Annotated in this window: 36 protein-coding genes, 2 rRNA genes and 1 pseudogene; 8 read left to right on the forward strand and 31 right to left on the reverse strand. The window is 73.6% G+C overall.

Annotated features, from left to right (window positions below):
• Nucleotides 1-81 precede the first annotated feature (81 nt).
• The 8 genes and pseudogenes from GA0070213_RS30200 to pepN form a co-directional block, all read right to left on the reverse strand.
• A pseudogene (locus GA0070213_RS30200) lies at nt 82-873 on the reverse strand (ComEC/Rec2 family competence protein); the annotation flags it as partial.
• Nucleotides 870-1,634, reverse strand: a complete 765-nt coding sequence (locus tag GA0070213_RS30205) for a ComEA family DNA-binding protein (RefSeq protein ID WP_425412880.1) — start codon at nt 1,632-1,634, stop codon at nt 870-872. The gene GA0070213_RS30205 and the pseudogene GA0070213_RS30200, both read right to left, overlap by 4 nt.
• Before the next feature lie 804 nt (nt 1,635-2,438).
• A complete protein-coding gene (locus GA0070213_RS30215; protein WP_091072360.1) occupies nt 2,439-3,215 on the reverse strand; it encodes an SDR family NAD(P)-dependent oxidoreductase in 777 nt (258 codons plus the stop codon).
• A complete protein-coding gene (locus GA0070213_RS30220) occupies nt 3,212-4,063 on the reverse strand; it encodes a DegV family protein (RefSeq protein ID WP_091072472.1) in 852 nt (283 codons plus the stop codon). The genes GA0070213_RS30215 and GA0070213_RS30220 overlap by 4 nt, the downstream gene beginning before the upstream one ends.
• A gap of 48 nt (nt 4,064-4,111) precedes the next feature.
• Nucleotides 4,112-4,741 (reverse strand): histidine phosphatase family protein, encoded by a 630-nt coding sequence (locus tag GA0070213_RS30225; RefSeq protein WP_091072364.1) that lies wholly within the window; start codon nt 4,739-4,741, stop codon nt 4,112-4,114.
• Nucleotides 4,738-5,109, reverse strand: a complete 372-nt coding sequence (gene rsfS / locus GA0070213_RS30230; protein WP_091072476.1) for a ribosome silencing factor — start codon at nt 5,107-5,109, stop codon at nt 4,738-4,740. Before rsfS ends, GA0070213_RS30225 begins: the two co-directional genes overlap by 4 nt.
• A gap of 146 nt (nt 5,110-5,255) precedes the next feature.
• A complete protein-coding gene (gene nadD / locus GA0070213_RS30235; RefSeq protein ID WP_091072367.1) occupies nt 5,256-5,852 on the reverse strand; it encodes a nicotinate-nucleotide adenylyltransferase in 597 nt (198 codons plus the stop codon).
• Nucleotides 5,853-5,943: 91 nt separating this feature from the next.
• The gene (gene pepN, locus GA0070213_RS30240; protein WP_091072370.1) at nt 5,944-8,460 is read right to left on the reverse strand and encodes an aminopeptidase N; all 2,517 of its coding nucleotides are present in this window, start codon (nt 8,458-8,460) and stop codon (nt 5,944-5,946) included.
• A gap of 66 nt (nt 8,461-8,526) precedes the next feature.
• Between pepN and GA0070213_RS30245 the strand changes: the two genes are divergently transcribed.
• Complete coding sequence (locus tag GA0070213_RS30245) at nt 8,527-8,745, forward strand: DUF397 domain-containing protein (RefSeq protein ID WP_013287999.1); 219 nt, start codon at nt 8,527-8,529, stop codon at nt 8,743-8,745.
• 10 nt (nt 8,746-8,755) lie between these two features.
• Here GA0070213_RS30245 and GA0070213_RS30250 read toward each other — a convergent pair whose 3' ends face one another.
• Nucleotides 8,756-9,145: a hypothetical protein gene (locus tag GA0070213_RS30250; RefSeq protein WP_091072374.1), complete on the reverse strand. Its 390-nt coding sequence runs from the start codon at nt 9,143-9,145 to the stop codon at nt 8,756-8,758.
• 248 nt (nt 9,146-9,393) lie between these two features.
• On the opposite strand from GA0070213_RS30250, the gene GA0070213_RS30255 reads away from it, so the two are divergent.
• Entirely contained in the window at nt 9,394-10,641 is a 1,248-nt protein-coding gene (locus GA0070213_RS30255) for a cytochrome P450 (RefSeq protein WP_091072376.1), read from the forward strand.
• 142 nt (nt 10,642-10,783) lie between these two features.
• On the opposite strand, the gene GA0070213_RS30260 is transcribed toward GA0070213_RS30255, so the two are convergent.
• Genes GA0070213_RS30260 through GA0070213_RS30270 form a run of 3 tightly spaced genes read right to left on the reverse strand, consistent with a single transcriptional unit; the run spans nt 10,784 to nt 12,685 of the window.
• Entirely contained in the window at nt 10,784-11,422 is a 639-nt protein-coding gene (locus GA0070213_RS30260; RefSeq protein WP_091072379.1) for a DUF3618 domain-containing protein, read from the reverse strand.
• Complete coding sequence (locus tag GA0070213_RS30265; protein ID WP_091072383.1) at nt 11,419-11,871, reverse strand: phage holin family protein; 453 nt, start codon at nt 11,869-11,871, stop codon at nt 11,419-11,421. Before GA0070213_RS30265 ends, GA0070213_RS30260 begins: the two co-directional genes overlap by 4 nt.
• 31 nt (nt 11,872-11,902) lie before the next feature.
• Nucleotides 11,903-12,685, reverse strand: coding sequence for a YML083C domain-containing protein (locus GA0070213_RS30270; protein ID WP_091072386.1), 783 nt, complete (start codon nt 12,683-12,685; stop codon nt 11,903-11,905).
• Nucleotides 12,686-12,883: 198 nt separating this feature from the next.
• Here GA0070213_RS30270 and GA0070213_RS30275 point away from each other — a divergent pair, with 198 nt between their 5' ends.
• Nucleotides 12,884-13,354, forward strand: a complete 471-nt coding sequence (locus GA0070213_RS30275) for a DUF4383 domain-containing protein (protein WP_091072479.1) — start codon at nt 12,884-12,886, stop codon at nt 13,352-13,354.
• Between the two features lie 72 nt (nt 13,355-13,426).
• Here GA0070213_RS30275 and GA0070213_RS30280 read toward each other — a convergent pair whose 3' ends face one another.
• The 11 genes from GA0070213_RS30280 to GA0070213_RS30330 all read right to left on the reverse strand — a co-directional run bounded on the left by GA0070213_RS30280 (nt 13,427) and on the right by GA0070213_RS30330 (nt 26,577).
• Complete coding sequence (locus GA0070213_RS30280; RefSeq protein WP_091072390.1) at nt 13,427-13,876, reverse strand: GNAT family N-acetyltransferase; 450 nt, start codon at nt 13,874-13,876, stop codon at nt 13,427-13,429.
• Between the two features lie 70 nt (nt 13,877-13,946).
• Nucleotides 13,947-15,416, reverse strand: a complete 1,470-nt coding sequence (obgE, locus tag GA0070213_RS30285) for a GTPase ObgE (protein WP_091072392.1) — start codon at nt 15,414-15,416, stop codon at nt 13,947-13,949.
• A gap of 90 nt (nt 15,417-15,506) precedes the next feature.
• Nucleotides 15,507-15,761, reverse strand: a complete 255-nt coding sequence (gene rpmA, locus GA0070213_RS30290; protein WP_091072397.1) for a 50S ribosomal protein L27 — start codon at nt 15,759-15,761, stop codon at nt 15,507-15,509.
• Nucleotides 15,762-15,772: 11 nt separating this feature from the next.
• Nucleotides 15,773-16,090, reverse strand: a complete 318-nt coding sequence (rplU, locus tag GA0070213_RS30295) for a 50S ribosomal protein L21 (RefSeq protein ID WP_091072401.1) — start codon at nt 16,088-16,090, stop codon at nt 15,773-15,775.
• 188 nt (nt 16,091-16,278) lie between these two features.
• Nucleotides 16,279-16,752 carry a hypothetical protein gene (locus GA0070213_RS30300; protein ID WP_091072405.1) on the reverse strand — a complete coding sequence of 158 codons (474 nt, stop codon included), beginning with the start codon at nt 16,750-16,752 and terminating at the stop codon, nt 16,279-16,281.
• A 118-nt stretch (nt 16,753-16,870) separates the two neighbouring features.
• Nucleotides 16,871-19,999: an Rne/Rng family ribonuclease gene (locus GA0070213_RS30305; RefSeq protein ID WP_091072407.1), complete on the reverse strand. Its 3,129-nt coding sequence runs from the start codon at nt 19,997-19,999 to the stop codon at nt 16,871-16,873.
• A 131-nt stretch (nt 20,000-20,130) separates the two neighbouring features.
• Nucleotides 20,131-20,850 carry a TIGR03936 family radical SAM-associated protein gene (locus tag GA0070213_RS30310; protein WP_091072481.1) on the reverse strand — a complete coding sequence of 240 codons (720 nt, stop codon included), beginning with the start codon at nt 20,848-20,850 and terminating at the stop codon, nt 20,131-20,133.
• Nucleotides 20,851-21,073: 223 nt separating this feature from the next.
• On the reverse strand, nt 21,074-22,492 hold the full coding sequence (gene mycP / locus GA0070213_RS30315) for a type VII secretion-associated serine protease mycosin (protein ID WP_091072413.1): 1,419 nt from the start codon (nt 22,490-22,492) through the stop codon (nt 21,074-21,076).
• A gap of 10 nt (nt 22,493-22,502) precedes the next feature.
• Nucleotides 22,503-23,978 carry a hypothetical protein gene (locus tag GA0070213_RS30320; RefSeq protein ID WP_091072419.1) on the reverse strand — a complete coding sequence of 492 codons (1,476 nt, stop codon included), beginning with the start codon at nt 23,976-23,978 and terminating at the stop codon, nt 22,503-22,505.
• A gap of 13 nt (nt 23,979-23,991) precedes the next feature.
• Nucleotides 23,992-24,429, reverse strand: coding sequence for a hypothetical protein (locus GA0070213_RS30325; RefSeq protein ID WP_091072423.1), 438 nt, complete (start codon nt 24,427-24,429; stop codon nt 23,992-23,994).
• Between the two features lie 162 nt (nt 24,430-24,591).
• A complete protein-coding gene (locus GA0070213_RS30330) occupies nt 24,592-26,577 on the reverse strand; it encodes a TIGR03960 family B12-binding radical SAM protein (protein ID WP_091072426.1) in 1,986 nt (661 codons plus the stop codon).
• 213 nt (nt 26,578-26,790) lie between these two features.
• Between GA0070213_RS30330 and GA0070213_RS32405 the strand changes: the two genes are divergently transcribed.
• Nucleotides 26,791-28,755 (forward strand): hypothetical protein, encoded by a 1,965-nt coding sequence (locus GA0070213_RS32405; protein WP_091072429.1) that lies wholly within the window; start codon nt 26,791-26,793, stop codon nt 28,753-28,755.
• A 9-nt stretch (nt 28,756-28,764) separates the two neighbouring features.
• Here GA0070213_RS32405 and GA0070213_RS30340 read toward each other — a convergent pair whose 3' ends face one another.
• Together GA0070213_RS30340 and ileS are read right to left on the reverse strand one after the other, a co-directional pair.
• Complete coding sequence (locus GA0070213_RS30340; protein WP_091072432.1) at nt 28,765-29,445, reverse strand: lysophospholipid acyltransferase family protein; 681 nt, start codon at nt 29,443-29,445, stop codon at nt 28,765-28,767.
• Nucleotides 29,446-29,598: 153 nt separating this feature from the next.
• Nucleotides 29,599-32,739: an isoleucine--tRNA ligase gene (gene ileS, locus GA0070213_RS30345; RefSeq protein ID WP_091072435.1), complete on the reverse strand. Its 3,141-nt coding sequence runs from the start codon at nt 32,737-32,739 to the stop codon at nt 29,599-29,601.
• Between the two features lie 424 nt (nt 32,740-33,163).
• Between ileS and GA0070213_RS30350 the strand changes: the two genes are divergently transcribed.
• Together GA0070213_RS30350 and sigJ are read left to right on the forward strand one after the other, a co-directional pair.
• Entirely contained in the window at nt 33,164-33,604 is a 441-nt protein-coding gene (locus tag GA0070213_RS30350) for a carboxymuconolactone decarboxylase family protein (RefSeq protein WP_091072439.1), read from the forward strand.
• A complete protein-coding gene (sigJ, locus tag GA0070213_RS30355; protein ID WP_245716625.1) occupies nt 33,601-34,566 on the forward strand; it encodes an RNA polymerase sigma factor SigJ in 966 nt (321 codons plus the stop codon). Before GA0070213_RS30350 ends, sigJ begins: the two co-directional genes overlap by 4 nt.
• On the opposite strand, the gene ndk is transcribed toward sigJ, so the two are convergent.
• Nucleotides 34,538-34,963, reverse strand: a complete 426-nt coding sequence (gene ndk, locus GA0070213_RS30360; protein ID WP_091072442.1) for a nucleoside-diphosphate kinase — start codon at nt 34,961-34,963, stop codon at nt 34,538-34,540. The two genes, sigJ and ndk, sit on opposite strands and share 29 nt — an antisense overlap.
• A 145-nt stretch (nt 34,964-35,108) precedes the next feature.
• On the opposite strand from ndk, the gene GA0070213_RS30365 reads away from it, so the two are divergent.
• A complete protein-coding gene (locus tag GA0070213_RS30365; RefSeq protein WP_091072447.1) occupies nt 35,109-36,362 on the forward strand; it encodes a VOC family protein in 1,254 nt (417 codons plus the stop codon).
• A gap of 69 nt (nt 36,363-36,431) precedes the next feature.
• Here GA0070213_RS30365 and GA0070213_RS30370 read toward each other — a convergent pair whose 3' ends face one another.
• From GA0070213_RS30370 to GA0070213_RS30380, 3 genes are read right to left on the reverse strand one after another with little or no spacing between them, the layout of a single operon-like run.
• A complete protein-coding gene (locus GA0070213_RS30370; protein ID WP_091072450.1) occupies nt 36,432-36,881 on the reverse strand; it encodes a DUF4233 domain-containing protein in 450 nt (149 codons plus the stop codon).
• A complete protein-coding gene (locus GA0070213_RS30375) occupies nt 36,878-38,218 on the reverse strand; it encodes a bifunctional folylpolyglutamate synthase/dihydrofolate synthase (RefSeq protein WP_091072454.1) in 1,341 nt (446 codons plus the stop codon). The genes GA0070213_RS30370 and GA0070213_RS30375 overlap by 4 nt, the downstream gene beginning before the upstream one ends.
• Nucleotides 38,215-40,833 carry a valine--tRNA ligase gene (locus GA0070213_RS30380; protein WP_091072457.1) on the reverse strand — a complete coding sequence of 873 codons (2,619 nt, stop codon included), beginning with the start codon at nt 40,831-40,833 and terminating at the stop codon, nt 38,215-38,217. Before GA0070213_RS30380 ends, GA0070213_RS30375 begins: the two co-directional genes overlap by 4 nt.
• Before the next feature lie 69 nt (nt 40,834-40,902).
• Here GA0070213_RS30380 and GA0070213_RS30385 point away from each other — a divergent pair, with 69 nt between their 5' ends.
• Nucleotides 40,903-41,580, forward strand: a complete 678-nt coding sequence (locus tag GA0070213_RS30385; protein ID WP_091072461.1) for a hypothetical protein — start codon at nt 40,903-40,905, stop codon at nt 41,578-41,580.
• Nucleotides 41,581-41,646: 66 nt separating this feature from the next.
• Here GA0070213_RS30385 and rrf read toward each other — a convergent pair.
• Nucleotides 41,647-41,763, reverse strand: a 5S ribosomal RNA gene (rrf, locus tag GA0070213_RS30390).
• A gap of 84 nt (nt 41,764-41,847) precedes the next feature.
• Nucleotides 41,848-41,957: ribosomal RNA gene (locus GA0070213_RS30395) — 23S ribosomal RNA — on the reverse strand; the annotation flags it as partial.

Here is a 41,957-nt window from a genome sequence, read left to right on the forward strand (position 1 = left end):
CGTAGATGACGGCGACGACTGCGGCGCGCAGCCCTGGCTTGATCTCCCCCATGGCGTGGTAACCTACCACTACCCCTAACGCACGTTCGCGCCGGACACCGCGTTGAGGTGCGTCATCCCGGTGTCCCGGAAGTCCTCCTCCACCTCGGGCAGCAGCCGACTGGTGTCGCCCACCACCAGCCCGGGCAGCAGCCCGCCCGGCGCGTCGGGCAGCGGTTCGCAGGCCCGTTGCAGCCCGGCCCGCAGCGTGCCGGCCGCGCGCTGCGCCCACGACGGGGCGCCGCGCCGGGTGGGTGCCCCGGTCGCCGAGAGCACCGCCGCCGTGAGGTCGCCGCCGCGCGGCTCGGCGAGCCGGCCGCGCGTGGTCACCCGCTGCCCCGGCAGCAGCCCCTGCCAGCCCGGGTCGGTGGCCAGCACCAGGCCGCGCACCGGGCCGATGACCTGACTGCCGTCGGGGCCGGTGAGGCGTACCAGGTCGACCCGGACCAGCAGCGGCGCCGGACGGCCGGGTGAGCCGCGTACCCGGCGCGGGTCGTCGCGCACCACCAGGTCGGCGGTGACCAGCGCGCGCTCGGTGACGAGAGCGCGGATCGGGGCGGCGTCGCGGACCGCGAGCCGGGCGCCGGTCGCCGCCGCCCCGCAGAGCACGCCGAGCAGGACGGCCAGGGCGATCCAGCCGTAGCGGCGGATCGGCGCGGGGCGCTCGCGGCGCAGGCGCAGGCCCGCGACCGCCGCCAGCGCGGCGGCGACGGCGGCCAGCCCGGCGGTCGCCCGGGCGGAGAGGTGCAGCCCGGCCAGCGCGGCGAGCCAGGCGGCCACCGCGAACCCGGCCAGCCGCAGGTCCGGCCCGGCGTCCGAACTGTCGGCGCTCACACCGTCACCAGATCCTTGAGCTGCTCGTAGCGGGCGTCGCCGATGCCGTCGACCTGCCGCAGGTCGGAGACGGACCGGAAACCGCCGTGCTGCTCCCGATGGTCGAGGATCCGCTGGGCGAGCACCGGGCCGACGCCGGGCAGCGTGTCGAGCTGGGCGAGCGTCGCGGTGTTCAGGTTGACCGGCCCGGCGGCTGGACCGGCGGGCACGCCGCCACCGGCGGGCGGGCTCGGGGCGGGCTGCCCCGGCGGCGCGGTGACGCCGACCAGGATCAGCTCGCCGTCGGTGACCTTGCGGGCCGGATTGAGCAGCGCCACGTCGACGCCGGGCAGCGCGCCGCCGGCCGCCTCCACGGCGTCGGCGAGTCGGGCGCCGGCCGGCAACCGCACCAGCCCCGGGTGTCGGACCTTGCCGGCGACCGCGACGACCACCTGACCGGTCGCCCCGGCCGGCGCCGCCCCGGTCACCGCGCCGGCCGCCTGCGTCGCCGCCCCGGCTGGGGCCTCGCCGGACGGGGCCGCGCCGGCCGGGGCGACCGGACGGACGGGTTCGGCGGTCGGGCGGGAGCGCCACGCCCAGACGGCAGCCACCAGGACGACGAGCACGGCCACGGCGGCGAGGGCACGGACGCCGCGACGGCCCGGGTCGAACGCGCCCGGCCCGGGCAGCCGGGACGCCAACCCTCGCCCGGGCTCCCCGGGTGGGGTCACCTCCGGCCCGTCGGGATCGTGCTCGACGAACGCGGGGTCCGTCTCGAACAGCGGCGCATGCCCGTGGTCGGGCTCCGGGTGGCCGTGTCGCAGCCCGGGGCGGGCCGGCTGTCCCGGTCCGGAGTGGCCGGGCTGTCCCGGTCCGGGGCGGGCCGGGTCGGGAAACGGGTACGCCGGTGACGGCTCCGGCGTCGCCGCTCGGACGGCATGCGGCGCACCGCCGGCGGGAGCCGGGACGGCGGCCGTCCGACCCGCCGGCGTGAACAACCGGGCGAGCCGCCGCCGTACCGTCGTCTCCTCGTCGTCTGACACGGATCGGGACGCTAGCGGCGATGACACACCGAAGGTCGGCCGTGGGGCCCTCACCTGTGGACAACGGGCGCTTGTGGACAACCACCCGATCATGCCGCCGACGTGATAACCGGCGATGTCGTAGGTGGTGCCGCACACCGGAGTCGGTCGCGAGTGGTCGCCTCGGGAGGCTACGAACTTGATATCGGGGACGACTCAGGCACCGAGTCACTCACGTCATCAAGTTTGTAGGCAGCTTTGCGGCCCATCGACTCCCGCTTCGTCGGCTGGACCCGCCGAGACCACCGCCTCCGGTGAACACCGCCGAACGCGTGACCGCACCAACCTTCCGGGCCGGCGACGTGGTGCACCTGACCCGGGCCGCAAGCGTTCAGTTCGTCCGGCCGATCGTGGTCCGCGTGATCAGGCAGCTGACCGACCGGCACCCCTACCACGGGTGGGCGTGGATCGAGGGCTACGAACTGAGCCCGCGCGGCACCGCCGTCGCGAAACGTGAGCTGTTCGTGATGCCAGCGGGCGTGCGCTGGCTGGCCCGCACGCAGGTCAGCGGGCCTCGGGGTCCAGGCCGAGCGCGGCCCGGCCCCCGTCGACCGGCAGGGTCACCCCGTTGACGAACGAGGCCGCCGCCGACAGCAGGAACGCGACCACGTCGGCCACCTCCCCGGTCTGCCCCATCCGGCCCACCGGGTGCAGCCGGGCCAGCTCCGCTTCGACGTGTGCCACGCCGGCCGGGCCCAGCCCGGCGAGGTAGGCGGCGTGCCGCTCGGTGTGGATCGAGCCGAGCGCGACAGCGTTGGTGCGGATCCCGCGCGGACCATAGTCCACCGCCAGCGCCCGGGTCAGCCCCTCCACCGCGGCCTTCGCGGTCGCGTAGGGCAGGGCGCCCGGGACCGCCCGGCGGGCCTGGTGGGAGGAGACGTTGACGATCGCGCCGCCGGCGCCGGCAGCCAGGAAGCGGCGTACGGCGGTGCCGGCGCCGACCACGGCGGGGCGCAGGTTGACCGCGATCAGGTCGAACACCTCGGCAGCGGACTCGCGGTGCAGGGCGGCGTCGCGGAAGACGGCGGCGTTGTTCACCCAGCCGGCCAGCGGACCGTGCCCCTCGGCGCGGTCGGCGGCCCGGGCGGCGACCGTCTCGTCGGCGGCGTCCCCGGTGACGGCGTGCAGCCGGTCGGCGGCGGGGTGCCCGGCGAGCCAGTCCGTCGCGCTCTCGTCGCGCTCGACGACCACCACCGTCCCACCGTCGGCGGCCAACCGCTCGACGATCGCCCGCCCGACCCCCCGCCCGCCGCCGGTGACGACGTACGATCGCGCGCTCACCGGCGGCGGTGGACGACCACGCAGGCCAGTCCGGGGCCGGCGTGCGCGGCGACCACCGCGCCGGCCTCGGTGACATACGTGTCGTGCAGCCGGTCGCCCAGCCGCTCGGTCAGCGCGGCCAGCAACGCCTCGGCGCGTTGCGGTGCGGCGAGGTGGTGCACCGCGAGGTCGACGTCGGCGTCGCCGGCCGCCTCGACGGCCAGGTCGACCAGGCGCGCCACGCCCCGGCTGGCGGTGCGGACCTTGTCCCTGACCACGATCGCGCCGTCCGGCATGTGCATGATCGGCTTGACCGAGAGGGCGGTGCCGAGCAGCGCCTCGGCCGCGTTGATCCGGCCGCCCCGGCGCAGGAACTCCAGCGTGTCGACGTAGAAGAAGACGGTGGTCCGCCCGACCGCGTCCAGCGCCGCCGCGCGTACCCCGGTCAGGTCGGCGCCCCCGGCGGCGGCCGCGGCGGCGGCGAGCGCCGGGAAGCCGAGACCCATTCCGGTGGCGCGGCTGTCCACCACCGTGACCCGGTCGTCGCCGACCTCGGCGGCGGCCAGCCGGGCCGCCTCGAGGGTGCCGGACAACTCGGCCGAGAGGTGCACCGAGACCACACCGTCGGCGCCCTCGGCGAGCAGCGCGCGGTAGACCTGCGCGAACTGCTCCGGCGCGGGCCGGGACGTGCTCACCGAGACGCGGCGGGCGCTCAACGCGCGGGTGGCGTCCGCCGGGAAGGTCTCGATGCCCTCCAACCCTTCGGCGCCGTTGAGCACCACGGTCAGCGGTACGACGGTGAGCCGGTGCGCGCGGACCAGCTCGGGGGGCAGGTAGGCGGTGGAGTCGGTGACGACCGCTACGGGCATGACCGGCACGCTAGCCGATGTCGCGCCGGCGCGCCGGGGCCGAGGGGCTCAGACCGCGTCGGTGAGCGCCGGCTGGGTGATCAGCCCGACATTGTGCGCCCGCAGGTGCCAGCCCCGGACGTCGTCGTGGCGCAGCTCGGTCCAGTGGCAGTTGGCCAGCGAACCGACGCTGCGCAGCACGGCATGGTCCCAGCCGAGCAGGTGACCGACCCCCTGCCGGGCGCCGCCGCCGTGGGTGGTGACCACCACGGTGCCGCCGGCCGCCAGGTCGGCCGCGTCCCGGAACGCGGCGCCGAGCCGTTTACCGAGGTCGTCCAGGTTCTCGATGCCGGCGCCGGGGTCGGGGTCGCCGGCCCGCCAGCGGGCGAAGTCGTCGGGGAACCGCTCGGCGACCTCGGTGAGGGCCAGGCCCTGCCACCGGCCGAAGTGCCGCTCGCGCAGCCGGGCGTCGGTGCGGACCGGCAGCCCGGTGACCGCCGCCAGGGCGGCGGCGGTGTCGGCGGCCCGGCGCAGGTCGCTGGCGACGATGGCGTCGGGGCGCAGCGCGGCGAGCACCGGCGCGGCGGCACGAGCCTGCTCCCGGCCGAGGTCGTTGAGCGGCACGTCGGTCTGGCCCTGGACCCGGCTCTCGGCGTTCCAGTCGGTGTTGCCGTGCCGCCAGATGATCAGGCGGGTCATTCGGCGGTGGCGGTGCCGGCGGCCGAGTCGGCCAGGTCGCGATCCACGAACGGGATCTGCGGGCAGTCCTTCCAGAGCCGGTCGAGCGCGTAGAACTCGCGCTCCTCGGTGTGCTGCACGTGCACCACGATGTCGACGTAGTCGAGCAGCACCCAACGGCCGCCCCGCTCACCCTCGCGGCGGATCGGCTTGGCCTTCTCCGGCAGCTCCAGCAGGCGCTCCTCGATGGCGTCGACGATGGCGTGCACCTGACGCTCGTTCGGCGCCGAAGCCACCAGGAACGCGTCGGTGATGGCGAGCTGGTCACCGACGTCGATGACGACGATGTCCTCCGCCTTCTTGTCGGCCGCGGCCTGGGCGGCGGCCATCGCCAGCTCGTACGCCCGCTCGGGAATGGTGGTCACCGTTCTCCTTCGATCATCCGTGCGACCTTCCAAGCCTCTCACACCCGCCGGGGCGGCGACTTGTCAGTTCTGGCCGGTTTCCGGGACGAACGGGGACGTAACGGTCGGGATCAGCGCTGGTAGAGTCGCCGTTTGGCGATGTACTGCACCACACCGTCCGGCACCAGGTACCAGACCGGCTCGCCCCGACCCACCCGGGCGCGACAGTCGGTCGAGGAGATGGCCATCGCGGGCACCTGCACCAGGCTTACCGAGTCGGCCGGGAGATGCTGGTCGGACAGCTCGAAGCCGGGTCGGGTCACGCCGATGAAGTGGGCCAGTTCGAGCACCTCGTCCAGATCCTTCCAGGAGAGGATCCGCTCCAGCGCGTCCGCGCCGGTGATGAAGAACAGCTGTGCCTTCGGGCCGTACTCGGCGTGCAGGTCGCGCAGCGTGTCGACGGTGTAGGTGGGGCCGCCGCGGTCGATGTCCACGCGGCTCACCTGAAAGCGCGGGTTGGAGGCGGTCGCGATCACCGTCATCAGGTAGCGGTCCTCGGCCGGGCTGACCGGTTCGTCCGCCTTCTGCCACGGCTGACCGGTGGGCACGAAGACCACCTCGTCCAGGCCGAACCGGTCGGCCACCTCGCTCGCCGCCACCAGGTGACCGTGGTGGATCGGGTCGAACGTGCCGCCCATGATGCCGATCCGCCGGATGTCGTCCTCCACCCCGCGATCCTAGGCCGCGCTCCGGCGCCACCCGGCCTGGGCCACCGGGCGCGCACCGGACGGGTGCCTGACCCGTCCGGTGCGTCGCCGGTCAGGCGCCCGCGGCGGCCACCGCCGTCCGTGCCACCAACGCCCGGCGCAGGTCGTCGTCCAGGTCGACGACCCGCCGGCGCAGCCCGGGCGTGAGGTCGTCGCGCGCCAGCAGCGCCGCGGCCAGCTCCCGGGTGGGCTGCGCCACGGCGTAGCGCGGGAAGGCCAGCCCCGCGACCCGGTCCGCCACCCAGGCGGTACGTCTCCGCGCGGCCTCCGGCATGTCGGCGAAGAACCGCTCGACGTAGCCGGCGGTCAACTCCCCCTGCTCCGGCTGCCAGAACCCCTCGGCGGTGGCCTCCACCAGCCGGTTCGACAACTCGGCGTTATGGATCACGATCTCCCAGGCGGCCCGCTTGGCGTCCGCGTCGGGCAGCGCGGCCCGGCAGCCGGCCGCCCGCTCGGCGCCGGTGGCGCTGCGGTCGGCGGCCGACTCGGCGGCGATCTCCGGCTCGCCGGCGCCACCCAGCACCACCAGCCGGTGCAGCAGCTCCCACCGCAGGTCGGCGTCGACGGCCAACCCCTCCGGCACGCTCTCCCCGGTCAGCCAGGCGGCGAGCAGCCCGGTGTCCGTGGTGGCACCGATCAGGCCACGGGCCGCGGCGAGTTGCAGCGAGCCGCCCGCCGGGGCGCCCGCCAGGAGCGTCTGGCACGCCCCGGCGATCCGGAGCAGCGCCGCGTCCCGGGCCAGCGGCTCCAGGTAGCGGTCGACGAGATTGCGGCTGAGCGTGAGCACGTCCTCGGCGATGATCACCTCGGTCTCGGCCGGCAACGCGGCGGCGATCAGCGCGACCAGCTCGGCGACCGGCCGCTCTCCGTCGGTGGCGGCGTCCAGCGCCTCACCCCAGAGCAGCGCCCGGGCCAGCGGGTCGTCGAGGCCGGGGAGCAGCGCCGGCACCGCGTCGGCGGAGGCCGGGTCGAGCCGGATCTTGGCGAACGTGAGGTCGCCGGCGTTCGGCAGCAGCAGGCCGGTGGCGGGCTGACCGACCAGCTCGGGCAGCGCGGTGCGACCGCCGTCGGCGTCCGGTTCGAGGTCGACCTCGAACCGGCGCACCGGGGCGTCCGCGGTGTGGTGGGCCACGCCGATGCGGTGCGGCCGCAGCACCGGGTGGCTCTCCGGCGCGGTCTGCACCACGCTCACCTCGGTCCAGCGCCCGTCGGCGTCCGCCGCGGTCTGGATCCGCAACGTGTTGACCTGCGACCGGCGCAGCCACCGCTCGGCCCAGCCGGTCAGGTCGCGACCGGCGGCCGAGGCGAGGCTGTCGAGCAGGTCGGCGAGCGTGGCGTTGCCGAACCGGTGCTTCGCGAAGTGCGCGTTCAGGCCGGCGAGGAACGCGTCGTCGCCGAGCCAGGCGACGAGTTGGCGCAGCACGCCCGCGCCCTTGGCGTAGGAGATGCCGTCGAAGTTGAGCAGGCCGGCCGCGGCGTCGACGACCTCCTCCGGGGCCACCGGGTGGGTGGACGGGCGCTGGTCGGCCGCGTAGCCCCAGGCCTTGCGACGCAGCGCGAACGTGGTCCACGCCTGGTCGAACCGGGTCGCCTCGGCGGTAACCCGGGTGCCGAGGTATTCGGCGAACGACTCGTTCAGCCACAGGTCGTCCCACCAGCGCATGGTGACCAGGTCGCCGAACCACATGTGCGCCATCTCGTGGGCGATGACGGTGGCGCGGTATTCGCGCTGGGTGTCGGTGACCGCGGAGCGGAAGACGTAGTCGTCCCGCAGCGTGACCAGGCCGGGGTTCTCCATCGCGCCGGCGTTGAACTCGGGCACGAACGCCTGGTCGTACTTGCCGAACGGGTAGCGCTCGGCGAAGAGCTGGTGGAACCGGTCGAGGCACTGGCGGGTGACCGTGAAGATCTCGTCCGCGTCGGCGTCGAGGTGCGCGGCGAGCGACCGCCGGCAGTAGAGGCCGAGCGGGATGCCGTCGTGCTCGGACCGCAGCACGTGCCAGGGCCCGGCGACCAGCGAGACGAGGTAGGTGGCCAGCGGCGCGGTGGGGGCGAACTCCCAGCGCCCGGGCGCCGGCCGGTCGGCGAGCTGCCCGTTGGCCGCCACCGTCCACTCCGGCGGCGCGGTGACCGCCAGCGTCACCGGGGCCTTCAGGTCGGGCTGGTCGAACGCGGCGAAGATGCGCGGGCCGTCGTCCAGGAAGGACAGCGCGTAGAGGTAGGTCTCACCGTCGGCCGGGTCGACGAAGCGGTGCAGCCCTTCGCCGGTGTTGGAGTAGCCCATCTCGGCCTCGACGGTGAGCGTGTTGGTCGCGGACAGCCCGGTGAGCGGCAGTCGCCCGTCGGCCAGCAACGCCAGGTCGAGGTCACGGTCGTCGAGACGGGCCCGCAGGAGTCGGCGGGGCTTGACGTCGACGAAGGTCTCGGCACCGGGGGTGGCCCGGAACCGGATGGTGGTGGTGGAGCGGAACCACTCGGTGTCGCCGGTCAGGTCGAGGTCCACCTGGTAGGACTCGACGGTGATCGACGCGCCACGCGCGGTTGCCTCTGCACGGGTCAGGCTCGGCATCCGCTTATCCTGCCCGATGAGGCCCGCACGGGCCTTCCCGTGACACGTGGCGATGGAGGAACAACGATGGGTCAGCACCCCAAGGGCGATTTCGACCTTTCTCGGGCGGTATGGCAGCGAGCGGAGGGCGACACGTCGGAGGGCGCGGTCGAGGTGGCCTTCGTCGACGACCTGATCGGGATGCGCAACTCGGCCGAGCCGGACGGCCCCGTGCTGGTCTTCACCCAGGCCGAGTGGGACGCCTTCGTCGCGGGCGCCCAGGACGGCGAGTTCGACCTGGACTGACCCCGCCGGGTCAGTCACCGTCACCCCAGCCGAGCCCACCCGGACCGGGTGCGTGGTGGAAACCGGGATGGCCGGCCACATCGGCACAGTGCTCGCCGTCGGGCCCGACCGCGCCGCAGAACAGCCGCTCGGCGCGGTGCCAGGCGTCGGCCGGCGACAGCGCCGCCGCGCCGAGCGCCAGCTCCGGGCGGAGCAGGCCGAGCGCCTCGGCGTACGCGACGGCCAGCTCGCGTGCGACGGCGGCGTCGGCGGCCGCGAAGCCGAGATGCACGGTGAAGAACCGCGGTCGGCGGGCCCCGGCACGCCGGGGCCCGCCGATCAGCGGTTCCTCCCGCCCACCGCCCCGCAGCCGCGCCACCGCGTCGCGGTGCCGCCCCCGTGCCGTCCGGTCGTCGCGCATCCGTGCCCCTCCCCCGTCTCCGGTGACCCCGCCGGGCCTCGCGCCGGCGGGACAGGACCGGTCGCCGCCGATCCCTGCGTCGAGCGAACCAGCTTTTTCGCTCCCAGGGAGGGGCCAGCGCGGGTCCGGCTGCCCGGCCTCGCCTCCGAACCGCGTTGACCTGCGGAGACGGAGGATTCGGTCGCGTCACCCCGGGTAGGTAGGGCAGCGTCGTGCAGGGCGGCCGACAGGCGTCAGGAGCAGCCGAGATGAGCACCATGCCGAGCGACCGGAGCCCGGACAGCACCCTGGCGTTCCTCCGCGAGGGCTACCGCTTCGTGAGCGCGCGCTGCGACCGGCTCGGCAGCGACGTCGTGCAGACCCGGCTGCTCCTGGAGCCGACCATCTGCCTGCGCGGGCGGGACGCCGCCGAGCTGTTCTACGACGAGGAGCGGTTCGTGCGGCGCGGCGCCATGCCGATGCGCGGGCAGCGCACGCTGACCGGGGTCGGCGGCGTGCAGGGCCTCGACGGGGCGGCGCACCGCGCCCGCAAGGCGATGTTCATGTCGATGATGACGCCGGCCGCGGTCCGGCGCCTCGGGCAGCTCTTCGACGACGAATGGCGGGCCCGGATCCCGCTCTGGGCGGAGAACGGCCCCGTGGTGCTCTACGACGAGGTGGGCCGGATGCTGACCCGGGCGGTCTGGGCCTGGGCCGGGGTCCCGCTGGCCGAGACCGACGTGCGCCGCCGCACCGCCGAGATGCACGCCATGATCAAGGGACCGGCCGTGCTGGGCCCGACGCACTGGCGCGGCGTGCTCGCCCGCCGCCGGGCCGAACGCTGGGCCGGCGAGCTGGTCGAACGGGTACGCGCCGGCGCGCTGCCCGCGCCCGAGGGCAGCGCCCTGCGGATCATCGCCGAGCACCGGGACGAGCGGGGCGCGCCGCTGCCCCGCCGGATCGCCGCGGTGGGGCTGCTCAACGTGCTCCGCCCGACGGTAGCGGTGGACCGGTACGTGGTCTTCGCCGCGCTGGCGCTGCACGACCACCCGCACTGGCGGGACCGGGTCCGCGGCGACGAGGACGCGACCGAGCAGTTCGTGCAGGAGGTACGGCGCTACTACCCGTTCTTCCCGCTCGCCGCGGCCCGGGTCCGCCGCTCCTTCGAGTGGCGGGGGTACGCGTTCCCGCAGGGCCGTCGCGTGCTGCTCGACCTGTACGGGACGAACCACCACCCGGCGCTCTGGCCGGAACCGGAGCGGTTCCACCCGGAACGCTTCGCCACCTGGCGGGACGACCCGTTCAGCCTGATCCCGCAGGGCGGCGGCGACCACGACACGGGTCACCGCTGCGCCGGCGAGTGGATCACGATCGAGTTGATGAAGCGCGCGGTGGGCGCGCTGACCGGCGCGATGAGCTACCGCGTCCCGCCGCAGGACCTCGCGCTCGACCTCGGCCGGATGCCGGCGCTGCCGCCCAGCGGGATGATCGTCGACGGGGTGCGGCCGGCGGCCTGAGGCGGCCAGGCCGCCGTACCTCCCGACGATGCTGACCGTGCCGCCCTTGCGGTACGGCCGCTCGGGTCCGGACGTGCGACGGCGGGGGCCCTTGTCAACGCCTGGGCGATGAGAAGGGCCCCCGCCGACCGGGGAGCGTCGGTCAGGACCGTGCCTGGTGCGCGCTCTCCCGAACGTCCTGCGCGGCGCTGCGGCTGTCGTCCTTGACCGCGTGCGCCGCGTCCTGCGCGGTCGAGCGCAGCGAGTCGGCGGCGTGCTGGGCCGGCTCGCGCAACTCGTCCCTCAGCTCACCGGCGACCTCGCCGAGCTTGGACTTGACCACGTCGCTGTGCTCGGTGGCCTTCTCCTTGACCTGCGCGGCGAGTTCCTGCTCGCGCCGGGTGGCGGGGATCAGCGAGGACACCAGCATGCCGACGCCGAAGGCGATCACGCCGGCGGCGATCGGGTTGCCCTGGGACTTCTGCCGGACCACCTGCGGCGCCCGCTGGGCGGCGTCGCCCACCGTGGAGGCGGCGGAGTGCGCCTTGTCGGTCACCGTGGAAGCGGCCGAGGAGGCGTGGCCACCCACCGAGTGGGCGGCGTGGCCGGTGCTGTGGCCGAGGTCGGAAGCGGTTCCCATCACCTTGTCCTTCACGTTCGTCAGCGCGCTGCGGACGCGCTGCTTGCGGTCGTCGACGATGCGGCCCGGGCTGACCTTGTACGCCAGGGCGTCCACGTCCGAGCTGAGGTTGTTGCGGGTGGCTTCGATCTCCCGGCGGATCTGGTCGGGATCGGTGCTCATCGGGTGACTCCCTCCGGGTGCGGCTTGAGTGCGTCGGGGATGCGCTGCACGCTGTCGTTGGTCTGCTTCAGACCGCGGATCTGCTGGGCGTTCTTCTTCGCCTTCGAGTAGAGGACGGCGGCGATCGCGGCCCACACCACCGCCACGATCAGCGCGGCCAGCCCGGAGTCCATGACGTTGTCGAGGAACTGCCACACCGCGATGGAGACGAAGAGCGCCACCATGTAGCCGCCGAAGCCGGCGCCGCCGTAGAGGCCGGCGGCCTTGCCCGCCTTCTTGCCCTCCTGGCGGATCTCCGCCTTGGCCAGCTCGACCTCCTGGCGCATCAGCGTGGAGAGGTCGCCGGTGACCTGGCTCATCAGCTCACCGATCGAGCTGGCCCGCACCTCGTCGGCCTGGTGCGGGGCGCCCGCGCCGGGGTAGCCCGGGTCCTGCGTCGGCACGGTCATGCCGCGGTCTCCCTTCTGCCGGTCGGGCGGCTCACGGACGCGGAGCGCCGGTCGACGGGACGCCCGGCAGCGGGTCGGTCTGGGTGGGCGGAGGCAGCGGCTGGCCGGTGCCGCCCGCCGGGTCGGCCCAGGTGTTCGGCGCGCCGCCGCCCGGGTAGGCCGCGCCCGGCGCGGAGTAGCCCGGGTCCGGCTCGGCGTAGCTGCCCGGCGTCGGGTCGAGGTAACCACCCGGCGGGGTCTGGGCGGGCACCACCGGCGCGGTCGGGATGACGGCGGTCCGGTCCGGGTCGTAGGACTGCCCGGCGCCACCGTCGTTGCCCACGGCGGCGATGTTCCGGGTGAGCCGACCGGCGACCACACCCAGCAGGGCGGCGCCGACCAGGAACGTGCCCGGGTTACGACGGGCGTAGCCCTTGACCTCGTTGAGCAGGTCGCCCGGCTCGCGCTGCTCCAGCCAGCCGGCCACGCCGTGCACCCGCTCGGCGGCCTGGTGGGCCAGCTCGGTGACCGGGCCGGAGCCGCCGCCCTGCTGCGCCATCGACCGCATCTCGTCGGCCAGCGACCGCAGGCCGCTGGCGGCCCGCTGCTGCTGCTGACCGGCCTGGCTGGTCACCTGGTTGCGGGCCTCGCCGTAGAGGTCGCGGGCCTGCCGCTTGGCCTCGCCCACCACCTCCTGACCCTGCTCCTTGGCGGTCTGCGCGACCGCGCCGCCCGCGCTCGCGGCGTCGGAGCCGACCTGGCGGGCCTGGTCGCGTACGCCGCCGCCGTTCGTCGACTCGTACGTGGCGGACGTGGGGGAAAGATCCTGAGTCATGGTGTCCCTTCCGCTCGTGCGTTCCAGCGGTTTGCGTTTCGGGGGGTCACGCGAATGCTTTCCGCGTGACAACTGCCCTACCCCCGGTTGCCGGGTCCATGCCTGATTCGTCAATTCTCTGCGGAACCGGCCCGGGCCGGTCACAGAATGAGGTGCCGCCCGTCCGGGCGGTGAGCAGCTCGAACGGGGGTGACCGTGATGGCACGCGAACACGCGCCGGCCCGACCGGCCGTGCAGAAGGTCGCCCTCGCGGCGGCGGCCCTCTTCGTGCTGATCGGCGTGCTCGGCTTCATCCCCGGTGTCACCGCGCACTACGGCCAGCTGACGTTCGCCGGGCACCACTCCGGGGCGAAGCTGCTCGGCCTGTTCCAGGTGTCGGTGCTGCACAACCTGGTTCATCTGCTCTTCGGCCTGGTCGGGCTGGTGGCGGCCCGCCGGTTGGCCGGGGCGCGGGCGTTCCTGGCCGTGGGCGGCGCGCTCTACCTGGTGCTCTGGCTCTACGGCTTCGCCATCGACAGCCGCGAGACCGCGGCCAACTTCGTGCCGGTGAACCACGCCGACAACTGGCTGCACCTGGCGCTCGGCTTCGGCATGCTCGCCACCGGCCTGCTGCTGAGCAACGGGGCGGGCACCGGCAGCCGGCTGGACACCCCGATCGACCGTCCCTGAGGCAGATGGACACCTGACGGTGGGTGAGAAGGGGCCCCTTCTCGACGCCAGGCGTTAAGAAGGGGCCCCGCCTTACACGCCTACCGGCAGCCGCTTGGCGAAGCAGACGCTGTACGGGTTGTCGACGTACTCGCCGTAGACCGGGACGGGTCGGTAGCCGGCGGACCGGTAGAGCCCGATCGCGGCCGGCAGGTAGGTGCCGGTCTCCAGGCACACCGTCCGGTACCCGTGCCGGAAGGCCAGCTCCTCCAGCGCGACCAGCAACTGCCGGGCGACGCCCCGCCCACGGAACGCCGGCCGGACGTACATCCGCTTCAGCTCGCCGGTGTCCACGTCGAGCGCCTGGAGGCCGCCGCAGCCGACCGCCCGGCCGCCGACCACGGCCGCCAGGTAGTGGATGTCGTCGTGCACGACTGTCACCTGACCGTCCAGGCCGCCGTCGGCGGCCCGCAGCTCACGCTGCTGGGCGACGACGAGCGTGGCGATCTCCGGGTCGGTGGCGGGCCGGGATTCGATCAGCATCCGGCCACGCTAGGTCGGCCGGATTTCGCGGAGGTTTCCGGCCATCGTCCCCAACACGGACGGAGCCGAACTAATCGTCGTCCGGGTCGTCCAGGTCGTCCGCCGGGGTCCCCGGCGCGCCCTCGACCTCGTCCTCCGGGCGACGTCGGCGGGCCTTGCGGGCCTCCAACCGGTCGGCGGCCCGGGGACGCGTCGACTTGTCCTCCAGCCGCAGGTCGGTGCCCCGGTTACCGGGGACGAAGTCGACGCCCGCGTAGAGCGTGGGCTGCCAGTCGAACTCCCGCTCGCCGATCCGCACCAGGTCGCCGGCCTGCGCACCGGCCTTCGCCAGCTTCTCCTCGACACCGAGGCGGGCCAGCCGGTCGGCCAGGTAGCCCACCGCCTCGTCGTTGTCGAAGTTGGTCTGCTTCACCCAGCGTTCCGGCCGGCTGCCGCGCACCGTGTAGGAGCCGTCCTCCTCGGCCTCGATGGTGAAGCCGGCGTCGTCGACCGCCTTCGGGCGGATCACGATCCGGGTCGGCTCGGCCGGCGGGGCGGCGCGGCGGCTCTCGTCGACCAGCTGAGCCATCGCGAACGTCAGCTCGCGCAGGCCCTCCCGGGTGGCGCTGGAGACGTCGAAGACGCGGAAGCCGCGGGCCTCCAGGTCGGGGCGGACGATGTCGGCCAGGTCCTTCCCGTCCGGCACGTCGACCTTGTTGAGCGCGACCAGCCGGGGCCGGTCGGCCAGCCCGCCGTACTGGGTCAGCTCCGACTCGATGGCGTCGATGTCGGCCAGCGGGTCACGGCCCGGCTCCAGCGTCGCGGTGTCGACCACGTGCACCAGCACGGCGCAGCGCTCGACGTGGCGTAGGAACTCCAGGCCCAGGCCCTTGCCGGTGGCCGCGCCCGGGATCAGGCCCGGCACGTCGGCGACGGTGAAGGTGTGGTTGTCCACCCGGACCACGCCCAGGTTCGGCACCAGCGTGGTGAACGGGTAGTCGGCGATCTTCGGCTTGGCCGCGGAGATCACCGAGATCAGCGAGGACTTGCCGGCGGACGGGAAGCCGACCAGACCGACGTCGGCGACGCTCTTCAGCTCCAGCACCACGTCGAGCTTGTCGCCCGGCTCGCCCAGCTCGGCGAAGCCCGGCGCCTTGCGGCGGGCGTTGGCCAGCGAGGCGTTGCCCCGCCCACCACGGCCACCCCGGGCCGCCTCGAACGTGGTGCCGACGCCGACCAGGTCGGCCAGCACCTCACCGTCGAGGCTCTGCACCACGGTGCCGTTCGGGACCTTGATCACCAGGTCGCGGCCGTTGCCGCCGTCCCGGTTCGAGCCGGCCCCGCCCTTGCCGTTCTCGGCCTTCAGGTGCGGCCGGAAGTGGAAGTCGAGCAGCGTGGTGACCTGCGCGTCGACCACCAGCGACACGCTGCCGCCGTGGCCGCCGTTGCCGCCGTCCGGGCCGCCGAAGGGCTTGAACTTCTCCCGGTGGATCGAGACACAGCCGTGCCCGCCGTCGCCGGCCTGCATGTGCAGGACGACCCGGTCAACGAACGTCGTCACGACGCCAATCCTTCCAGCGGGGTACCGCCCCGCGCGTGGAAAGGCGAAGCGGGCCGGGACCCGAGGTCCGCGGCCCGCTTCGCCTTCGAACTACTGCTGCGGCACGATGCTGACGGTCTTGCGACCGCGCTTGGTGCCGAACTGCACCGAACCGGCCGACAGCGCGAACAGCGTGTCGTCGCCGCCACGGCCGACCAGGTCACCGGGGTGGAACTTGGTGCCACGCTGACGGATGAGGATCTCACCCGCGCTGACGACCTGACCACCGAAGCGCTTCACGCCGAGCCGCTGGGCCGCGGAGTCACGGCCGTTACGCGAGCTGGACGCACCCTTTTTGTGAGCCATTGGAGGACGACCTACTTCCCGCTGTTGGAGATGCCGGTCACCTTGATCTGGGTCAGCGGCTGACGGTGACCCTGACGCTTGTGGTAGCCGGTCTTGTTCTTGAACTTGTGGATCCGGATCTTCGGGCCCTTGGTGTGCGCGGCGATCTCGCCGGACACCGCGACCTTCGCGAGCTTCGCCGCGTCGGTCACCAGGTCGTCACCGTCGACGAGGAGCACCGCGGTGAGCTTCACCGCGTCACCGGGGGCACCGGTGAGCTTCTCGACCTCGATCACGTCGCCCTCGGCGACCTTGTACTGCTTGCCGCCGGTCTTGACGATCGCGTACATCGGAGGCGGACTCCCTGTCGTTGAGGCTGCTGACGTCTTTTCCCACCGTCACCGGCGGGTCGTTCCCACGGCGTCTCGCCGGGAGCCGTGACACCGGCGGCGCGGGCACGCGGGAACTAGGCACACCAAAGTGCGCCGCAGGCAAGCGTACGCCATAGGAGGCCCGCCACCCAAACCGGGCCCGCCGGTCAGGCCGGACAGAGCTGGTCGAGGCGCTGCTGGAGCCGGTCGAACTCCGTCTCGTCGATCGCCCGCACGTCGGTGCCGAGCCCGGCGACCTCGGTGGCCAGGTCCGCCAGGAGCGTCCGCAGACCCGGATCCGTGGCCTTCCGGGACTGCTCCCGCAGCACGTCCCGCCAGCCCGCCAGGGCGGCCTCCGCGTCCCGCTGGGCGGACTTCTCCGCGCTCCGGTCACCGGTCGCGCCGGACCGCAGCATCTCCGCCAGCTTCGCCACGTACGTCTGCACGGCCGCCGAACCGGACTGCTTCGCCCGGGCGCAGACGCCCGCGTCGCCGGTGGCGGTCGGGGCCGGGGTGGGCGACGTGGCGGCCGGGGCCGGTGAGGCGAAGCCCACCGCGAACGGATCGTCGCCCCGGTCGGCGCAGCCCGACCCGGCCAGCAGCAGTCCGGCCAGCGCGGTGACCGCGAACACCCGACGCATGTCTCCTCCCTCCGGGACGTGCCGCCCCGACCGGGGGTAGACGGGAAACGGCAGGGCCCCTGCTCGGCACTCTGTTGCCGGAGCGGGGGCCCTGTCAAACGCCACGCAGGTCAGCGGCTCACGGCCGGGTACGCCGCCGGGCGCCGCCACGCCGGGAGCGCCGCCGCGGGGTGCCACCGTCGCCGCCCTCGTCGTCGGTCTCGCCGTCACCGATCGCGTCCGGGTCGTCGGAGGCCGCCAGCCGGGCCGAGTCGCCCTCCTGGCTGTCCGCGACCGCCGGGGCGGCCGGCGTGTCGGCGGCGAACCGGGACAGGTCGTAGCCCTGGGTGTCGTAGTAGTCGTCGTCGGGGGCCTCGACCACCTCGGCGACGGTCCGCTCCGGCTCGGCCGCGGCCGGCGGCTCCGGCGCGGTCTCCGCGGCGGTCTTCTCCGCGGCGGCCTTGCGACCCCGGCGGCGGCCCTTCTCCTCGGCCGGCGCGACCGCCGAGGCGACCGCCTTGACCTTCTCCCCCGCGCCGCCGCCGCGCGGCTTCTCCGGCACCGGCTCGGTGTGGATGACGACGCCCCGGCCCTTGCAGCACTCGCAGGTCTCGCTGAACGCCTCCAGCAGGCCCGCGCCGATCCGCTTGCGGGTCATCTGCACCAGGCCGAGCGAGGTGATCTCGGTGACCTGGTGCTTGGTGCGGTCCCGCCCCAGGCACTCGGTGAGCCGGCGCAGCACCAGCTCCCGGTTCGACTCCAGCACCATGTCGATGAAGTCGATCACCACGATGCCACCGAGGTCGCGCAGCCGGAGCTGGCGCACGATCTCCTCGGCCGCCTCCAGGTTGTTCCGGGTGACCGTCTCCTCCAGGTTGCCGCCGGAGCCGGTGTACTTGCCGGTGTTGACGTCGACGACGGTCATCGCCTCGGTCCGGTCGATCACCAGCGAGCCGCCCGAGGGCAGGAAGACCTTCCGGTCCAGCCCCTTGAGGATCTGCTCGTCGATCCGGTGCTCGGCGAACACGTCGGTGAGACCGGCGTGCCGGCGCAGCCGCGCGACCAGGTCCGGCGAGACGTGCGACAGGTACGACTCGACCACGTCGTACGCGGACTCGCCCTCGATGACCAGCTCGCGGAAGTCCTCGTTGAAGAGGTCCCGGACCACCCGGATGACCAGGTCCGGCTCCTCGTACAGCAGCACCGGGGCGCCGCCGGAGGCCGCCTTGGCCTGGATGTCCTCCCACTGCGCCTGGAGCCGCTTGACGTCGCGGGCCAACTCGTCCTCGCTGGCGCCCTCGGCCGCGGTCCGGACGATCACCCCGGCGCCGTCCGGCACCAGCTTCTTGAGGATGTCCCGCAGCCGCTTGCGCTCGGTGTCCGGCAGCTTGCGGCTGATCCCGGAGGCGTTGCCGTTGGGCACGTAGACCAGGTGCCGGCCGGAGAGCGCGACGTGGCTGGTCAGCCGCGCGCCCTTGTGCCCGATCGGGTCCTTGGTGACCTGCACCAGCACCGGGTCGCCGGAGCGCAACGCCTGCTCGATCGAGCGGGCCCGCCCCTCCAGCCCGGTGGCGTCCCAGTTGACCTCGCCGGCGTAGAGCACGGCGTTGCGGCCGCGCCCGATGTCGACGAAGGCCGCCTCCATGCTGGGCAGGACGTTCTGCACCTTGCCCAGGTAGACGTTGCCGGCCATGGTGCCGGACGAGTTGCGGGTCACGTAGTGCTCGACCAGCACGCCGTCCTCGAGCACCGCGATCTGGGTACGGTCGCCGCGCTGGCGGACGACCATCGTCCGGTCGACCGCCTCGCGGCGGGCCAGGAACTCCGACTCGCTCAGGATCGGCGGCCGGGTACGCCGCTGCTCCCGGCCGTCCCGGCGGCGCTGCCGCTTGGCCTCCAGCCGGGTCGAGCCGGAGACGCCCTGCACCTCGTCGACGGCCTTGCGCGGCTCACGGATCTTGACGACGGTGGGCACGCCGTCCTCGGTGGCGGTCTCCGCCTCGCCCGCGCCCCGACGGCGGCGGCGACGGCGACGACGGGTCATCCCCTCGCCCTCGGTGTCCTCGTCCTCGGCGGTCTCCTCGGCCTCGGCGTCGGACGCCTCCGCCGTACCGGACTCGTCGTCCTCCGCCTCGTCGGCGCCACCCTTGCCCCGGCCCCGACCGCGGCGACCGCGGCGACGCCGCCGCCGGCCCTCGGCCGTGTCGTCGTCGTCCTCCTCGGCCTCGACGGTCTCCGCGGCCTCGGCGGTCGGCTCCTCCTCGACGGCCTCGGCCTCCACCTCGGCCGGCTCGGGCTCGCGACGGGCGCGGCGACGGCGCCGGCCGGTCTCGACCGGCTCCTCCTCCACCGCCTCCTCGGCGACCGGGTAGCTGACCCGGACGTCCGGGACCTCCTCGGGCTGCGGGGGCATGAACAGGACGGTCGGCGCGGAGAGCGCGGCCCGGCGTCGCCGGCCGGTGGTCGGCCGCTCCTCGGCCGCCGCCGGCTCGTCCGCGACACCCGGCACCGCGGCGCCCGTGGACACCGCGCCGGAGTCGTCGGCGAGCCCACCGGCCCGGGCCAGGTCGACGTCATCGGTACGACGGGACGCGGCGTTCTCGGTCCCGGCCCCAGCGGTACGGCGCCGCGTACGGCGCGCCGGCGCGACGGCTTCGCCCGGGGTGGGCTCGTCGACGGCGTCCTCGCCCACCGCGTCGGCGTCGGCGTCCTCGTCGAGCGGCGCACGGCCCTCGGCGATCTCGCCCGCGCCACCGGGCAGCGAGACCGGCCCGTCGACCACGGCGTCGGCGGGCGGCTCCACGGCCGGTCCGGCCGCCTCGGCGGGCGCCTCGGTCGGCGACTCGGCGACCGGGATCGCCTCGGCCGGCGGGGTGGCCTTGCGGCGGCGGGTCCGGGTCACCTTGACCGGCGGCACCACCTCGTCCGAGGTGGCCTCCACCCCGGCGGCGGCCACCGGCTCCTCGACCGCCTTCGCCGGGGTCGCCTTACGCCGCCGTCGGGTGGTCTTGGGCGCGGCGTCCAACTCCCCCGCCACCGGCGCGAACACCTCGGCCTGCGGCGACTCCGCGCTGCCGGTGGCCACGGCGGGCGCCTCGACCGGGGCGTCGGTCTGCTCCGGCTGGTTGAGCGGGGCCGCCTTGCGGCGGCTGGCCCGCTTGCGGGCCGGAGGCTTCGCCTCGGCGGCGCCGGCGGTGCTGTCGGTGGCGGTAGCGTCGGCCGGCTCCGCGCCGGTCCGTTCGCCGCCCTCGGGCTCGTTCTCGAGCATGGACGTTCTCCAGTTCTGGCTGCCCCGGGCGCGGTTGAGCGCTGCCACGCAGGGTTGCCGCAAAGGTGTTTCCGCCGGGCGCGCGGGAGCGCGACCGCCGAAGTCTGCCTGCCAGAGCGCTGACCGTCCGGTCAGTGCTCTCCGATGGCTGCCCCGTCGCGATCCGCGTCCAACGGATCGACGATCTCGCCCTGCGCGGTCAGCGTGCCCTGCGCCAGCCGGATCACCTTGGGGGTGACCGGCGGCTCCAGGTCGGCCACCACGCGGAGGCCGGAAAGGACGTCATCGGGTCGCACGGACGGGGTGACCTGCCGCACGACCAGTTCGAGTATCGCACACGGTACGGCCGCCGCTCGGGAAGGCGTCTCAGCCGGGCCCGGTGCATCGATGGCCATCACGGCGCTCCGGGTGTCGAAGGTACGCCGGCCCTGCTTGGTCATCCGCTCGACCTGGATCTCCTCGGCGGCGGTGAAGGCCGCCACCGCGGCCCGGAGCACATCCGGGTCGACCTCGGGCAGCTCGATGCGCCAGCGCGACGCCTCGATCCGGTCGGCCAGGCTGCCGCCGGTGGCCACGACCGCGTCGAGCACGTCGAGCCCGGGCGAGAGCGCGGCGTCCAGGGCCGCCCGGAGCTGTTCCGGGTCGACCGGCTCACGCAGGCCGATCTCGAGGTATTCCGCCTCGCTGGCCACACCGGTCGGCGCCGCCGACGCGTACGAGATCTTGGGGTGCGGGGTGAAACCCTGGGAGAAGGCGATCGGCACGCCGGCCCGGCGCAGCGCGCGTTCGAAGGCCCGGGCGAAGTCCCGGTGCGAGGTGAACCGCAGCGGTCCACGCTTGGCGTACCGGATGCGGACCCGCTGGACGACGGGCGCCTGACCACCCTCGGGTTGAGGCTTTCTGGCGATCGTGAGCTCCTCGGCTGTGCCTGCGTGTCCGCCCCATCCTGGCGCAGCCCCGGGCACCGGTCGCGACCGGGGGCGGCCGGAGCCGGCCGGACGACACCGGCGGTCACGAGGTCGGCAGCGGAATCCGCTTCGCGCCGACTGCCGAACCCGTGACCGACGCGAGCCGTCAGGGGCGGTTGTCGCCCGGCGGGGTGCGGGGTCCCGGAGGCGGCGCGTAGGGGCTCCGGCCCGGTGCGGGCTGCTGCCCCTGGCCGGGAGGCGGGTAGCCGTCCGGCCCGGACGGGTGGTACGGGCCGGACTGGGGGTACGCCCCGGACTGGGGATACGGGCCGGGCGTGGCGTGGCCGGCCGGGACCGGGGGGCCGTGGCCGCCGTCCGCCCGGTCGAGCACGTCGTCCGGAAGCTGCGCCACCCGAGCCAGCTCACGCCGGTGCCGGCGCCGGTTCCAGATCAGGAACACCACCAGTGCCAGCAGCACCACCAGCGCCACCGCGATGCCGATGCCGATCACCATGACCTGCTGGTCGGTCGGGCCGCCCCGGTCGCCGTACTTGGTCACGTCGAAGTTGTCGTCCTCGGCGGCGGCCGGCGGAGGCGACGCGCCGGGCGAGGCGGGGGCGAGCAGCGGGTTCGCCGACACCGACGGCACGTCGGCGGTGAGCGCCGCCACCGGATCGATCAGGCCGAAGCCGAACCGCGGGTCACGACCGGGCGCGCCGGCGTCCCGGGCGGTACGGATGATCCGGTTGATCACGTCGGGCGCGGAGAGCTTCGGGTATTTCGAGCGGATCAACGCCGCCACGCCGGAGACGATGGCGCTGGAGTCGGAGGTGCCGTCACCCCAGCCGTAGCCGTGGCCGGGGCCGGCGTTGTAGATGCCGTCCGCCGGCGCGGCGACCACCGCCTCCGGCCCCTGGGCGGAGCCGGACCAGAAGCCGCCGCCACGGGTGGTGCCGGTCACCGCGATCACGCCCGGAATCCTGGCCGGCGAGGCGATGTCCACGTCGCCCGCCTTGAGGTTGCCGGCCGAGGCCACCACGACGACGTCGCGCTCCAGCGCGTACCGGATGGCCTCCTCCTCGTCCGGATCCGGCGCGCCGGCATGGCCGAAGGAGAGATTGAGCACCTTCGCGCCACCGTCCACGGCCATCCGGATGCCCCGGGCGGAAGCGCCGTCCGGGATGGTCCCGGGACCCGGCTCCTGCTTGATGGGGAGGATTCGGGCGCCCGGCGCGATGCCGTCCACCCCGTCGCCGACCTTGGCCGCCGCGATGATGCCGGCCATGTGGGTGCCGTGGCCGTGCGGGTCCTCCCGGCCGTCGCCCTTGGCGCCGTAGCTACGGTCGCCGGGCAGCACCCGACCGCGCAGCGCGGGATGCGTCGCGTCGACGCCGGTGTCCACCACGCCGACCAGCACGCCTCGCCCGGTGGAGATCTGATGCACCCGGTCGATGCGCAACTCGTCCAGGTACCACTGCTCGGCCCGGCGCGGCGCGGCGGTCACCGGCTGCACGGCCCCCAGCACCATCAGCCCGGCCGTCAGCCCCGCCGCCACCGGCCGAAGCGCGCCGACGTACTTCCTCATCCGTCCGTCCTCATCGCAGGATGCCCGGGGACGCACCGTCACCGGCACCCCACGGATCGTCGTCCTCAGTCAACCACGACGAGTGCTCGCCACCGCCGCCGCCGTGCCCGGCGCCACCGTGACCGCCCATCATGCCGCCGCCCATCATGCCCCCGGCCGTGCCGCCGCGCGGGCCGCCGAGGCCCGCACCCGCGCCGCCGGCGCCGGCCGCGCCGCGCACCGCGTTGGCCGCGCTGGTCAGCGGCGGGACCTTGCCGTTGCCGCCACCGACCATGCCGGGCAGCGCGCCCACACCCATGCCGCCGGCCGCACCCAGGCCACCGCCGCCCAGGCCGCCGGCGGAACCCAGCCCGGCGCCGCCACCGCCGCCGAGACCGGCCCCGCCACCTCCGACCGTGCTCAGGCCGCCGCCACCGCCGCCGAATCCGCTGCCCGGCCCGCCCGCGCCGGCCAGGCCGCTGCCGTAGTCGTGGCCGAGCGAGCCCGGCGCGCCGGCCCCGGTGACCGGCGGGACGTGGGTACCGGCACCGCCGGGGCGGCCGCCGAGGTCCGGGCCGCCAGTGGTGGGCGGCGGCGTGAACGACCCGCCGTCGTACGAGCCACCGCCACCGCCACCACCGCCGCCGATGCCGGTGCTGCCCAGCGACGGCATCTTGCCGCCACCACCACCGCCACCACCGCCCCCGGGCAGTTTGGTGTCGGGCACGCCGGAGGGCGGGACGCGGTTGTCGGGCGTGAAGCCGTCGCGCTCGTTCCCGGGCAAGTCCGTGGGCGGGGGCTGGGGCACGGCCAGCTTGGGACGCTCGGTCTCCACCGCGACCGGCAGCGGCGACATCGCCTTGTTGGCCGCCACCTGGTTGTCCCGGTACCAGTTGTCCAGATGCGACTTCGTGTCCCACCAGCCGCCGCGCTTCTGGTCGCTGGCGTTGCCGTCGACCTTCATCGTCGCCTCGAGGTCGTCCGCCTTGTCGCGGAACGCGCCGTCGGCGTACAGCTCCGGGTGCTGCCCGTAGTCCCGGCGCAGGGAGGCGAGGAAACCTGACTGGCTCTCACCGTCGCGGGCGTCGTCCAGCTCGGTGCCGCCGGGCAGGCTCCACTCGTTCCAGCCGAAGTCGTCCATCAGCGGGATCGGGATACTGGCCACAGCCGTGCGGATGTCGCCCTCGATCCGCGACAACGCGCCGCTGACGCCGCTGGCGTGCGTGATCAGGTCCTCGATGTCCTTGCCGATGCCGTTCAGGTGCTCGCGGTACGCGTCACCGCCGCTGCCCTTCCAACCGGCCAGCAGCCCGGGCAGGCCGCCACTGTGCGGGCGTTCCTGGCCGGACGCGATCGGGCCGACGAACGAGCGCCCGACCAGCGAGTCCCGCAGGTAGCCGAGCGCGGTGGAGAGGTTGCTCCAGCCCGCACCCACGGACCCGACGGTCTCCGGGTCCGCGGACAGCGTCACCTCGCGCACCGCGCGCTCCCAGGTGCCTCCAGCCATGACCGTCTCCCCCTCAGGCCGTGTACGGGTAGGTGGGCTGCTGCCCGGCCTGCGGCGGCGGCGCCGCCGACTCCAGCAGCCGCTCGATCTGCTTGCCGTTGGCCGCGTTGCGGGCCTCCGCGTCGCGGAACGCCTTCGCGATGTCCTCGGTGCCCTTCTTCAGCCCGGCCAACTTCTGGGAGATGGCCTTGAGGTGGGCCTCCATGTTGGCCGTCGACCTGGTCAACGCCGCCCACTGCATCCGGGCGTCCTCGTACGCACCGAACGGGGTGCCGTTCGGCACCGCGGACGCGTTGGCGCTGTCGCCCTTCATCCGCTCCTTGATGCGTTCCATCTCGTAGCCGATGGTGTCGTCGACGTACTGCTTGAGGCGCTCGACGTAGTCGGCCGCGGCGTCCAGGTCCTCGACGCTGACGTGCAGATCGCCGGTGTCCGGCGGCGTGATGCCCATGCTGTCCTCCCCGCTACCGGCCCCCGGCCGGTCCAATACGGACGCAGCGTATCGAGGAAGCACCACTCGGGGCACCCCCGCCCCGGTGAGCGGGCGGTCAGCGCGAAACGCGACGGAGCGCGGGAACCCCGAGGGTTCCCGCGCTCCGTCGGACGTGTCGGCTCAGCCCTGGGCGGCGGCCGGCTGCTTCAACCCGCCCACGGGCGTCAACGGCAGCAGCTTCCGGCCGGTCGGGCCGATCTGGATCTCGGTGTCCATGGACGGGCAGACGCCGCAGTCGAAACAGGGCGTCCAGCGGCAGTCGTCCTGCTCGTACTCCGACAGCGAGTCCTGCCAGTCCTGCCAGAGCCAGTCCTTGTCCAGGCCGGAGTCGAGGTGGTCCCACGGCAGGACCTCCAGTTCCTCCCGCTGGCGGGTGGTGTACCAGTCGAGGTCCACCCCGAAGGTCGGCAACACCTCGGCGGCGGCCTCCACCCAGCGCTGGTAGGAGAAGTGCTCGCTCCAGCCGTCGAACCGGCCGCCGTTCTCCCAGACCTTGCGGATCACCGCGCCGACCCGGCGGTCACCGCGGGACAGCAGGCCCTCGATCAGCGACGGCTCGCCGTCGTGGTAGCGGAAGCCGATCGCCCGGCCCAGCGAACGGTCGCTGTTGATCGCCTGCTTGAGCAGCTTGAGCCGGTTGTCGATGACCTCCGGCGAGGACATCGAGGCCCACTGGAACGGGGTGTGCGGCTTCGGCACGAACCCGCCGATGGAGACCGTGCAGCGGATGTCCTTCGACCCGGTGGCCGCGCGCCCGGCCCGGATCACCTCGTGCGCCATGTCGGCGATCTCGAGGACGTCGTCGTCGGTCTCGGTGGGCAGGCCGCACATGAAGTAGAGCTTCACCTGCCGCCAGCCGTTGGTGTACGCGGTGACCACGGTGCGGATCAGGTCTTCCTTCGACACCATCTTGTTGATGACCTTGCGGATGCGCTCCGAGCCGCCCTCGGGGGCGAAGGTCAGACCGGTCCGGCGCCCGTTGCGGGACAGCTCCTGCGCGAGGTCGATGTTGAACGCGTCCACCCGGGTCGACGGCAGCGAGAGCGACACGTTGGTGCCCTCGTACTGCTCGGCCAGGCCGGAGCACATGTCGCCGATCTCCGAGTGGTCGGCCGACGACAGCGACAGCAGGCCCACCTCGTGGAAGCCGGAGAACTCCAGACCCTGCTGCACCATCTGGCCGACGGTGGTGATCGAGCGCTCACGCACCGGGCGGGTGATCATGCCGGCCTGGCAGAACCGGCAGCCCCGGGTGCAGCCCCGGAAGATCTCCACCGCGTACCGCTCGTGGACCGTCTCGGCGAGCGGGACCAGGGGCTTCTTCGGGTACGGCCAGGCGTCCAGGTCCATCGTCGTGCGCTTGTGCACCCGGAACGGCACGTCCGGACGGTTGGGCACGACCCGCTGGATCCGGCCGTCGGGCAGGTAGTCGACGTCGTAGAAGCGCGGCACGTAGACGCTCTCGGTGCGGGCCAGCCGCAGCAGCAGCTCGTCCCGGCCGCCCGGCGCGCCCTCGGCCTTCCACTCCCGGACGATGGTGGTGATCTCCAGCACCGCCTCCTCGCCGTCACCGAGCACCGCGGCGTCGACGAAGTCGGCGATCGGCTCCGGGTTGAACGCGGCGTGCCCACCGGCCACGATCACCGGGTCGGCCCCGGTGCGGTCGGCGGCGAGCAGCGGAATGCCGGCCAGGTCGATCGCGGCGAGCAGATTGGTGTAGCCCAGCTCGGTGGAGAACGAGACGCCGAACACGTCGAAGTCGCGCACCGGGCGGTGCGCGTCGACGGTGAACTGCGGCACGCCGTGCTCACGCATCAGGCGCTCCAGGTCGGGCCAGACCGCGTACGTGCGCTCGGCGAGCACGTCGGGCAGCTCGTTGAGCACCTCGTAGAGGATCTGCACGCCCTGGTTGGGCAGCCCCACCTCGTACGCGTCCGGATACATCAGCGCCCACCGGACGGTCGCCGCGTCCCAGTCCTTGACCACCGCGCCCAACTCCCCACCCACGTACTGGATGGGTTTGGTCACCTGCGGCAGCAACGGCTCCAGCCGGGGCCACACCGAGTTGGCGGCCGGGGGACGTGGGGTCGTGGACGGGGCACTCATGATGCCCAAGGGTACGCGGTGCCCCGGCTCACCCTCCCCCACCGGCACCTTTTCCGCGCCACGTCCCCGGTGACCAAGGAGCCGGCGCGCCGATCCGGCCCCCGAACTCCTTGGTCACGAGCCCGACGGGACCCGGAGCGGTGGAGTCGACGATTCGTGGACAGTGGCGGGGCGGTACTAACCTCGCAACGGGCGCGAGAGGAGATTGCCGCGATGTCGCAGCCGCAGCCGGGGGCGGGCCGGCCGGCCGACGGGGCCGAGGGGCCAGCCGTCACCGAGCCGTCGACCGCCGTACCGGCACCTGCCGACGCCGGGGCCGCCACGCCGCCGTCCGGGCCCGCCGAGCGCGCCGACGGCAGCGCCGAGGGCGGCCCGGCCGCCTCCGGTCCCGCCGACGATCCGGCCGCCCCGGCGGCCGGAGAACCGGACACTCCGGCCGGCACCGCCCCGACCGACGCCGCCGCGGCGGACGCCGTCCGGGCCGACGCCGCCCCGACCGACTCTGCCCGGACCGACGCCGCCCGGACCGACACCGACCTGACCGGCACGGACGTGGCCGATGCGGCACCGGCCGACGCCGTCCCCGGAGACGCCGCCCCGGCTGACGCCGTCGCGCCGCCCTCCGCCCGGGACACGCCCGCGGAGGGAGAGGCGCCACCGACCGGCACCGGGCCGGAGGCGGCCGGGCCACCCACGGAGGACGAGGCGCCACCGACCGGCGCCGGGCCGGGGGCCGCCGGGACGTCCGGGGCGAACAGCGGGCACGTCCCGCCGGAGCGGGACGACGCCGGAACCGGGCAGCCGACCTCCGATCCCGACCCCGACGCCACCCCGGCCACACCGGCCCGAGCCCGGGGCACCGCCGCCGTGCCCGGCCGCGTCCCGTCGACCCCGCGCACCCCCGACCCCACCCGGATCGAGGACCGCCCGGCCCCGCGTACCCCCGACCCCACCCGGATCGAGGACGATCCGGCCCCGCGCCCGCCCGACCCCTCCCGGCTCGAGGACCGTCCGGCCCCGCGCACCCCGGACGCCACCCGGGTCGAGGGTGGTCCGGCACCCGCCGCGGCCGGGACCGGACCGGATCCCACCCGGGTGGAGAACGCGTCACCGCCGACCCGCGTCGAGCCGGTCACCCCCCGCTGGAGCGGTTCCGCCCCGGTCCCACCCCCGCCGCCGCGCCGTCGCGGTTGGGGCGAGTCCGCCGAGCCCACGCCGGTCCCGCCGATCGAATCGCCCGAGCACGCCACCCCGGTGGATCCCTGGGCCGGGGTGGACACCACCGGCTGGAACCTTCCGTCGGCCGAGCTGCCGTCGTTGCCGGCGACGATGCCCTACACCGCGCCGTGGCCGACCCACCCGGCGCCGCATCCGGCCCCGCCGCCGGCCGCGCGGCCGGTCTCGCCGCCGGCGCACACCCCGCCCTACCCGGCCCCGCCGGCCGCCGGCCCGGTGTCGCCGCCGTACCCCGGCCCGGCCGCCGCCCGCCCGGTCTCGCCCCCGCCGGCCCGGGTCGTCCCGGCCAAGCCGCCGAAGCAGGCCCGGCCGCCGAAGCAGCGCCGGGGCCAGACCGCACCGCCGCCCGGGTGGCAGGCGCCCAAGGGGTACGTCCCGGTGCCGGTCCGCCGCCGGCGCCGCTGGCCCTGGGTGCTGCTGCTCAGCGTGGCGTGCTGTTGCGGCGTCCCGCTGTGGTGGGTCCAGCCGCTCTCCAGCCAGTACCCGGCCAGCGCCACCCTCCCCGACCAACTCGACTCGATGCGGCTGCGCCAGGACCAGAACAGCCAGGCCACGGCCGAGGACCTGAAGAGCCGGGTACGCCAGGCGGACTGGCTCGCCGAGGACACCTTCGCCGGGATCTACGCCACGAACGACGGCAAGCGGGTGACGCTCTTCGGCAGCACCGGTTTCCGGTTCAGCCCGGAGTCCGACGCCGAGGCCGAGCTGAAGCGCCTCACCGGCGACTTCGACCTGCAACCCTCGGTGACAGTGGACACCGGCGTACGCGGCCGGCACGAGCGCTGCGCGGTCGGTCGGGCGGACGGCGACGCGGTGGTGGTGTGCACCTCGGTGGATCACGGCAGCCTCACCACCGGCGTGTTCACCCGACTGTCGGTGGACGACAGCGGCCGGCTGCTGAACGATCTGCGCCAGCAGGTGGTGGTCCCGAAGCAGTCCTGAGCGGGCCGGTCAGGCCGGCGGCTCCTCGCTGCGCTTCGGGGCGTAGCGGGGCACGTACTCCTGGCCGGTGAGCTTCTGGATCTCGGCCATCAGCTCGTCGGTCATGGCCCGCAGCGACGACCGGTCGTCGGGCCGTCCGGTGAAGTCCAGCGGCTTGCCGAACTTGATGGTGATCTTCGCCCGGCCCGGTCGGGGCACCCGGGTCCCGATCGGCTGGGCCTTGTCGGTGCCGGTCACGCCGACCGGGATGATCGGCACGCCGGCGGCGACCGCCAGCCGGGTCGCGCCGGTGCGGCCGCGGTAGAGCCGCCCGTCCGGCGACCGGGTGCCCTCCGGATAGACGGCGACCAGGTCACCGGCCTTGAGCACGGGGATCGCGGCGTCGAACGCGGACAGCGCGGCCCGCCCGCCGCCCCGCTCGACCGGGATGGCGCCCAGCCCGGTGAGCACGAACCTGGAGAAGCCGCCCTTCACCCCGGTGCCGTTGAAGTATTCCGACTTGGCCCAGAACGCCAGGTGCCGCGGGACCACGGTGCCGAGCAGCAGCTCGTCGGCGACGGAGAGGTGGTTGCCCGCGAAGATCGCGCCGCCGGTCGCCGGGATGTGCTCCAACCCCTCCGCGTGCGGCCGGAAGGCCAACCGGAGCGCGGGCGCCACGGTGAGCTTGCCGATGGTGTAGAGCAGGGGCACGGGTCCTCCGGCGGTCGTACGCGAAACAGGCGCTGTCACGGTAGCCGACGCCGCCACCGGAGGCCGAGCGGGTGGCCCGCAGTCCACCCGCTCGGTACGCCCGGTTAAGCGGGGGCCCCTCCTCTACCGAATGCGTTAAGAAGGGGCCCCGCCTTACACGCGGCGGACGGTGACCACCACGCGCTCGCCGTCGCCGACCTCGCCGGCGAAGCCGTCCAGGCCCTCGGCGAAGTCGATGCTGTCGGCCAGCACCTCCCGCGCCACGAAGTCGCGGAACGCGGCGACCGCCGCGCGCACCTCCTCGGAGGCCGACACCGCCACCGTGATCCGGTCGGAGATGTCCAGGTCGGCGTCGCGGCGGGCCTGCTGGACCACCCGGACCACGTCCCGGGCCAGCCCCTCGGCGGCCAGCTCCGGCGTGACAGCGGTGTCCAGCACCACCACGCCGTCGGACAGCGGGGCGGAGTGCTCCGCGTCCGCGGCGACCAGGCGCAGCTCGTACTCGCCCTCGGCGAGGGTGACCCCGGCGGCGACCGGGGCGCCGTCGACGAGTTCCCACTCCCCCGCCTTGACCGCCTTGATCACCTGCTGGACCGCCTTGCCGACGCGCGGGCCGAGCGCCCGCGGCACCACGGTCAGCACCTGCTGGCAGTAGGCGGACACCTCGCCGGTGAGCACGACCTCCTTCACGTTGACCTCGTCGGCGACCAGGTCGGCGAACGGCCGGAGCTGGTCGGCGACGGCCGAGGCCACGGTCAGCTTCGCCAGCGGCAGCCGGACCCGCAGGCCCTTCGCCTTGCGCAGCGACAGCGCGGCCGAGGCGACCGCCCGGACGTTGTCCATCGCGGAGACCAGCTCCTGGTCGGCCGGGAACTCCTGCGCGGACGGCCAGTCGGTCAGGTGCACCGACCGCTCGCCGGTCAGCCCGCGCCAGATCTCCTCGGCGGTCAGCGGCGCCAGCGGCGCCACCACCCGGCAGAGCGTCTCCAGCACGGTCCAGAGCGTGTCGAACGCGTCCGCGTCGCCGGCCCAGAACCGGTCCCGCGAGCGACGCACGTACCAGTTGGTCAGCGCGTCCAGGTAGGACCGGACGGTCGCGCAGGCGCCGGAGATGTCGTAGGCGTCCATCTGCGCGCCGACGGTCGCCACCAGCTCGTTCGTCTTCGCCAGCACGTACCGGTCGAGGACGTTCGTCGAGTCGGTGCGCCGACGCGCGGTGTACCCGTCCGCGTTGGCGTAGAGCGTGAAGAAGTACCAGACGTTCCACAGCGGCAGCAGCACCTGCCGCACCGCGTCCCGGATCAGCGTCTCGGTGACCGCCATGTCGCCGCCGCGCAGCACCGGCGACGACATCAGCATCCACCGCATCGCGTCCGACCCGTAGGAGTCGAAGACGTGGTAGACGTCCGGATAGTTCTTCAGGCTCTTGGACATCTTGCGCCCGTCCGAGCCGAGCAGGATGCCGTGGCTCAGGCAGTTGCGGAACGCCGGCCGGTCGAACAGCGCGGTGGCCAGCACGTGCATGGTGTAGAACCAGCCGCGGGTCTGCCCGATGTACTCGACGATGAAGTCACCCGGGTAGTGGTGCTCGAACCAGTCGCGGTTCTCGAACGGGTAGTGCACCTGGGCGAACGGCATCGAGCCGGACTCGAACCAGCAGTCCAGCACCTCCGGCACCCGGCGCATCATCGCCTTGCCCGTCGGGTCGTCCGGGTTGGGGCGGACCAGGTCGTCCACCGCCGGCCGGTGCAGGTCGGTCAGGCGTACGCCGAAGTCCCGCTCGATCTCGTCCAGCGACCCGTACACGTCGATGCGCGGGTGGTTCGGGTCGTCGGAGCGCCACACCGGGATCGGTGAGCCCCAGAAGCGGTTCCGGCTGATCGACCAGTCCCGGGCGTTGGCCAGCCACTTGCCGAACGAGCCGTCCTTGATGTGCCCGGGCGTCCAGTTGATCTCCTGGTTCAGCTCGACCATCCGGTCCCGGAACGCCGTCACCGCGACGAACCACGACGACACCGCCTTGTAGACCAGCGGCGTGTCGCAGCGCCAGCAGTGCGGGTACGAGTGGGTGTAGACGTCCTGCCGCAGCACCACCCCCCGCTCCTTCAGCTCCCGGATCACCGGCTTGTTCACGTCGAAGACCTGCTCGCCCTGATAGGGCGGCACCAGCGCGGTGAACCGGGTGTGGTCGTCCACGGTGACCACGGTCGGGATGCCGGCCGCGTTGCAGGTGTTCTGGTCGTCCTCGCCGAACGCGGGCGCCAGGTGGACGATCCCGGTGCCGTCCTCGGTGGTGACGAACTCCGCGCCGAGCACCTGGTAGGCGTTCGGGCCGGCCGGCTCGACCAGGAAGTCGTAGAGCGGCGTGTAGCGACGCCCGACCAGGTCCCGGCCGTGCACGGTGCCGACCTGCTGGTAGCCCTCCAGCTCCTTGGCGTACGCGCCGAGCCGCGCCGCGCCGACCACGTACCGCTGGCCGTCGCGCTCCAGCACCGCGTACTCGATGTCCGGGCCGACGGCGAGCGCCAGGTTCGACGGCAGCGTCCACGGGGTGGTGGTCCAGACGCCGAGCCGCACCGGGCCCCGGACGAGTTCCGGCGCGGTCTCGTCGGCGGTCAGCTCGAACCACACCGTCAACGTCGGGTCGTGCCGGTCCCGGTAGACGTCGTCCATCCGGGTCTCGGTGTTCGACAGCGGGGTCTCGCACCGCCAGCAGTAGGCGAGCACCCGGAAGCCCTCGTAGACCAGCCCCTTGTCGTGCAGGGTCTTGAAGGCCCACATGACGCTTTCCATGTAGTCCAGGTCGAGCGTCTTGTAGTCGTTGGCGAAGTCGACCCAGCGGGCCTGCCGGGTGACGTACCGCTCCCAGTCCTGGGTGAACTCCAGCACGCTGGCGCGGCAGGCGTCGTTGAACCGGGCCACGCCGAGGTCGAGGATCTCCGCCTTGGTGGTGATGCCGAGCTGCTTCTCGGCCACCACCTCGGCCGGCAGGCCGTGGCAGTCCCAGCCGAAGCGCCGCTCGACGTGCCGCCCGCGCATGGTCTGGTAGCGCGGCACCACGTCCTTGACGTATCCGGTGAAGAGGTGGCCGTAGTGCGGCAGGCCGTTGGCGAACGGCGGGCCGTCGTAGAAGACGTACTCGTTCTTGCCGTCGTCTCCGGCCGGCCTCGCCTCGACGGAGGCTTCGAAGGTCTTGTCGGCGGTCCAGTGCTCCAGCACCCCGCGCTCGACCGCGGGCAGGTCCGGGCTCGCCGGGACGCCGGCGCCGGTCGGGTCGTGCAACGGATAGGCCATCGGGTGTCGCTCTCCTCGCGCAGCTCACTCGTCGGTGGGTCTGCGAGGACGAACCTCTCCGGGTACGCCGTGCGACGCCCCCGGGCTGGCCCGCGGTACCACCCCGCTTGGCGGTCGAGGTGCGACCGCCCGCTCGTTCGTCGGCTGTGACGGGCCGGACCCGTCCGGTTCTACTGGGCCGGTTGCCCGGCCGTTCTTCCGGAGGCTCGCCGGTGATGGCCGGGTCGACGCCTGTGCGCCCAAGCTTACCCGCCCCACCACCCGCTCCGCCTCCGAGTAAGGAGGGGGCCCCGGTTAACGCCTCCGGTATAGGAAGGGGCCCCGCTTAACACCTCGCGATGACCGGCGTCACACCGGTGCGCCGTCACGCCGGACGGGTCCTGATCCGTCGTGTGCACGTACGGACGACACGAGGGAGGCGGCGATGAGCCGGATCGACATGGCAGCGGTGGCGCCGGAGGCGTACGCGGCGGTGCTCGGGCTGGAGAAGTACATCCGGGGCAACCTGGACCACACCGTGCTGGAGTTGGTGAAGGTGCGGGCGTCGATGCTCAACGGCTGCGCGTTCTGCGTCGACATGCACACCCGGGAGGCGCTGGGGGCCGGCGAGGACAGCCGGCGGCTGTTCGCGGTGGCGGCCTGGCGGGAGGCCCCGTTCTTCGACGAGCGGGAGCGGGCCGCGCTGGCGCTGACCGACGCGGTCACCCGGCTCGGCGAGCACGGCGTGCCCGACGAGGTGTGGGACGCCGCGGCGAAGGTCTGGTCGGAGAAGGAACTGGCCGACCTCGTCGTCGCGATCGCGACAATCAACGTGTGGAACCGGATCGTCATCAGCAGCCGGACCCAGCCGCCGCTCGAGGTGTGACCACCACGTCGGCGGCGGAGGCGGCCGGTGCGCTCACCGCGCACCGGCCGATGCTGCTCGGTCTGGCGTACCGGCTGCTGGGCAGCCTGCACGACGCCGAGGACGTGCTCCAGGAGGCCTACCTGCGCTGGCTCGACGTCGACCGGGAGGCGGTCGCCGAGCCCCGCCGCTACCTGTCCCGGGTGGTGACCCGGCTGGCACTGGACCGGCTGCGCGCCGGGCGGGCCGCCCGGGAGACGTACGTCGGCCCGTGGCTGCCCGAGCCGGTGCCCACCGACCCGTCGCCGTTCGGGCCGCTGGAGACCGTCGAGCTGCGGGAGACGGTCTCCACCGCCCTGCTGCACCTGCTGGAACGGCTCACCCCGCCGGAACGGGCGGTCTACGTGCTGCACACCGCGTTCGCGCTGCCGTACGCCGAGATCGGCGACATCCTGGACCGGTCGGCGGCGGACTGCCGTCAGCTGCACCACCGCGCGACGGCCCGGCTCGCCGAGGAACGGCGGCGTTTCACCGCCGGGCCGGCCGAGCAGCGACGGCTGCTCGACGCCTTCCTCGCCGCCGCCCGCGACGGCGACCTGGTGCGGCTGACCGATCTCGTCGCGGCGGACGCCACCGCCTGGTCCGACGGCGGCGGGCGGATCCGCGCGGCGCGCAACCCGGTGCACGGCGCGGACCGGATCGCCCGATTCTTCGCCGGGGTGTACGGCCGCCGTCGACCCGGTGTGCGGGCCACGCCCATCGAGCTGAACGGCGCGCCGGCACTGCTGCTGAGCTGGCCGTCCGGGGTCCGGTACACCCTCGGCGTCGCCGCCGCCGACGGCCGGATCACCACTCTCTACCTGGTCGGCAACCCCGACAAGTTGACCCGGGTCGGCCGCCGAGCGGACGGCGGCCCCGGTCCCGCGTGGGGAGCCGGGGCCGTCGGGAGGTCGGTCAGCCCAGCTCCGGGAACCAGAGGGTGATCTCGCGCTTGGCGCTGTCGGTCGAGTCGGAGGCGTGCACCAGGTTCTCCCGGTTCGACAGGGACAGGTCACCGCGGATGGTCCCGGCGGCGGCCTTGCGGCCGTCGGTGCTGCCGATCATGCCGCGGACCACCTCGATCACCTGGTCGCCGGAGAGCACCAGCGCCACCAGCGGACCACCGGTCATGAACGTCTTCAGCGGCGGGTAGAACGGCTTGTCGACGTGCTCGGCGTAGTGCTGGTCGGCGAAGTCGCCGTCCATGGTCCGGCTCACCAGCGCGTCGATCCGCAGGCCCTTGCGCTCGAAACGGGACAGGATCTCGCCCACCAGACCACGGCGCACCGCGTCGGGCTTGATCAGTACGAGCGTCCGCTCGTCCGGGCTGCTGCTGGACACGCTGGGTTCCTCCTGTGCACCTAAACCTGGTCGCGCTGGGTACGGTCAGCGTAGCGACCCGGTCCCGGCGCCGGCACGGCGGCTGCGTCTTCCCTGGCCCGCCGCGGCGGCCTAGCCTGACCATGGAACCCCTGGGAGGTCCACTGTGGCGAATGGCGGGAACCGCACCATCGCGCCGGTACGCAAGCTGATCGGCGCGGTGCTGGGCACCGTGGCCGCGTTCGTGACCCTGTTCGGGCTCGGGATGACCAGCTGGGCGATCGTCGCGCTCGGCGTCGCGCTGCTGGTGCTGGCGATCGCCCTGGCCACGGTCCGGGGTGGTGGCCGCACCTGGGTGGTCGGCCTGGGGCACGTGCACAGCGCCTCCGAACCGCCCACCCAGTACGCGTTCGGGCGCTGCGAGCTGCAGCTGGTGATCGACGCCCCGGGCCTGCCACCCCGCTCCAAGAAGATCATCGAGCCGCGGGTGCCGGTCGCCAAGTGGCCCTCGCTCGGTCAGGCGCTGCCCGTCCGGGTGGCGCTCGACGACCAGCGTCACGTCCGGGTGCTCTGGGACGAGGTGCCCACCCACACCGAGAACTCCGCCCCGGTCGCCGACCTGCCGCCGGAGTACGCCGACGCGGACCCGTTCGACGAGACGCTCATCGCGCAGGAGGCCCCGCCGTGGGCCGGCCGCGCCCCGGAGGACGACTTCCTCCGCGACGACTACCCGCCCGCGCCGGATCCGCTGCTCGACGACCTCCCGCCGCGAGCCGAGGAGCGCGAGCCGGTGGTGATGCGCCAGCGGCCCGGCGGCCCGGTCGTGCTGGAGGGGCAGCTGGTCGAGCCGGCACCGGTGGGCCCGCTGCCCCGGCGTGCGCCGACGCCCCGCCCGCCGGCCGAGGACCGGGCCGACGACACCGTGACGGTGGACCCGATCGACGTGCCGCTGGACGCCCCGGAGCGGGACGCGCCGCCCACCCCGCAGGAGTTGGACGAGGCCATCTTCGGTCCGGCCGGCGCCACCGAGGCGGACGAGCTGGCCAGCCCGATCAGCGGGGTCGGGATCACGCTGCTCGTCACCGACCTGGACCGGTCCCTCGACTTCTACCGGGAGCTCGGCTTCGACGAGCTGGACCGGGGCGAGGGCAACGCGGTGCTCGGCTCCGGGCCGACCCGGCTGGTGCTGCGCCGGGTGACCGGCGCCGCGCCGATCAGTCGCCGGCTGGTGCACGTCAACCTGGAGGTGGACGACATCCAGGCGGCGTACGAGCGGCTCCGCGAGTCCGGCGTCCGGTTCACGTACGCCCCACGGGTGGTCAATCGGGGCACCAAGCTGGAGGTGTGGGCCGCCGCGTTCCGCGACCCCGACGGGCACGGTGTCGCGCTGACCCAGTGGCGCTCGCTCGCCGACGCCTGAGGTGCAAGGCGGGGCCCCTTCTTAACGCCTGCGGTAGAGGAAGGGGCCCCGCTTAACAAGAACCGGCGCTCAGCCGAGGATGACCCGGCGCACGTGCCACGCGTACGCCCACACCAGCGCGAAGATCACGCCGAGCACGAGCAGCGACCAGTGCAGCAGCCCGGAGAGCAGCAGCAGGCCCTGCACCACGGTGCCGGCCTGCCAGGCCCAGCCGCGGCGCATCATGCCGGCCAGCACCACGCAGGCCACCGCCAGCGCGACGATCGCCGCGATCGCGGCGCCGCTCAGGTCGCCGCCGACGACCCGGATCGGCTGGATGGCCAGCAGCAGCACCAGCGCCTCCAGCGACAGCGTGCCGGCGCCGAGGCCGCGTACCGCCTTGTCCGGGTTGCGCAGCCCGGACCGGCGGACGCCGCCCGGACCCGCCCCACCCGGCTGCCCCGGGCGCTGCTCCGCACCCGGGCCCGCCTCGCCACCCGGGCCCGGCGGCGTGTCCGGGCGCTGCTCCGGGCCGGTCATCGCTTGAGCAGCCGGCGGGCGTCGGCCACGGTCACCACCGAACCGGTGATCAGCACGCCCACGCCCGACAGCTCGCCCGGCACGTCCGACTCGGCCTCGGCCACCGCCGCCTCGATGGCGTCGGGCATGTCCCGGGCCACCTGCACCCGGTCTGACCCGAAGACCTCCTGCGCCAGCTCGGCCAGCTCGGCAACGGGCATCGCCCGGGGCGAGCTGTTCTCCGCGACCACGATCGTGTCGAGCACCGGTTCGAGTAGGTCGAGCAGCCCGGCCGCGTCCTTGTCACCGAGCACCGCCAGCACGCCGACCAGCTTGCTGAACGCGAACTCCTCCTGGAGCGCGGCCACCGTGGCGGCCATCCCGTGCGGGTTGTGCGCGCCGTCGAGCAGCACCGTCGGGGCGGTCCGCACCCGTTCCAGCCGACCGGGGGAGCTGGTCGCGGCGAAGCCCTCCCGGACCGCCTCGATGTCGAGCTGCCGCCGCGCGCCGGCGCCCAGGAACGCCTCCACCGCGGCCAGCGCCACTGCCGCGTTCTGCGCCTGGTGCGCGCCGTGCAGCGGGATGAAGATCTCCTCGTACACGCCGCCCAGGCCCTGGATGGTGAGCACCTGGCCGCCGACCGCGACCGCCCGGCGCATCACCCCGAACTCGGCGCCCTCGCGGGCGACGGTGGCGTTGACCTCGGCGCAGCGTTCCAGGATCGGCCGGGCCGCCTCCTCCTCCTGCGCCGCCGCGATCACGGTGGCCCCGGGGTGGATGATGCCCGCCTTGTGCAGCGCGATGTCCTCGATCGTGTCGCCGAGCCACTCGGTGTGGTCCAGCCCGATCGGAGTGATCACGGCGACGCCGGCCTGGATCACGTTCGTCGCGTCCTCGGCGCCGCCCAGCCCGACCTCCACCACCGCGACGTCGACCGGGGCGTCGGCGAACGTGGCGAACGCCAGCGCCGTGGTCAGGTCGAAGTAGGTCAACGGCTCGGCGGAGCGCTGGTCGACCAGCTCGGCCAGCGGCGCGATCTCGCGGTACGTCGACACGAACCGCTCCTCGCTCACCGGCTCACCGTCCAGGCTGATCCGCTCCCGGACGGTCTCCAGGTGCGGGCTGGTGTAGCGGCCGGTGTGCAGCCCGAACGCCCGCAGCAGCGAGTCGATCATCCGGGCCGTCGAGGTCTTGCCGTTGGTGCCGGTCAGGTGGATCGACGGGTACGCCCGCTGCGGGCTGCCCAGCAGGTCGAGCAGGCTCTCGATCTTCTCCAGCTCGAAGCGCATCCGGGTGAAGCCGCGCGCGTCGAGCGCGGCCTCCACCTCGGCGAACGCGGGATCGGTACGGTCACTCACGAGTTCAGCGCCCCCAGGGCGGCGTCGATCCGGACCAGATCCGCCTCGGCCACCGCCAGCCGGTCCCGGATCTTCGCGACCACCGGCTCGGGCGCCTTGCCGACGAACGCCGGATTGTCCAGCTTCGCCCGCGCCTGGGTGGCCTCCTTCTCGGCCGCCGCCCGGTCCTTGGCGAGCCGGGCCCGCTCGGCGGCCACGTCGATCGTGCCCCGGGTGTCGAGCGCGACGCTCACCTCGCCGGGCATGGCCAGCGTGGCGCCGGCCTGGAAGTCGTCGCCGGGCGCGTCGAGCCGGGCCAGCGAGCGGACCAGCGGCTCGTGCGCCGCGATGCCCGCGCCGGTCAGGCCGTCGAGCCGGGCGGCGACCCGCTGGGTCGGCCGCAGCCCCTGGTCCGACCGGAACCGTCGGACCTCGGTCACCACCCGCTGGAGCGTGGCGACCTCCGCCTCCGCGGCGTCGTCGATTCCGGTACGGTCGGCGACCGGCCAGGCCGCCGTCAGCACGGTCTCGCCGCCGTTGAGCGCGGTCCACAGCTCGTCGGTGACGAACGGGATCACCGGGTGCAGCAGCCGCAGGAGCTGGTCCAGCACGTGCCCCAGCACCCGCCGGGTGGCCTCCGCCGCCGGCCCGCCCTCGACGAGCACCGGCTTGCTCAGCTCCACGTACCAGTCGCAGACGTCGTCCCAGGCGAAGTGGTAGAGCAGGTCACAGACCTTGGCGAACTCGTACGCCTCGAACTGCTCGTCGACCTCGGCGGTGACGTGCGCCAGCCGGGACAGGATCCACCTGTCGACGGTCGAGAGGCTGCCGGCGTCCGGCAGCGGACCGTCGGCATGCGCGCCGTTGAGCAGCGCGAACCGGGTGGCGTTCCACAGCTTGTTGCAGAAGTTGCGGGAGCCCTGGCACCACTCCTCGCTGACCGGCACGTCCTGGCCGGGGTTGGCGCCCCGGGCCAGCGTGAACCGGGTGGCGTCGGCGCCGAACCGGTCGATCCAGTCCAGCGGGTCCACCACGTTGCCGAACGACTTCGACATCTTCTTGCCGTGCTCGTCGCGGACCATGCCGTGCAGCGCCACCACGTCGAACGGCTGCACGCCGTCCATCGCGTACAGGCCGAACATCATCATCCGGGCGACCCAGAAGAACAGGATGTCGTAGCCGGTGACCAGGACGCTGGTCGGGTAGAACTTCGCCAGGTCCGGCGTCTGCTCCGGCCAGCCGAGGGTGGAGAACGGCCAGAGGCCGCTGGAGAACCAGGTGTCCAGCACGTCCTCGTCCTGCCGCCAGCCCTCGCCGGTCGGCGGCGCCTCGTCCGGGCCGACGCAGACGATCTCGCCGGCCGGGCCGTACCAGACCGGAATGCGGTGGCCCCACCACAGCTGCCGCGAGATGCACCAGTCGTGCATGTTGTCGACCCAGGCGAAGTAGCGCTTGGCCAGCTCGGCCGGCTCGATCTTCACCCGGCCGTCGCGTACCGCGTCGCCGGCCGCCTTGGCCAGCGGCCCGGTGTTGACGAACCACTGCAGCGACAGCCGCGGCTCGACGGTCGTCTTGCACCGCGAGCAGTGCCCCACCGCGTGCAGGTAGGGCCGCTTCTCGGCCACGATCCGGCCCTGCTCGCGCAGCGCCGCCACGATGGCCGGGCGGGCCTCGTAGCGGTCCAGGCCCTGGAACGGTCCGGGCGCGGTGATGACGCCCCGCTCGTCCATGATCGTCAGCGAGGGCAGGTCGTGCCGCTGGCCGATCTCGAAGTCGTTCGGGTCGTGCGCCGGGGTCACCTTGACCATGCCGGTGCCGAAGCTCGGGTCGACGTGCTCGTCGGCGACGATCGGGATCCGCCGGTCGGTGAGCGGCAGCGCCACCTCGGTGCCGATCAGGTGCCGGTAGCGCTCGTCGTCCGGGTGCACCGCGACCGCGGTGTCGCCGAGCATGGTCTCGGCCCGGGTGGTGGCCACCACGACCTCGTCGCCGTAGCGGATCGAGATCAGTTCGCCCTCGTCGTCGGTGTGCTCGACCTCGATGTCGGAGAGCGCGGTGAGGCAGCGCGGGCACCAGTTGATGATCCGGTTGGCCCGGTAGATCAGGCCGTCGTCGAAGAGCTTCTTGAACATGGTCTGCACGGCCCGGGAGAGGCCCTCGTCCATGGTGAAGCGCTCGCGGTCCCAGTCGACGGCGTCGCCGAGCCGGCGCATCTGGCCGAGGATCGCGCCGCCGGACTCGGCCTTCCACCGCCAGACCCGCTCGACGAACTTCTCCCGCCCCAGGTCGTGCCGGGAGAGCCCTTCACCGGCGAGCTGCCGCTCGACCAGGTTCTGGGTGGCGATGCCGGCGTGGTCCATGCCGGGCAGCCACAGCGCCTCGTAACCCTGCATCCGCTTGCGCCGGGTGAGCGCGTCCATCAGCGTGTGCTCGAACGCGTGGCCCATGTGCAGCGAGCCGGTGACGTTGGGCGGCGGGATGACGATGGCGAAGGGCGGCTTGTCGCTCTGCGCCGACGCCCGGAAGTGCCCGCCGGCTACCCACTGCTCGTACCGTCGCTGCTCTACCTCGCCGGGCTGGTACTGGCCGGCAAGGGTCGGGGCGTCGGGGCGTCGGGCATCCAGTCTCTCGGTCACCCTGGAAGTCTACGGAGGGCTTTCGGAGACCCGACGTGCGCCACCGGTGATTCGCGTACGGTGGCGGACATGTCCGACGCGCATCTCACCGAGCGCCCGGTCGACGGGGGCAACGGTCCGGTCGAGTTGACCGACGAACCGATCCGACTCAGCCGCCGCGATCCGGCTCAGGAGTCCGAACGGCAGCCCGTGTCCCGGCGCCGGAAGATCGTGCTGGCCGCAGCCCTTGTGGTGGGTCTCGCCGGCGCCGCCGCGCTCGGCACCGCCGGTTGGCGGGTCTACCAGGAGAAGGACACCCAGCTCAGCCAGCCGTCCGGGGTGGCCGGGCTCACCCGCGACGACAGCGATCGGGCTCGCAGCACCGCCGAGTACCTGCGCGACGGGTTCGCCGCCGACATCGACCTGGACCGCAGCTTCGGCACGGTCTACAGCGACCCGGCGGACGCGAAGCGCTCGGTGTTGCTGTTCGGTGGCACCACGTTGCTCTGGCAGCCCGAGCGAGACCTGGACACCCTGTTCGACCTGATGGCCGACGAGACCGGCAGGGTGGCCGATCTCCGCGAGGTCGACGCCGGTCGCCTGGGCGGCGTGATGAAGTGCGGCCGGACGAGCGGCGACGGCGGCGACTTCGCGGTCTGCGGGTGGGCCGACCACGGAAGTGTCGCGATGGGGATGTTCCCGGGTCGCCCGGTCGACGATGCCGCGGCGCTGTTCCGGCAGATCCGCGAGGGCGTCCAGCGTCGCTGACGCGATTTCCGGGTCCGGACGCAATTCAGGGCCACCCCTGACGGGGTGGCCCTGAATTGAAAGATTGTCCGGCGGTGTCCTACTCTCCCACACCCTCCCGAGTGCAGTACCATCGGCGCTGGAGGGCTTAGCTTCCGGGTTCGGAATGTGACCGGGCGTTTCCCCTCCGCCATGACCGCCGTAACTCTATGAACATGTCAAACACACACACACTTTTCGTGGGGTGTTCGCTGGTTCAGAGTTGCACAGTGGACGCGTAGCAGCTTGGTAGTCAAGTCCTCGGCCTATTAGTACCGGTCAACTGAACCCGTTACCGGGCTTACATTTCCGGCCTATCAACCCAGTCGTCTAGCTGGGGGCCTTACCCCACAATGTGG

It is taken from the genome of Micromonospora humi, assembly GCF_900090105.1.
In the GTDB taxonomy this organism is placed as follows: Bacteria; Actinomycetota; Actinomycetes; order Mycobacteriales; family Micromonosporaceae; genus Micromonospora; species Micromonospora humi.

What these genes read in the sequence shown, in the direction of transcription:
- GA0070213_RS32405 (WP_091072429.1), top strand. Translation starts at nt 26,791, where the DNA reads ATGTCGCAGCCGCAGCCGGGGGCGGGCCGGCCGGCCGACGGGGCCGAG.
- GA0070213_RS30270 (WP_091072386.1), bottom strand. Translation starts at nt 12,685, where the DNA reads ATGACTCAGGATCTTTCCCCCACGTCCGCCACGTACGAGTCGACGAAC.
- GA0070213_RS30330 (WP_091072426.1), bottom strand. Translation starts at nt 26,577, where the DNA reads ATGAGTGCCCCGTCCACGACCCCACGTCCCCCGGCCGCCAACTCGGTG.
- GA0070213_RS30305 (WP_091072407.1), bottom strand. Translation starts at nt 19,999, where the DNA reads ATGCTCGAGAACGAGCCCGAGGGCGGCGAACGGACCGGCGCGGAGCCG.
- GA0070213_RS30280 (WP_091072390.1), bottom strand. Translation starts at nt 13,876, where the DNA reads ATGCTGATCGAATCCCGGCCCGCCACCGACCCGGAGATCGCCACGCTC.
- rplU (WP_091072401.1), bottom strand. Translation starts at nt 16,090, where the DNA reads ATGTACGCGATCGTCAAGACCGGCGGCAAGCAGTACAAGGTCGCCGAG.
- GA0070213_RS30245 (WP_013287999.1), top strand. Translation starts at nt 8,527, where the DNA reads ATGGGTCAGCACCCCAAGGGCGATTTCGACCTTTCTCGGGCGGTATGG.
- GA0070213_RS30385 (WP_091072461.1), top strand. Translation starts at nt 40,903, where the DNA reads ATGTCCGACGCGCATCTCACCGAGCGCCCGGTCGACGGGGGCAACGGT.
- rpmA (WP_091072397.1), bottom strand. Translation starts at nt 15,761, where the DNA reads ATGGCTCACAAAAAGGGTGCGTCCAGCTCGCGTAACGGCCGTGACTCC.
- mycP (WP_091072413.1), bottom strand. Translation starts at nt 22,492, where the DNA reads ATGAGGAAGTACGTCGGCGCGCTTCGGCCGGTGGCGGCGGGGCTGACG.
- GA0070213_RS30320 (WP_091072419.1), bottom strand. Translation starts at nt 23,978, where the DNA reads ATGGCTGGAGGCACCTGGGAGCGCGCGGTGCGCGAGGTGACGCTGTCC.
- GA0070213_RS30275 (WP_091072479.1), top strand. Translation starts at nt 12,884, where the DNA reads ATGGCACGCGAACACGCGCCGGCCCGACCGGCCGTGCAGAAGGTCGCC.
- GA0070213_RS30325 (WP_091072423.1), bottom strand. Translation starts at nt 24,429, where the DNA reads ATGGGCATCACGCCGCCGGACACCGGCGATCTGCACGTCAGCGTCGAG.
- GA0070213_RS30370 (WP_091072450.1), bottom strand. Translation starts at nt 36,881, where the DNA reads ATGACCGGCCCGGAGCAGCGCCCGGACACGCCGCCGGGCCCGGGTGGC.
- GA0070213_RS30300 (WP_091072405.1), bottom strand. Translation starts at nt 16,752, where the DNA reads ATGCGTCGGGTGTTCGCGGTCACCGCGCTGGCCGGACTGCTGCTGGCC.
- GA0070213_RS30255 (WP_091072376.1), top strand. Translation starts at nt 9,394, where the DNA reads ATGAGCACCATGCCGAGCGACCGGAGCCCGGACAGCACCCTGGCGTTC.
- GA0070213_RS30225 (WP_091072364.1), bottom strand. Translation starts at nt 4,741, where the DNA reads ATGACCCGCCTGATCATCTGGCGGCACGGCAACACCGACTGGAACGCC.
- GA0070213_RS30350 (WP_091072439.1), top strand. Translation starts at nt 33,164, where the DNA reads ATGAGCCGGATCGACATGGCAGCGGTGGCGCCGGAGGCGTACGCGGCG.
- GA0070213_RS30265 (WP_091072383.1), bottom strand. Translation starts at nt 11,871, where the DNA reads ATGACCGTGCCGACGCAGGACCCGGGCTACCCCGGCGCGGGCGCCCCG.
- GA0070213_RS30260 (WP_091072379.1), bottom strand. Translation starts at nt 11,422, where the DNA reads ATGAGCACCGATCCCGACCAGATCCGCCGGGAGATCGAAGCCACCCGC.
- ileS (WP_091072435.1), bottom strand. Translation starts at nt 32,739, where the DNA reads ATGGCCTATCCGTTGCACGACCCGACCGGCGCCGGCGTCCCGGCGAGC.
- GA0070213_RS30220 (WP_091072472.1), bottom strand. Translation starts at nt 4,063, where the DNA reads ATGCCCGTAGCGGTCGTCACCGACTCCACCGCCTACCTGCCCCCCGAG.
- rsfS (WP_091072476.1), bottom strand. Translation starts at nt 5,109, where the DNA reads ATGGCCGCCGCCCAGGCCGCGGCCGACAAGAAGGCGGAGGACATCGTC.
- GA0070213_RS30250 (WP_091072374.1), bottom strand. Translation starts at nt 9,145, where the DNA reads ATGCGCGACGACCGGACGGCACGGGGGCGGCACCGCGACGCGGTGGCG.
- pepN (WP_091072370.1), bottom strand. Translation starts at nt 8,460, where the DNA reads ATGCCGAGCCTGACCCGTGCAGAGGCAACCGCGCGTGGCGCGTCGATC.